The organism is Mesorhizobium sp. M1428, from assembly GCF_040317515.1.
Classification (GTDB): domain Bacteria; phylum Pseudomonadota; class Alphaproteobacteria; order Rhizobiales; family Rhizobiaceae; genus Mesorhizobium.
This window is the reverse complement of record NZ_JAMYKT010000022.1, coordinates 7,501-62,738: the sequence shown is the minus strand read 5'-3', so window position 1 is coordinate 62,738 and position 55,238 is coordinate 7,501. Positions and strand designations below refer to the sequence as shown.

Sequence of the window (55,238 nt, the reverse complement as noted above, 5' to 3'; positions counted from 1 at the left end):
TTCCGCGCCCTCGATATCGATCGCGATCAGATCACCAACGGGTGCGACACCAGTCATGCGCACGCCGTTGCGCACCGGCAGAGCAAGAACCTTGCGGTACCAGACCAGGTAATCCATCCACTGGCCCTTGGGAATTTTGTCCAGCGACTGCCAGGCCTCGGACCCCCACTGTGCCGTGAACCAGGCGCGGAACGTCAGCCGCGGCAGCCCGAGCGACGGACCGTGAAGCGTCTTCGGTGACCGGAGCGTTTGCATGCGGGCAAACGTTACCCATGGTCCCTCGCGCCCGGCCGGAGCCGCGTCGTAGGCGACGACGTTGGTGATCCCGGTCAGCACCAGCTTTGCCATGGCAGCAAGTCCGCACATGCCGGCGCCAATCACCACGACGTCACGGACAGGCGTGCCATTGTGCGGACGCGCGGGAACCCATGGCTTGGCGGGCAGTTCGAGAAAGTCGAGATCCTGCGCAAGCTGCGCTTCCAGCGCGGCAAGACCTGTCGAGATTGGCGCGGTGGGCGTATGCTTCATATTCCCGTTCCGTGATTTGTGCCGGATGCAGGATCGGTCACCAATTGGCCGGCCAAGGCCGGATCGAGTTTCTTGAAGCCGACGATCGACCGTTCAGCCACCGCCTCGACCGCATCCATCAGCGCCTGCGCGACTGGACGAAGGTGACGGTTTGCTGCAGCCACAACACCCCAATAAAAGAGAACGGTTACGTCGATCGGGCGAATGGCGACCCCAGGCAAGGCTACGCCATAGGCGGTGAGGGGGTCGATGACAGCCGCGACACCAGTCCGGCGCACAAGCTGCAACGCGCCATAGGCAGTATTCGTCCGGATTACTGGGCCGGTGTCGATGCCCCTGGCCGCCAATGCCTTGGAGACATGCAACTGAAAACGCAGCGGATTGAGCAACGTGGCGACGCGGCGGCCGGCAAAAGCGGAAAGTGGTATGACATCAAGTTCAGCCAGCGGATCGTCCTCCCGCACGGCTGCAACATCGGGCGCCGAATAGAGCCGCAGGACATCCAGACCGGGCGTATCAAGCGGCAGGCTTGAAAACCCGATCTCGGCACGTCCGCTGCGCACTTCCTGGGCGACGATCGAGGGAAGAAACTGCCCGAGATGCGTCTCGTGCGGAAGCTCGGCACCTTGGAGCTCAGCCAGGGCCGTCGGGATCAAGCCGGTGCCGATCGCAGAGGTTGTGACAATCTGCAGGATCCTTCCCCTGCCGGCGGCGATCATCTTGGCTCGCGCCGCCAGTTCGGTGAAGGACATCAGCAGGCGTCGAGCTTCCTCCTCGAACGCCACTCCTTCCTCGGATAACTGCACCCGTCGACCGATCCGGTGCAACAATTCGAAGCCAAGCTCGGCCTCGAGATCCTGAATGGTGCGTGTCACCGCAGGCTGGGAGCGCCCGAGCATGTCAGCCGCCTTGGTGATGCTGCCGCTGGCAGCAACCGCAAGGAAGGTCTGAAGGTCGCGGGTTTCCATGCTCTCCCTTCATGTGCAATTCGTATGATTGACATCGTCTCATTCGTTTTTGATATATGTCAAGCGGAAACTAATGTTCGTTACGGCTTTGTGCGTTTGGGCGGCTTTAGAGCCGGAGTCCTTGGCGGAGGTGGACAAGGACGGCAGATGCGGCTCCAACTTGCGAAGCCTCTTGATGGAAAACGTTCAGGTGAGGATGGCGAGGATTCTCGGACCAAAAAGCCTGCAACAGGAGGAATATTATGCGCGTGAGTATTCTGGGCGCTGGAGCTATTGCTTATGGTCTTGGCGCGTATTTGGCGGGATCGGGACATTCGCCAATGCTTTGGTCACCGTCGGGACAGCGCACCAAGGCGCTGGCTGCTGGCGAATTGTTGAAAGCGACGGGGGATATCGAGGCAACGGTGCCGGTGCGCATTGCCAAGGATTGCAAAGATGCCATTGTCAACGCGGACGTGGTGGTGATTGCGCTTCCGGCGTACGCCCACAAGATGGTGATGGATGCCGCCGTTCCTCATCTGATTGATGGAATCCCGGTCATCATCAGTTCGCATAGTTCGTTCGGGGCGCTGTATCTCTCAAACCGGTTGGCGGAGCGAAAGGTCAGTTTGCCGATCGTCGTTTGGGGCACAACGCTCTTGACCGGTCGCCAGCTTGGACCAACCGAAGTCCATGTCACCACCATCCGTCAGAAGCTTGATGTCGCGACGCTGCCTTTCAGTTACCAGGATCAAGGACACGAACTTTGCACGATCTTGTTCGGCGATCGTTTCGTCAAGCGCGATGGTCTGCTCGCTATCGCGCTCAGCAACCTCAATCCGCAGAACCATCTGGGAATTGCCCTTCTCAATCTGACGCGCATGGAAAAAGCCGAGCAATGGAGCCAGGGCGGAAACATCACGCCGGCTGTTGGCCGCTTTATCGAAGCTTTGGACGCCGAACGATTGGCGATCGCTGGCCATTTTGGGATAGCAGTGCGTACCGTCCAGGAACATTTTTCATTGTCGTTCCATGTGCCCATGAGCACTGTTTCGGAGATGAACCAAGAGATGGACCGCCGTGGCCGCGGTGGCTTTGGCCCGACAACTATCGAGAGCCGCTATATCCTCGAGGATGTACCGTTCGGACTGCTGCCGACCGCCGTTCTGGGGAAGATCAGCGGAACCCCAGCGGTCCTCCACGAATCCGGAATTTCCATATTATCGGCGGCATATGGCCGCGATCTCAAGCGGGATAACGATATTCTTCCCGCGCTCGTCCTAGAGGGAATAGCGAAAGCGGATCTTGAAACTCTTTGCCGCAAGGGGTTTTGAGTGCACCGCAGTCAATGCGGCCTGATCACATTCGAGAGGGGTTGAGCGGCGCACCTCGCTACATCATCGCGTCGCATTTAACGGTGACTCAGGGCGATGTCCCTGCCTCGAAGCAGTTTCCTGAGTGCCGCGAGATCGACCATCCTGCCTTGACTATCCTCTCCAGGGGGATAGTATCATAGGATGAACGAGCGTCCCCACATACACGAGACCCATCCCGACATCGTTAAACGGCTGAAGCGGGCCGACGGCCATCTGAGGGGCGTCATAGAGATGATCGAAGCAGGCCGGCCTTGCCTTGACATCGCCCAGCAGCTTCATGCGGTCGAGAAGGCCGTTTCCCAAGCCAAGAAGACGCTCATCCAGGATCATCTCAATCATTGCCTGGAAGATGTCGTGGGGCCGCTGCCGCGCGAGCAGCGCCGCTCGATCGACGAGTTCAAGGACATCACCAAGTACCTGTGAGACACCCCCCGTGATGGACGGTATTCGCGACTGGTTTGGCTTCGGCCCGGCAACCCAGGGCTTTGGCGGGCACGGCCATGATCATGGCGAGGGCGGTGGACATGGCCATACGCACGGCGTGGTCGATCCCACCATCGCGACGACGACACGCGGCATCTGGGCGATCAAATGGTCGTTTGTCGTGCTGGCGATCACATCGTTGCTGCAACTGATCATCGTGTTCTTGTCGGGCAGCGTGGCGCTGCTTGCCGACACCATCCACAATGTCGGCGACGCGGTCACCGCCATCCCGCTGTGGATCGCCTTCATGCTGGCGAGGCGCAAACCGTCGAAGACCTTCACCTACGGCCTTGGCCGGGTCGAGGACCTAGCCGGCATCGTTATCGTGCTGATCATCCTGTTCAGCGCCATCGTCGCCGGTTATGAGGCGATCGACAGGCTGATCCATCCCCAGGCCATCAGTTTCCTTGGCTGGGTTGCCGCCGCCGGCCTCGTCGGTTTCCTCGGCAATGAGGCGGTCGCGGTATTCCGCATCCGCGTCGGCCGCGAGATCAATAGCGCGGCGCTGATCGCCGACGGCTATCATGCCCGCACCGATGGCTTCACCAGCCTCGCGGTCGTTCTCGGCGCCATCGGCGTCTGGCTCGGCTTTCCGCTCACCGATCCGATTGTCGGCCTTTTGATCACGGTGGCGATCTTCGCCATTGTCTGGCAGTCGTCAAAGGCGGTGCTGACGCGCATGCTGGATGGCGTCGAGCCAGGCATTGTCGACGAAATCCATCATGCCGCCGAACATGTGCGGGGCATCGAACGGGTCGCCCAGGTGCAGGCGCGCTGGATCGGCCACAGGCTGCATGCCGATATCGCCATCAAGGTGGCCGAAACCGCGAGCGCGAACGATGTGGTCGGCATCACAGAGGCTCTGAGAGGGGAGTTGTTCGACCATCTACCCGCGCTCTCGGAGGCGAACATCCGCCTGGAAGGCGAGCGCGGGCCAGTGGTGGCAGGTTCCGGCCATGCGCACCACGCGCCCGAGCCGTTTAAGGTCGCCTGCGAGCTGGCAACGGGCACGCTCGAAATCGTCGACACGCCGGCCGGCGAACGTATGCACCTCACCATCGACAGCCATGCCGACGATCTCCAGGCAACCGTAATCATCGACCGGTCCGAAGGCTCCGAGACGCTTTCCCTCGCACCAGTCGCGGGCGATCATCATAGCCTTGAGAGCAGCGTCGCCCCGGCCGAGCCGCACGAGTTCAAGGCGAGGCTGATCCTGGCGGCAAAGGGCAGGGAACAGATCCTGCCGTTCAAGATGGCGGAGCCGGAAGGTCACCATCACTGATCCTTACGACTGGTCCAGCACCACCTCGCGCCCCGAAGTCCGGGCGGCGCAGGTTTACGTTTGGACGCATTCGTCCTGGTTGGCTTGAAGACAGAAGGCGAGCTCATGGTAGAGCGCAACGACGAGGTCGTGCTGCTTCCAGATCATCAGCATGCCGCTCACGGCCATCAGCATCACGACCGCTGTCCGGAATTGCCGTCCGCTCATCCGCTCGAGCCAAGGTTTTGCCGCAAGCGTCGCAAGCGCAGCACCAAATCCGGTCGCAAGGCCGAAAGCCAGCGCCTGGCCGCCAAATGCGCCGAGACCGGTAAAGACCGTGACTTTGACAATATCTGTCACGAACGAATTCACCGACTTCGTCGCGACCAGGGTCTCCTTGCGGGACCCATAGTTCAGGTAAAGCGAGTTCAGCACCGGGCCGACTGTGCCCATCAAAGCGGAGAGCAGGGACACGATCAGGCCGGCGGGCAAGAACCACCAAAGGCGGGCCCGATAGCTCCGCTCGCGCGCGCCGCCATGGAATTCCAAAATGGCGCCGATCAGATAGAGGCCGATGAAGATCTGCAGCCATTCGGCGCGTGCGTTGGCGAACAGCCAAGCGCCCGCCGCCTGAGATGGCGCCGGGCAAATACCAGCGCACGATGCTCCAATCGACGTCGCGACGAAATGCAAGGATCCGAACCGGATTGCCGATGAGCTCGGTTAAGGTGATCACTGGAGCGACTGCGGCGCTGCCCGTGAGGAACGTCACTGCTGAGATCAACAGCAAACCGCCACCGCCCGCTGATACCGTATTGAGCGCCCAGGTGAGAAAGCCCGCCACGCTGAGCAGGCACAGTTGAACCCAATCCATGCAACGTCGGCTCCGCGTCGACCCGTTCGTGCGAGTGATCGGTATTATCGCGCGTGCGTCGATCGATGGACAGTAGCACCTGGACGGCGAGTCAGTCCGTCACAATCGAACTAGCCGCGACGATTGGAACGGCACGTATCACGACCAGACAAATTGCTCGCGACTGCCCGCGATTCCGCGGGCTAGCTGTTTGAAAGATTTCATCTTGTCGAGAGCCGCCCTTAGCCCGCGTGCCAGCTTTGCGGCATCGTCATTGGCCCAAAAATGCATGAAGAAGAGCCGTGGCTGTTCGTTGAGCATGTGGCTGTGCAAGGCCGCTACCTCGATGCCGTTGTCGCGCAGGGCACGCAGCACGGGGTTTACCTCCGACGCGATCAACACGAAATCGCCTGTGATCGCAGCCTTGTCGCCTCCGGTTGGCTGAAAGTTAATGCCTATGGCGCTGCCCATGGACGCAGGGATGGCCATGCCGCCGTCGGTGATCGTTTCGGCCCGTGGGATGGTGAATTGATAGATGCCGCCATTGGCCTTGCCCTTGCGACCGATAGCCTTGTCGACAGCGGCGGTGTCGAACGGGATCTGCGGCTGTGCCGCGGCGGGCGTGGCATTCTCCATCGGCGTCTTGCTCAGCGCCAACCCGGCATGAAGTGCTGTGGCGAGCGCGACGGTGTCGCCCTCGCCGAAGACATGCATGTAAAGCGTCATCGGCTGCGAGCGCAGCAGATGGTTGTGCAACGCGGTGATCTCGATGCCACTTTCTTCAAGCTTTTTCATGACCGGGTTCACTTCGTCCTGCGTCAGGACGATGTCACCCATGACCATGGCCTGGTTTCCCATCGGTTCGAACGCGACCCAGCCTCCGAGGGCGAATCCCGGCTTAAGAGCCACCCCGTCGAGCGATACTTTCAAGTCAGTTCGCGGCAGGCCGACCCTGTAGACGCCATCGGGCATTTCGGTTCCGGATTTGCCGAATGTCTTTGCAACCATCTGCCAGTCGGGAGCTGCGGCGGCGGGCTGGAGCAGCGCTGACATTGCCGTGGCCATCGCACCGATCATCAGTTTTGCATGCATGGGATATCTCCTTGAGATCCGCCCCCAGTGCCCAATTGGTCATGCGGCCGCCGGCTTCGAGCCGGGTGGCCAGCTGTGGGTCTCCGCCTTGCGTCGGGAGGCCCAGGCGTAGAGCGCATCATAGATGACGAAACCGTGCTTCAGCACCTCGTGGTCGTCGGGTGTCACATCCCGCAGACCCATGGAGATCGCGAGCAGGCCGGCCGACTGTGGCGTGAGATCGTGCCGGTCGGTGTCGGCGCCGCGCACGATCGCGGCAATGGTCACGATCGCCGGTCGCGCTCGAGGCCATATTTCGAGACGAAAGTGTCGAAGCTGCAGCCGTCGCCGACATGCGTGAACTCGACGCCGGGCACGTCATAAGGCGTCGCGCCAGTCTCCCGGGCAACAGGGATCACCTGATCAGGCGGCACAAAGAGAAACTCCGGTTCCTTGTCGATGAAGCGTGCAATCAACCAGGGGCAGGCGATTCGGTCGATGACCGGACGCTCGCGGGTAACCCATTTCATGACGCAATCCTTTCTTCGCTGATCACCAGGGGGACAGTTGGGGCGCCAATGGCGTGCCAGGCGGCGATGCCGCCTGAGAGCGCTGTTGCATCGACGCCGCGGCGACGCAGTTCGGCGACGGCGTCGCCGCTGACCTGGAAGCCGTAGACGCAATAGACGATGACTGGCCTGTCCTTCGGCAGTTCAGCGGCCCAATCGGCAATGGTCTCGGGAGCGCGGAGCTTGGCTCCGGGCAGCATATCGCTGCGTTTTGCCAGATCCTCGGCGAGGCAGACGTCGAGCACGACGAGATCTTCGCCCTGGTCGAGCCGGATCCGCAGTTCCTCTGGCGCAACAGTTGGAAGCCTTTCGTCCGATGCAGGTCCTGTTGAAGGATCGCTCTGCACGACAGCCCGCCGGTGGCGGGCGGCAACCCGCTCCCAATGGATGTTCTTCATGAAGGCATCGACATAGGCGCCAGCCTTGGCGCCAAAATCGAGGTGGTAGGCATGTTCGTACATGTCGAGCGCGAGGATCGGCATGCCGCCAGCGAGGCAGTTGGTGTGATCCGCCGCCCATTGGATCGTCAGCCGATCGCGGCGCTCCGACCAGGTCAGCAGTGTCCATCCCGAGCCTCCGGCCTGCGCCTTCGCACAAGCCATGAACTTGGCGCGCCATGCGGCCACGCTGCCGAAGTCGCGCTCCAGTGCTGCGGCAAGATCGCCACCGGCATCGCCGGCGCCACCCAGCCCATCAAAATAGATTTCATGCAGGATCGCCGAATTGGCGGCAACCAACTCCTCGCGCTTCAAACCATTGATGTCGAAGACGGGCGCCGTGTTCCAATCGAGACCGTCGAGCCGCCGTTCGATGGCGTTGAGGCGGCGAACGGCACCGCCGTAATTGTTTTCGTAGTGGCTGGCCAACAACCGTTCGGACAATCCGACGAGCCTGGGCGGCTTGAACGGCAGCGGCATGATCTGGTGTGGCATCGGGTTCCCTCGTTCGGCGGCACGGCCCATCCGTGAGGAAGCAAACGCTATGCTCGAATCAAGAATGATACAAGTGTTGCATCTCACTCTGTTCGTGATACGGTTCACTTATGAATGAGGGGGAATCGCAGGATCAGCGCTGGCTGCTCCTGATCCATCAGCTGCCAAGCAAGCCAGCCTATTTCCGGGTGAAGATCTGGCGACGGTTGCAAGGCATCGGCGCGGTCGCAGTCAAAAGCACCGTTTACGCCCTGCCGGCCAATGCCGAGATGCAGGAGGATTTCGAATGGCTTCTGAAGGAGATCGTCGCTGGCGGCGGCGAGGCCATGATGTGCGAGGCACGCCTTGTCGACGGTCTGTCGGACGCGCAGGTGCGGGCGATGTTCGACGCCGCCCGTGACGTCGATTACGGGGAGATCGTCGAGGAAGCCCGCGATCTGGCCGCTGAAATCAAGACGAACGCGACATCGGAAAGACGGGCGGAAGCGCGTTCGCAACTCAGCCGCTTGCGCAAGAGGCTCGCCGAAGTGGCGGCAATCGACTTCTTCGGCGCCAGCGGCCGCCTCGCCGTCGAAGGCCTGATCGCCGAACTCGAGACACAGCTTGTAGAGGACAAGGCTATGACCAAGGAACCGAAGAAGGCCGCCGAGCCGAGCGAGCTCAAGGGCCGGATCTGGGTCACACGCCGGGACGTGCATGTCGACCGTATTGCCTGCAGCTGGCTGATCCATCGCTTCATCGATGCTGACGCGATCATCCGCTTCGTGGCGGGCAAGGGATACGTGCCAAAGGAGGGGGAATTGCGCTTCGACATGTTCGAAGGCGAAATCACCCATGAGGGCGATCGCTGCAGCTTCGAGGTTCTGGTTACCCGCGCCGGCATCAATGACCCAGCGCTTCAGGCCATCGCCGAGATCGTCCATGACATCGACCCCAAGGACAACAAGTTCGGCCGCGAGGAGGCGACAGGAATTGCCAGCCTGATTGCCGGCATAGCCATGGCTAATGAGAGCGACGAGCAGCGGATCGCGCAGGGCGCTCCTGTCTTCGACAACCTCTATCAGTATTTCCGCAAGAAACGTGGATGATCGCAAGGACCCGAACAATGGCCAATCTGGAGCAGTCCATCGCGGCCCACCCGTCTCCGGCCGAGGCTCACGACCATGGCGTTTCGTTTGCTGCCGCTATGCGCGTATGGGCTCGCGTGGCGATGCTCAGCTTTGGCGGCCCGGCCGGCCAGATCGCCATGATGCATCGCATCATCGTCGAGGAAAAGCGCTGGATCGGCGAGACTCGCTTCCTGCATGCGCTCAACTACTGCACGCTGCTGCCCGGTCCTGAGGCACAGCAATTGGCAATCTATATCGGCTGGCTTATGCACAAGACCAAGGGCGGTCTCGTGGCGGGAACCCTGTTTGTGCTGCCCGGGGCGATCGCCATCATGATCCTGAGCTGGATCTACGCGGTCTTCGGCAATGTCGGCGCTGTCCAGGCGCTCTTCTTCGGCCTGAAGGCTGCGGTCCTGGCCATTGTGCTCGAAGCGGTCCTGCGGATCGGCAGGCGAGCGCTCAGGAACAATGTGATGGTCGGCCTCGCTGCGGCTGCCTTCATCGCCTTGTTCTTCTTTCATGCGCCGTTTCCGCTGGTCATTCTGATCGCAGCTGGGATCGGTTACGTGGGGGGCAGGGCAGGCTGGGCTGCTTTCAAGTCGGGCAACGGACATGGCAAGGTTGGCGGAACGCAGGTCGACGATGCCGACTCCGCGCTTGGCGAAGGGGTGCCGGCTCATGCACGGCCCTCCGCCGCGTGGGGGTTCAAGGTGGCAGGTGTGGGACTGCTGCTATGGCTGGTCCCGGTCCTCGCGCTGCTTGCATTCCTCGGGCAAGGCAACGTCTTCACCGATATTGCGATCTTCTTCTCGAAGATGGCGATGGTTACCTTCGGCGGCGCCTATGCGGTCTTGGCCTATGTCGCCCAGCAGGGTGTGGAGCACTATGGCTGGCTCAAGCCAGGAGAGATGCTGGACGGCCTCGGCATGGCCGAGACGACGCCCGGCCCATTGATTATGGTCACCCAGTTTGTCGGCTTCATGGGAGCTTATCGGGCGCCAGGCGTGCTCGGCCCGCTGGTTGCCGGAACGCTCGGCGGCCTTCTCACGACATGGGTAACCTTCGTCCCGTGCTTCCTGTGGATATTCCTCGGCGCGCCGTTCATGGAGACGATGCGCAGCAACAAGGCCTTTTCCGCAGCGCTGTCTGCCATCACCGCCGCGGTGGTTGGTGTGATCCTGAACCTGGCGGTATGGTTCGCGCTTCATGTCCTGTTCCGCGAACTCCATGACGTCAGCTGGCTGGGCATCACGCTGGACGTGCCGGTGTTCAATTCCGTCAATATCCCGTCACTGGTCCTGACGCTCGGCGCACTGGTAGCGGTATTCCGTTTCAAGGTCGGCATGATCCCGGTCCTGGTGGCCTGTTCAATATTGGGTATTCTTTACGGCGTCGCCACGGGTTCGATCTAGGCTCTGGATTCTGCCCGGCGGTATGCAGGAGGTGCGTTGACAATTCGAAGGCCGACGGAAGCGTTGCAATTGCCGAAGCGCAGACTTGTGCTCCTGCCGTCCGGTGCCGGCCCGACGGCTTCCCATTTGCTGGCGTCACGGGGATTGCGGGCGTTTGGCGACGGACTTGTCAGTCTTTTGCTTCCCGCCTATCTGGCGGCGCTCGGCTTCAACGCTTTCGAGATCGGGATCTTCGCCACGGCAACGCTCTCGGGATCGGCGGCGCTCACGCTGGGCGTCGGAGCCATCGCGCACCGTTTCTCGCGCCGCTCGCTGCTCATCGCGGCAGCGGGCCTGATGATTCTGACCGGACTTGCCTTTGCGCTCGTCCATGATTTCTGGCCGCTGCTCTTGGTCGCGTTCGTCGGAACATTGAACCCATCCTCCGGCGACGTGAGCGTGTTTCTGCCACTCGAGCAAGCGGAACTTGCCCACAGCGTCACCGATCGCGATCGAACCGCGCTGTTTGCCCGCTACAGCGTTGTCGGCTCCCTCATTGGGGCTGTCGGCGCTCTGGCGGCCGGCGCTCCCGACCTCCTGCGACACCTGATCGGGATAGAAATCAAACAGGCCCTTCAGCTTGCTTTCCTGCTCTATGCCTTCCTTGGGGTCGGATCGCTGCTCCTGTATCGGCGGCTGCCCGACGCATCGATCGAAGCGGATGCTGCGCCGGCGGAGCCCTTGCGCAAGTCTCGAACCATCGTCCTTGCGCTTGCCGCGCTCTTCAGCCTGGACGCATTTGCGGGCGGCCTTGTGGTTCAGTCCCTGCTGGCACTGTGGCTTTATCAAACCTTTGGCCTGTCCCTCGCTACCACAGGCGCAATTTTCTTCTGCACGGGCGTGCTTTCAGCCGTGTCGTATCTGGTGGCGGTTCAAATCTCCAAACGAATCGGACTGGTGAACACGATGGTATTCACCCACCTGCCGTCGAGCCTTTGCCTGCTGCTCATTCCGTTCATGCACAGCCTCGCTCCGGTGATCGTCCTTCTGCTGATCCGGAGTGCGCTGTCGCAGATGGACGTGCCAACCCGCACCTCTTACGTGATGGCGGTGGTGACGCCGGGCGAGCGTGCCGCAGCAGCGAGCGTCACCGCCGTGCCACGCAGCCTCGCATCGGCGGCGAGTCCGATGCTGGCCGGCTCGCTGCTTGCCGTTTCGGGCTTTGGCTGGCCGCTCCTCATCGCTGGAGCCCTGAAGATCGTCTATGACATTCTTCTGCTCGTGACGTTCCGCAAGATTCGGCCGCCGGAGGAACGATAATAAAGTGCCCAACGACGCCGGGATCGGCGACGCGAATGATTCAACTTAAGCCTGCTTCAATCCGAGCCGCCGATGCCCATGGCGGAGACACCCCGAGCGGCCATCCGCTGGAAGAGGTCGTCGACCTGCGCCGGCAAAAGGCTGGCGCTCTCGGCGATCCACCAGGCAAGCACGGCGAGAAATGCTCCTGATATGAACTGGACGGCGAATTCGGTGGGCATCCCTGTGCCGCCGGTCCGTTTGCCGGCAAGTTCCACCCGCACAGCGCGCCGTATCCGTTCGCGCAACTGGTCGTGGATCGTGTCGCCGCTGCTCGAAAGCAGCGCGTGATGAAGCGACCGGAACGTCCGCGCGTGCTCGAACATCGGCAGGCTGAATTCGAACAGGCGGTAGCCCGTCTTTCCGTCTGCCGACACGCGCTTGCTCAGCGACTGCAGATGCGCCTCCAGGGTCGCGCTGCGCAGTTCGTCCTTGCCGGCGTAGTGGGTATAGAAGGTCGACCTGCCGACATCAGCTTTCTGGCAGATGTCTCCCACGGTGAGAGCCGCATAGCCGCGCTCGGGGATCAGGGCAATCAGCGCGTCCTGCAGCAGAGCGCGCGTGCGCGCGACGCACCGGTCGATCGTACTCCTGTCGTCGGTCCGCTCAATTTTCATGGTCACTGCCCCTTGCCGCGTGCGATTTCGGACATTCGGCGCCCCGGTGTCTGTCAATGGCCGTCGGCGAGCCAGTCCTGGGCAATCGTTCGAGCCTGCTCAACGGTGATTTCGCCAAAGCGCCCGATGGCCGGTTTGCGCCGCTGGCCGTTGGTCGCGACGTAGGCCACCATGAATGCCTTGCGTCCCGTCGGGGTGACCTTCAGCAAAAACCCAGGTATGACTGTGTCGCGAAGTTCGTAGGGTTCCTGATCGGCCCTCGCGGCATCGACGACCGTCTTTGTGAGCTTGATCTTGGGCATGCCTAACCTCCGTTGAGGTCGATTTCAGGTGCAGAGTAGGTGCAGCCAGAAATCAAACCGTGGCGTATGTCCGGTTAGGTATGGATGATTGGACGGGCCGAAAAGGCTAGCCGCTACAATCGGTTACCGTACAATTGGATACTGCCGGATAAGATTAGGATAAGGCATATCCGGCTTCTCAAAATCGAGTTCCGCAAGGAGTGCTGGTTCGATCCCGGCTAGGGGCACCATTTTCCCATCCGTCGAGAGAGCTCGGTTTGGTCGTTATCCCAGGAGCCTCCTGGGATAACTGAGGCCCCGAGCGCTTTCGACAACCCAGACTGTAACGGTGGTCGCTATCACATCGGCCCCGGCACCATCTTGGTCGGCTGCTCCGGCATCGGAAACGCATAATTGTCGCATTTCACGTCCGGGTTCGTCGGGCTGAACATTCCGAGCGGGTTCTCCTTGAACAGCCAAGCGTGAAGGTCGTAGTGGTGGAACTCCTTCGGGATGAGCGGATAATGCCCCTCCATAGGCCCCATGAATGTCTGGCCGAAAAGCTTCGGCGGCTCCTTGGTGTCCGGCGTCAAGGGCACGAGCCATTCCACGCCGACCAGGCGCAATTCGCCGCCGACCGGCTCATAGATCAGCACATTGGGACGCGTCGGATCCGCGGTCGGGCCGACAGTCGTGACGTTGACGAAATGGATGCCCATCGCGCCCTTAGGGTAGTCCATCGCCCCCTCTACCTTTTCTCCGCTGTAGAAGACGCATCCAACCGTCGATAGATAAAGCTCGCGAATGGCAACCTTGTAGTCTTCATACCTGGACAGCGATTTACGCAGGGCATCGATCTCGGCCTTGTCGGGTTCGGCGGCCCGAGGCGCGGCGGCATTCAGACACGCGCCAACGAGACCTGCCAAGGCGACGATACCGAGACGCCTGAGGTGAGTTGTTTTCGTCATGCATTCCTCCCAGATTTTTCTTCTGGCCGTGCAGGACCGAGGCGGCAATGATGCTGGACGCGCGGCCGTAATTGATCGCCTCATCCCGGTTGGGACTGCGTCGATGCTAATCCTTTCCGTTGATCGGGAGAATTAACCCTGACGAGCTAGGCCCGAGCGGGCCGACGGTGTGGAGACGGACGGCCGGGCCGGGTCCCACTTTGGATCCGATGCACTAGCGCCGCCGCAGCAGGCTCCTCATCCGGTTGCGCAGGAGGCGCGCCATGTTGCGGGTTTCGCGGTAGAGGTGAAGCTGCGAGGCCGCCTGACGGGCGGGGCGGTCCGCGTCCGGCGTCAGCCCGATCACCAGCGTGCCCATCGGCTTGCGTTCAGACCACAGCCGGCTCATCACCGGATGGTCGGGCACCGCGCAGGAATCGGTCATCATGATGTTGGGGTCGTCGAGATGCTGCCTGGTCACCTCGATCATCAGCAGCGTGCCCGGCGAATAGGCGGCGAGCGTCTCGTCATAGGCGGTCTTCCAGGTGTAGGCGACGCCGGCCTCGACGAAGACGACCAGGCAGGCGATGGTGCGGCCGTCGAGCGTCAGCGAATGGATGCGGCAGAGGTCCTGCTCGGCCAGCCGGTGCACCGCTTCGCGGGCGAAGGCGGCGCGGTAGCGGTCGATGGCCATGGCGGTGCGCTCGCGGCCTTTCCAGCCGGAAGCCTCCAGCGTCAGGAAATTTTCGATGGCGTGGCGGATCTCGTCCGGCCCGCGCGCCACGACATGCTCCAGCTGGCCGAGATCGGCGAGACGGCGCTTCAGGCGGCGGAACTCGCGATAATGGTGGGCGCGCAGTGAAGTCTTCAGATACTCCTCGCCGTCGAGCCCGCTTTCGAGCACCGGGCGGTCGGCCTTGCCGGTGGTCACCAGCGTCAGGCCGCGCGTTTCGGCGACGCTGGCGAGCAGGCTCGCCACCGGGCCATCCAGCCTTATGTCGGGCAGCACGAAGACCTTCGGCAGCTTCAGATGCGGCCTCGACAGCATCGCGAAGAAATCCTCAATGACGCCGATCGGATCGTCGCGATCGACCAGCGGCGTGCCGATCGGGCCGAACGGGCTCGACCAGGTGCGCATCACGGGAACCCCGAGCGGCACCACCGGTCGCTCGACCGAGAACGGCACCAGCAGGCGCAGCCGGTTGCGGTACTGGTCGCCGTCGCGGATTACGGCCAGCCGCACCTCGCGGTCCTCGAGCCTAGGCATCGCCGGCGCCAGGAAGCGCGGATTGAAGAAGACGTTGGGCTCGATCGTACGCGTGCAGAGATAGTCGAGCTCCTCGACCAGGTCGAAGCCGGCGGAGGCCGGATAGATGGCAAGCTTGCGCTCGGGCCGGTTGTTGGCGAGGATCTCGACATGGGCGGGATCGGCTTCGCGGGCAAGTCCGGCAAGGCCGGACACCATGGCGCCGGCCGGGCCGCCGCTGGTTTCCTCGAGCAAGGGGACGGCAGCCATCAGGCGGCTCCTTTGGCGGGCACGAAAATGGCCATGGCGATGCCGAGCTTGCGCCAGACCGTGAAGGACAGCGCGCCGGCCTCGAAGATCATGGCGAAGACGGTGGCCATCGCCGCGCCCCACAGGCCGAAGAGCGGGATCAGCACGACGCTGAGCGCGATGTTGAAGGCCAGCGTCATGGCATAGACAGCGGCACAGATGTTCTGGTTGCCGCTCATGGTGAGCAGGCTTTCGCAAGGGCCGACGGCGGCCCGCGCGACGACCCCGAACACCAGCAGGAACAGCAGCGGATAGCCGGTGGAAAATTCCGGGCCGAACAGGGTCAGCATCGGCTCGCCCAGCGCCAGCACCAGCAGCGCCATCGCCAGCGACGGCCAGAAGGTCCACGACACGGTTTCGCGGGCGAAGGCGGCGAGCTTTTGCGGCTCGCCATGGGTGAACTGCGCATAGCGCTGGGCAACGCCGGCCTTGACGGCGAAATAGACGAAATGCACGAGCGCCAGCGTCTTGACCGTGGCGAAATAGACGGCGACGTCGTTGGGATCGAGATAGGCGCCGACCATCAGCACGTCGGCATTGGTGAGCAGGAAGAAGAAGCTCTCGACCAGGAAGATCGGCAGCGAGACGATGAACCATTGGCCAAAATGCAGCTTCATCGGCCCGGCCGGGATCCTTTTGTCGATGCGCGAGGTGACGCCGATGAGTTGGCCGAGCGTGGTGGCATAGGTGGCGGCGATGGCGGCGAAGATCGCCGTTTTGGCGTCCGGTGCGTAGCCCGCCAGCAGCATCAGCGCCATGAACGCCAGGATCAGCACCGGCCGCACCAGGAATGTCGGCGACAGCGCAAACAGCGCCCACGAATTGGCCCGCGCCAGCCCTTGCAGAAGGTCGGACATGGCGATCATCGGCAGGCAGATGATGCCGAGGATGAACGGCACGACGTAATAGTTTTCGATGTAGGACGACAGCAGCCAGACGCCGAGCGCGCCGAGGCCGGCGATCACGGTGGAGGCAATCAGCACGAACAGCCGGCTGGCCCGCACGATGCCGCGCAATTCGGCCAACATGCCGCGCTCGCGATATTCGGGGATGAAGCGGATGATCGAGGTGTGGAAACCGAGGCAGGCAAGGTTGCCGACGATGACCATAGTCACCCAGACAAGCACGAAAATGCCGTATTCGAACGAGCCCATCCAGCGCGCCATCAGGACCTGGCTGACGAAGGCGATGACGGCGCTGACGATGCGGACCGAAAAGGCGATCAGCGACATGCGGCCGGCTTCGCCCCGCGCGCCGGCGCTGAACAGCACGGCATCGATCAGGCCAAGCAGCGGCCCGATGCGCAGCGCAAGGCGCTGCGGCAAGAACCGCCCGGCTGTCGTCGCCGCGGAAAAGCGCACCCCGATCACACTCCGTTTTCCGCTTCTTTTCTGGCTACGCGTGTAGCGAAAACACATTAAGAAACGGTTGGGTGAGCGGAGCCCTTCGCCCCGTCTCTATACGGGGAGAAGGTGCCGGCAGGCGGATGAGGGGCGGGTGCGCTGCTTCCTATTCATCATTCGCGCAACCCTTCACCCTGCTCGGTAGTGTCTCAGGTTGAAATACGCGGAAACGCCTATCTCGTTTGCCCCATATGCGAAAACGCCTATATGCTTAGCGGAACGCATGGCAGCAACAATGGTCTACACTGTGATCTGGTATGGAAGGCAAGGCATCGTCGACAAGGTGATCTTCGACGAGGAGAAGACCGCGAAAGATCATGCAACCTCCATGTTCCAAATCCGAAAGGGTGACGATGGAATCGTGTCCGTTGAAGTTCGTAAGGACAACGGCGCTGTCGTCTTTAGCCATGCGGAGAACTAGGAATGCCAACCGGACCTAAAGGCCAGAAGCGCCCCGCCGACATTATCGGCAATGTCGTTCGCGTCATGCGGATTGCCACTGGCGAGGAAGCCGACGACGTGATTGACGACGGCAAAGACCTGCCGCGAAAGCGCTGGGCGCGAAAGGCGGCAAGAAGCGGGCCGAGATTATGAGGCCAGAGCGTCGGGCTGAGATCGCCAAACATAGCCGCCAGTGAAAACCTGATCGCAGCATCTGCCGAAATAGGCTTTTGCAAGAATCTCTATCCCAGAAGAGGGATGCGTGGAATTCAACCAGCTAGGTGACCTCGAACGCCGTGCCCTGCGTCCCGGCAACGTCCGCAGTGCCGACAGCAGGAAAGATGTTCTGGCACCACTTACCAGGTGACAAAGAAGCTCATCAAGATCGGTGCCGAGGTTATCAGCCATGGGCGTTATGTCGCCTTCCAGATGCGGAGGTCGCTATCCCGAGGCAACTCTTCACCGACATCCTGCGGTTGATCGCGGAACTCCGGCCATCGCCCATCCATCACCGGCGTGACCGGCCCGGTTGTCATGCGTTCCAGCAAAACCAGGGGAGAACTATGCCTTGAAGAAAGCGAAATCGATATCCTCGGCCAGCAGCGGGCAGACATCACGGCTTTGGCGGATCACCAACGCCATTTTTGCCGGGGTCTGGTCTTGCAACTGGTGCCAGTTTGCGCAAACCTCAGTCTCAACAGACTGGTAATCCGGTGGATGCCTGATTACCTGAATCTGGGAGGGGCGAAGTGTTAGGCGAGCCCATTACCGTTCTGATGGTCAATGAGTATCCTGACTACATTGATGCACAAGTATGGGCTGCTGAGCTGAAAACCCGTGTGCCGCAGCTGGAGTTCAGGCTTTGGCCAGACGCCGGGAACAAAAGTGACATAGATATTGTGCTGATCGACAAGGGCGCCAGTCCTGGCTTTTTTGATGCCATGACGGGGCTAAGCGCCGTCGTCTATTTGGGAGCCGGTGTCGAGGGTATTGATCTTCAGAGCTTTCCCAAGAGTGTTCCGCTCATCAGGCTCGCAACGCGTGAGCAGGCTTCGGAAGTGGTGCAGTACATCGTCCTTCGCGTTCTCTGCCAGCAACGGCATGTTGCGGATTACATGAGTCTACAAGCCCGCAAGTTGTGGAATCCGATCGCGCCGCGGAAGATCTCCGAGACAAGACTTGTTGTGCTGGGTGCGGGCCGGATCGGTGGCTGGGCCGCAAAGCTGTTTGCAGACTTTGGCTACGACACAGCAGTCTGGTCTCGTCATCAAAAGACGCTTCCTGGTATACACAGTTACTTTGGCCGTGCCCAGCTTGCGGACGCACTCACAAATCGGGACTTCGTTATCTGTTCACTTCCCCTGACTGGTGACACTCGTGGGATACTGAACTCGAGTGCCTTTGGAACAATGAAGCGAGGTGCCTACCTTGTGAACGTCGGCAGGGGCGCGCATGTCAACGAAGCCGACCTGATCCGCGCTCTCGACGAAGGTCAGCTTTCTGGTGCTTGTCTTGACGTGTTTGAGCGTGAACCGCTGGAGGCTTCATCGCCGTTGTGGACTCATCCCAAGGTGACCGTCACACCTCATGTCGCGAGCTTCTGGGTGGATTCTGGAATCGACCAGGCCGCCGATCTCTGCGGTCAAGTCGCAAGAGGAGAGCCTCTGTCCAACAAGATCGACCTCGAACGGGGTTATTGAATCGAAGTAGTGTCTTTACCCACTTTAGCAGGTTCCGATCTTCATGAAGCGCGGACATCAGCGCGTGCGTCAGCCGGCTATTAGATTTCAAACTGAAACACCACCGACGGTCGAGATACAGAAAATTCGAAATGCGTATTTTGGTATCGGCGGGACAGCGCCCCCTGTAGCCTGCCGGCCATCTCCCCCTCAAGTGGGGAGATCGACTAGTCGCCAACGCCTCTGCTGCCCTTCATCGCCCTTTCGGGCACCTTCTCCCCGTGAACGGGGAGAAGGAAAGGTGGTGCTTACGCAAACGCCCCATGACAATGCTTGTATTTCTTGCCCGACCCGCACGGGCAGGCTTCGTTGCGGCCGACCTTGCCCCAGGTCGCCGGGTTCTTCGGGTCGCGGTCTTCGGGGGCGACGATGGCATTGGTCTCCTGGCGGACCAGCACCGCCGTCTCGCCGCCTTCGAAATCGTCCTCGCCGGTGCTGCCGTCGATATGGCTGCCGAACATGTCGGGGGCTTCCGGCGGCGGCGCTTCCGCCGCCTGGCGGACCAGCTCGACGCGCATCAATTGCGCGGTGACGGCCTGGCGCAGGTTGCCCAGCATCGCTTGGAACAGCTCGAACGCTTCGCCCTTGTACTCCTGCAGCGGATCGCGCTGGGCATAGCCGCGGAAGCCGACGACCGAGCGCAGATGGTCGAGATTGACGATGTGCTCGCGCCACAGATGATCGAGCGTCTGCAGCACCACCGACCGCTCGACATAGGCCATCACGTCGGGGCCGAATCGCTCGGCGCGATCCTTGGCGGCGGCTTCGGCGGCCTGGCTGATGCGCTCGCGGATGTCGTCCTCGGCAATGCCTTCTTCCTTGACCCAGTCCTCGACCGGCAGATCGAGATTGAGGAATTCGGCGATCTCGGCCTTGAGGCCGGCGACGTTCCACTGCTCGGCATAGGCGTTTTCGGGAATGTTCTTGGCGACGATCTCCTCGATGACGCCTTCGCGCATCTCTGTGATGGTCTCGGACAGGCCTTCGCCGTCCATCAGCTCGATGCGCTGCTCGAACACCACCTTGCGCTGGTCGTTGGAGACGTCGTCATATTTCAAGAGGTTCTTGCGGATGTCGAAGTTGCGCGCCTCGACCTTCTTCTGCGCCTTTTCCAAGGCCTTGTTGATCCACGGGTGGATGATCGCCTCGTCTTCCTTGAGGCCGAGCTTCTGCAGCATGCCGTCCATGCGCTCGGAGCCGAAGATGCGCATCAGGTCGTCCTGCAGCGACAGGAAGAATTTCGAGCGGCCGGGGTCGCCTTGTCTTCCTGAACGACCTCTAAGCTGGTTGTCGATGCGGCGCGATTCGTGGCGCTCGGTGGCGAGCACGTAGAGGCCGCCGGCGGCGAGCGCCTTTTCCTTCAGCCGGGCGATGTCGTCGCGGATTTCCTTTTCCCTGGTCTCGCGCTCGGGGCCGGCCGGCATGTCGCCAAGCTCCTCGGCGATGCGCATGTCGGCATTGCCGCCGAGCTGGATGTCGGTGCCGCGGCCGGCCATGTTGGTGGCAATGGTGATGGCGCCGGGTTTGCCGGCCTGGGCGACGATCGCCGCCTCGCGCTCGTGATGGCGGGCGTTCAGCACCTCGAAATCCTTGAAACCTTCCTTGCGCAGGCGCTCGGCCAGTTGCTCGGATTTCTCGATGGAAGTCGTGCCGACCAGCGTCGGCTGGCCCTTGGCGCGGGCTTCCTTGATCTCCTTGACGATCGCCCGGTATTTCTCCTCGACCGTCCGGTAGACCTCGTCGTCTTCGTCGATGCGGATGACCGGCAGGTTGGTCGGGATCTCGGTGACGTCGAGATTGTAGATGTTGGCGAATTCCTCGGCCTCGGTCAGCGCCGTGCCGGTCATGCCGGCGAGCTTCTTGTAGAGGCGGAAATAGTTCTGGAAGGTGACCGAGGCGAGTGTCTGGTTCTCCGGCTGGATCGCCACATGCTCCTTGGCTTCGAGCGCCTGGTGCAGGCCTTCCGAATAGCGGCGGCCTGGCATCATGCGGCCGGTGAACTCGTCGATGATGACGATCTCGCCGTTGCGCACGATGTAGTCCTTGTCCCTCTGGAACAGCCGGTGCGCCTTCAGCGCATTGTTGACGTGGTGGACGATGGCGACGTTCTCGACGTCGTAGAGCGACTCGCCCTTGAGCAGGCCGGCATCGCGCAGCATGTTCTCCAGCTTTTCGGTGCCTTCCTCGGTGAAGATCGAGGTCTTCTGCTTCTCGTCGATCTCGTAGTCCTGCGGCTGCAGCTGGATGATGAAGGTGTCGATGGTGTTGTACATTTCCGAACGATCCTCGAGCGGACCGGAAATGATCAGCGGCGTGCGGGCTTCGTCGACCAGGATGGAATCGACCTCGTCGACGATGGCGTAGCTGTGACCGCGCTGCACCATCTGGGCGCGCTCGTATTTCATGTTGTCGCGCAGATAGTCGAAGCCGAGCTCGTTGTTGGTGGCGTAGGTGACGTCGGCGGCGTAGGCGACGCGGCGCTCCTCGTCGGACAGGCCATGGACGATGACGCCGACCTTAAGGCCGAGGAATTTGTAGACGCGGCCCATCCATTCCGAGTCGCGCGTGGCCAGGTAATCGTTGACGGTGACGACATGGACGCCGTTGCCGGCGAGCGCGTTGAGGTAGACCGGCAGCGTCGCCACCAGCGTCTTGCCTTCGCCGGTGCGCATCTCGGCAATGCCGCCATTGTGCAGCACCATGCCGCCGATCAGCTGCACGTCGAACGGCCGCATGCCGAGCACGCGGCGCGCGGCCTCACGCACGGTGGCGAAGGCCGGCACCAAGAGGTCGTCGAGGCTGGCGCCGTTGGCGATATCCTGGCGGAATTTGTCGGTGCGGGCCTGAAGCTCGGCGTCGGAGAGCGCCCGCATCTCGTTTTCCATGGCATTGATCGCCTCGACGCGCGGCCGGGTCGATTTGACCCGACGATCGTTGGAGGAGCCGAAAACCTTACGGGCGAGACCGCCGAGACTGACCATCCAATGGCCCTTTCGATAGCATTCCAAGTCATTGCGACGGGCGCCGGCCGGCCCCATCAAATCCACGTGAACGCGGACAAACGCAAAAAGCGCCCGGAAAACGGTTCTGGACGCAAAGTCGTTGGACAGATAAGAGGGGGCTCATTCGATGTCAACGCCGCGCTCGCCCTGTCGACCGCGCCAAATTCCGCCACAATCCTGCTGGTCTGGAAGCCATTCCGCTCTAGCTACCCCGCTTTGGAGATAATCGTAATGTCTATATTGTTCCGCCGCGCGTCGCTCGCCAGCCTTGGTCTGGCATTCGGGCTGACGGCCCTCTCGCTGTCGCCGCTGATGGCGCAGGAAGCCGCCCCTGCCCAGCCGGCAGCGCCCGCCCCGGCGGCCAAGCCGGTCGATCCGAACGCCGTGGTCGCCACCATCAACGGCCAGACGCTGACCGAGGCAGACCTTGGGCTTGCCGAGGGCGAGCTGTCGCAGCAGTTCGCGCAGCTTCCGCCCGAGCAGCGCCGCGCCGCGGCACTGTCGGCGGCGATCGAAATCCGCGTCATGGCGGCTCAGGCGGTGACCACCGGCCTCGACAAGGATCCCGACTTCCAGCGCCGCATGGCCTTCCTGCAACAGCGCGCGCTGCATGGCGAAATGGTCGAGAAGGGCGTCGTCGACAAGGTTACCGATGCCGAGGTCCGCGCCCGCTACGACCAGGAAATCGCCAACACGCCGCCCAGCAATGAGGTGCACGCCCGTCACATCCTCGTGAAGACGAAGGAAGAGGCAGACGCCATCATCAAGCAGCTCGACGGCGGCGCCGACTTCCAGAAACTCGCCAACGAGCACACCAGCGATCCGAGCGGCAAGACCAGCGGCGGCGATCTCGGCTGGTTTGGGCCTGGCCAGATGGTGCCGGAGTTCGACAAGGCGGTGTTTGCGCTGGCAGTCGGCAAATACACTGAGCAGCCGGTGCAGTCGCAGTTCGGCTGGCACGTCATCAAGGTCGAGGACAAGCGCACCAAGCAGCCGCCGGCCTTCGACCAGGTCAAGGACCAGGCGCGCCAGGCGGTCATCCGCGACAAGTATTTCGCGCTGGTCAAGTCGCTGCGCGCCAACGCCAAGGTCGAAATCCCCGATGCGAACCTGAAGAAGACGGTCGACGCGCTGGAAAGCGCGAAGTAGGCCAGATTGGGCTACGACAGGGCGCGCTGCCGCCCTGTCGCTTCTATTTGCTAGGGCGAGCGATGATGCGTCGACGCCGCCGCCGGACCGCCGTGGCGTCGCCGGCATCGCCAGCGACTATGCCTTTCAAGATATAGCCGACCGCCCTGCGTAAGATCGCTTCGTCCTCGTCCAGGCGGTCTGTCAGAAGGTGCGCCCAGGCAAACGAGGCGATCAGGTCGGCGACGACCGTGGCATCGACATCGGCTGCCACCTCTCCCCTTGCCTTGGCGCGTTCGACCATCTGGCCGGTATGGACGCGACGCCCTCTTGCGTATTCGGCGAGGGCGGCGGCGGCTTTTTCGTCCGACTGCGCCTCGGCAATCAGCGATCTGAACACGCTGCCCGACGATGTGTCGCGCCAGTGCGCGAACAAGCTCTTCAGGAAGCCGACGAGATCCTGCTCCAGGTTCCCGGTATCGGGATTGTCGACGCGCTTTTGCCGCTGGTAAACGTCGAGCAGCAAGGCGGCCTTGCTTGGCCACCAGCGATAGATCGTCGGCTTTCCGGCGCGTGCGCGGCGCGCCACAGCCTCGATCGAGAAGCCGGAATAGCCGGCTTCGACCAGCACCGCCTCGGCGGCATCGAGAATGGCATCGGCGCTTTCGGGGCTGCGCCGTGCGCCGGCTGACTTGCGCCCGGGATCGGTGGCTTCGCCCATTTCTTTGTCCTTACCCGCGATTTCTGCAGCCATCATATACAACTCTTGACGAAACGAAACGATCCGTTTTATATGTAACGGAACGTTCCGTAACGATAAGGAGAGTTTGATGAACTCGACCGCCGTCACCCGCTTTTCGCGCCTGCGCTTCGCCGTGCTGGTGCTGCTCGGCGTCTATCCACTGATCACTGCCATTCTGTACGTGGTTTTTCCGCTGACGCAGGAATGGCAAATCTGGCAGCGTACGCTGGTCATCGCGCCGCTGATGGTCTCGATCATGATCTGGGGACTGATTCCGGGGGTGCAGCGGGCGTTTCGCGGCTTCATCAACCCAGCGGTCCGCTGATGTTCATTCCAGCGCTTGCGACGTTTCCGACGCAACGCGCCAGGCGCCATCGGCCAGCACGAGTTCCAGCGTCACCCGCGCCCTGCCGGTCAGGCGCTGCGCCGATTTGTCCTTCGGCACATAGTCGTAGCGCATGGCGAAAACCACGTCGGCACGATCCTTGCCGTTCGGCGTCACTTCGAGGCTGCCGGGCTCGAGACCGAACGACCACGACGCCCATTGCGCGAACCAGTCGGTCTTGACCTTGACGATGGCCTCGCTGTCGTAACGCGTGCCGTAGATGGTGGCCGACGAACCATAAAGCCGCTTGACGGTTTCGCGCATTCTCCTGGCATCAGGCGCCAGATAGTCGTCGCGCAGGAATTTTTCGATGGCGCCCTTGTCGCCGACGGAGCGTTCGAGCGCGGCCACCTCGGACGCGGGCGCCGGGCTGACGGCCGGTTTCGGTTGCTGGGCAGTGTCGCCGCCCGGAACGAATTCGAAACGCTCGAGCAGCGACCCCTGCTCCCAGGGACGCTGCGCCTCGCGCGTTGCCGAAACGACGTCGCGGCGCACCGCGATCATCATGTCGTTGATGCTTTGTCCGGGCTCGGCCATGTGCCGCAAAAGTGCGGCCGCAAAGGGCGAGTTGCGCCCCGTCCCGTCCATTGCCACGGCGCCGGGCGCCGTCGAGAAGGCGATGAACGAGCCGCGTGTCGACTCGAACTGGGCAAGGCCGACGAGAGCCGTCGCCGAGCGCGTCGTGGCGCTGAGGCTGAGACTTCGGGCAAACGGGTTGTTGCGGCAGGCATCGAGGAAGACCAGGCTGACCTTGGTCTGCTGCTCCATGATGTCGAGAACCTCGTCGATCGGCACCGCCTCGAGCTGCAGCTTGACCGGCATGTCCAGCCTGGCATCGACCGGCACGATGAAGTTGCGCCCGTCGACCTGCAGGCCATGGCCGGCATAGTAGAACAGCCCGGCACCGGCGCCTTGCAGCGCATCTGAGAATTCGCCGATCTTGCGTTCGAGCTCGCGCTTGCCGAGATCGTTGCCTTCGATCACCTCGAAACCGATGGCGCGCAGCTTGTCGGCGATGTCGAGCGCATCGTTGACGGGATTGGCCAGCGTACCGGCTTCGGCGTAGCTGCCGTTGCCGACCACAAGCGCCACGCGCCGCGCCGTCTGCGCATCGGCGCGCAGCAGCAGAAAACCCAGAAACGCCAGTGCCAAGACCACAAGCCTGCCCATGGGGCAGGATCATAGCGCTATCGGTCGCAGCGACGTCAACAAATTTGCAACAGCCGGCTTGCTGCATGAGGCGGTGTCAGGCTTCCGGCACCCGTAACAGCTGTGAAAACGCCTTGCGCCAGCGCGTGCTATCGGGCAAACCGGCGTTCCTTTCGCGATTTTTCCCGCCCGGGGTCTTCCATGTCCACACAGGTTTCGCCGCTCGCGCCGAAGAAATATCCCAAGATGCCGGTGATCGAGGGCGTGCGCATCGCCACCGCCGAGGCCGGCATAAAATACAAGAACCGCACCGACTTGCTGGCCATGGTGTTCGACGCCGGCACCACCGTCGCCGGCGTGTTCACCAGGTCGAAATGCCCGTCGGCGCCGGTCGATTTCTGCCGGCAGAACCTCGTGGCTGGCAAGGCACGGGTGCTGGTGGTCAATTCCGGCAATGCCAATGCCTTTACCGGCCAGAAGGGCCGCGCCTCGACGGCACTCACGGGCGAGGTGGCGGCGAAGGCGGCCGGCTGCACAGCAGGCGAGGTGTTCCTGGCCTCGACCGGCGTCATCGGCGAACCGCTCGACGCCGGCAAGTTCAGCCATCTGCTGGCCGGGCTGGTCAAGGACGGCAAGCCGGAATTGTGGACCGAAGCCGCCAAGGCGATCATGACCACCGACACCTATCCCAAACTGGCGACCGCGACGGTCAAGCTCGGCGATGCCGACGTCATCATCAACGGTATCGCCAAGGGCGCCGGCATGATCGCGCCCGACATGGCGACGATGCTTTCCTTCATCGCCACCGATGCGCCGATTGCAGCACCCGTGCTGCAGGATCTCTTGTCGCGCGGCACGGCCAAGACCTTCAACGCGGTTACCGTCGACAGTGACACCTCGACCAGCGACACGCTGCTGATGTTCGCCACGGGTGCTGCCGCCAGGCGGGGCGCGCCGGCAATTTCCGATCCCAAGGATGCGCGTCTCGGCGCCTTCCGCCGTGCCCTCGGCAAGGTGCTGAAATCGCTTGCACTGCAGGTGGTGCGCGACGGCGAGGGCGCCCGCAAGCAGGTCGAGGTCACCGTCACCGGGGCCAAATCGGCCCGCTCGGCCAAGCGCATCGCGCTGTCGATCGCCAATTCGCCGCTGGTCAAGACGGCAGTCGCCGGCGAGGACGCCAATTGGGGCCGCGTCGTCATGGCCGTCGGCAAGGCCGGCGAACCGGCCGACCGCGACCTTCTGTCGATCTGGTTCGGCGACAACCGCCTGGCCTATCAGGGCGAGCGCGACGCCGCCTATTCCGAGGAGGCGACTTCGGCGTATATGAAGCGCGACGAGATCCGCATCCGCGCCGATATGGGCATCGGCCGCGGCAAGGCGACGGTGTGGACCTGCGACCTCACCAAGGAATATGTCGCCATCAACGGCGATTATCGGAGCTGATGACGTTGGCTTCCAGACATCCGGCAAGCGTGCTGGCGATCGTGCGCCGCTATGAGGCGGCCGGCTTTCGCGCCTGGCCGGCGGCCGCCGTCCATTATGACGGTACCTGGGTGGTGCGGCTGACGGCCGGCCACCCGGCCAAGCGGCTGAATTCGGTCAATCCGCTCGATCCAGGCGACATCCAGCACATTGCCGAGCGCATCGGCCGCGCCAGCCGCCGCTTCGACGCCTATGGCAGGCCGCTGACCTTTCGCATCTCGCCGCTGTCGGGGCCTGATCTTTCAAAGTACCTCGACAGCGAGGGCTGGAGCACATTCGCCGAATCGCTGGTCATGCGGCTGCCGCTGGCGGACGCCACGCTCGACGACGCCATGGATCAGATTCCGTTGAAGGACATCAGCCGTTTCATCGGCGTCGCGCTCAAGGTGAGCGGTTCGGATGTGTCGCTGCGGCCGGGCCTGTCGGAGATCATCGGCGCCATCCAGCCGGAGGCCGGGCTGTTTGCGCTGGAGGCCGGGAGCGAGCCGCTGGCAACGTTGATCTGCGTGCACGACGGCGACCTTGCCGGCCTGTTCGAGATCGCCACCGACAGATCGGTGCGCAACCAGGGCTATGGCCGCCATCTCATCCGGTCGGCGTTGAAATGGGCGCGGCTGCGCGGGGCGCGGGAAGCCTGGCTGCAGGTCGAGGCGGACAACGCGCCGGCGCTGGCGCTTTACCGTTCGCTCGGATTCGACGAAGTCTATCGCTATCACTATCGCCGGCCATCCGGCGCATGAGCGGCTTGGATACGGTCGGCAAGCGCCTGCTCCTGGTCGCCGCCTGCGCTCTGGTCGATGCCGACGGGCGCGTGCTGTTGGCGCAGCGGCCCGAAGGCAAGCAACTCGCCGGCCTGTGGGAGTTTCCGGGCGGCAAGGTCGAGCCCGGTGAGACGCCGGAACAATGCCTGATCCGCGAATTGTACGAGGAGATCGGCATCGAGACCGACATCCCTTGCCTGGCCCCACTCACCTTCGCCAGCCATTCCTACGATGATTTTCACCTGCTGATGCCGCTGTTCGTCTGCCGTCGCTTCCGCGGCATTGCCCAGCCGAAGGAAGGCCAGGTGCTGAAATGGGTGCGGCCGCGCCAGATGCGCGATTTTCCGATGCCGCCGGCCGACGCCCCGCTGATCCAGTTCCTCATCGATCTGCTGTAACGGCCGACCTCCCGCAAACCAGGAAGCTCCACAACGCGCTGCCAGCAGCGTTAATGAAAGATTTATCTGGCCGTGAAAAATTGACGCAAGGCGGTTACGCCGATTCCACCGCTGGGGAGCGATTTGCATGAGCTTCGACAAGGACTGGGACTCGCCTTGGTCCGACCGCCTTCCTGGCGCCGCCAATGCCGACATGGGAATATTGCGCATCGCCCTCCTGTTCGGCTCGGCCGCAGTGGCTCTGGCCTTGATCGCGACGCCCTACCTCGACAGCCGGACCCGCTCGCAGTTTGCCCGCGACGGCCTTGATACGATGAGCACCGGCTCGATCGGCCAGCGCGATAGCTATACGCTGCGCAAGAGCGTGCTGCAGCCGCTGCCCAGTTCGGTTTGCGTTATACGGGCCGATGGCAGAAGCAGCGGCGACTGCTGACTCCTCAACAGATCTCTAGAATGCAGCTGGTTCACCGCCCATTAAGCCTGTCGCGTTAACCTTTCTTAACGGGTCGGCGCTAGGTTAGGGCAAGAGGGATGGGCGCCCATGAAAATCTTGCTGCAACGATTTTTAGAAGACGAGAGGGGTGCGACGGCTATCGAATATGGTTTGATCGTTGCCGTGCTGTCGCTTGCCATTGTCGCTGGCATTGGCCAGGCTGCCGGCGCCATCCAGTGGTTGTTCAGCGACAACAGCAGCAAGCTTGCCAACGCTTTTGGACAGTGACCCGCTTAGTTTTTGCGTGGGATAGCTTAGCTTTTGCGCAGGGATTCCGCTCAGGGGCCACCGGGGTTTTCCAGGATTGTCTTCAGCGATATTTTTGCGGAGCCCGGCTTCAGCGGCTTTTGCTGAGAGGCATCGGGGGCCCAGCCTGACATCCAGACCACCGAGAAACTCGCCCTGACGCGGCCATCGGCATCCGAAAACCGCTCCGTATAGATTTCGGCGGCGCGCGCGAACAACGCTCGCGTGCCCGGCCGCCTGCTGCGGTCGACAAGCGCGCTGGTCTCGCCCATGGCGCGCAGGTCGGCGATCAGGCCAAATAGCGAATCGTAGCGCACCGTGATCGTCTCGACGTCGGCAACCGGCAGTGCCAGGCCGGCGCGCTGCAGCAGCGCGCCGGCGTCGCGGACGTCGGTGAACGGGATCACACGCGGGCTGGCGCCGCCATAGAGCTCGGTCTCGGCGGCAAGCAGGCTTTCGCGCAGCTCGGAGAGCGTGCCTGTGCCGGCGAAGGCGCCGAGGAAAAGCCCGTCCGGCTTCAACGCTCGGCGGATCTGCACCAGCATGCCTGGAATATCATTCATCGCTTGCAGCGACAGCAGCGAGACTGCTAGGTCGAGGCTTTCCGGCTCGAATGGCACGGTTTCCAACGGCGCCAACAGTCCTGGCTGGCCGCCCAGGAAAGCGGCGTCGGCCTCGACGCGCATGTTTTCCGTCACCTTGCCGCTTTCGGCGAGCACCTCTGCTGCTGCCGGCGTCTGGCAAAACAACGAAGCCGCCTTGCCGAAGCTGCGTTCGACGGCGCCGAGCCGGTCGGCAAGATCCTCGGCCGCCCGCCGCATGAGGAAATCCACGCCGGCGATGGGACGGGCCAGTGCCCGGCGCTTGCGCGCCAGCCAGAGCGAGGTGTCGATTACAGGCTGCAATGGACAGGTCCTTGTGCTTCGCTCTCTGATATAGTGATGCGGAGGACCAACCACGTGGCCGATCCCATGCCAGAGATCAAGCGTATTGCGACCAAGCGCATTGCCAGCAAGGCATTGGGCTGGCCAGCGCGCCTCTTGTTCCCGCCGGTCTGTGCCGGCTGCCGCCGCCATGTCTCGCAGCCCGGCGTGTTGTGCGGCGCCTGCTGGCCGAAACTCAGGTTGCTGGAACGGCCATGGTGCCCGGTGATGGGCACGCCGTTCACCCACAGTATGGGTGAGGGTTTCCTGTCGGCGGAGGCGATAGCCGACCCGCCGCCGTTCGAGCGCGCGCGGGCGGCGGTTGCCTATTCCGGCGTTGCCCGCCAGATGGTGCAAGGGCTGAAGTACCAGGACCGCACCGATCTGGCGCCGTGGATGGCGCGCTGGATGCTTCGCGCCGGTGCCGAGCTCATCGCCGAGGCCGATGTGGTCGTGCCGGTGCCGCTGCACTGGCGGCGTTTCTTCCGGCGGCAGTTCAACCAGTCGGCGGAACTGGCGCGGGCGGTGGCGCAGCTCGGGGAGCGGCCTTTCGCGCCATCAGCTATCAAGCGCGTCAAACTCACGCGCCAGCAAGTCGGGCTTGAGCGGCGGGAACGCGAGGAAAATGTTCGCGCCGCATTTAAAGTGCCTGATGAGGCGGAGATCGAAATCGCCGGCCGCCGGGTGCTGTTGATCGACGATGTCTACACCACCGGCGCCACCGTCCGCGCGGTCGCCAGGGCATTGAAGAAGGGCGGTGCCGGCGCGGTCGACGTACTGACCTTCGCGCGCGTGCTGCCGGGGGACTTTCGGGCCGACGAATCGGCGCCTATATAGCCTATAGGACAGCGGAACGAGGCAGGGTTGCTGACCGATGGTCGATGTGACGATCTACACGCGGATGATGTGCGGCTATTGCACCGCGGCCAAACGGCTGCTCGACAGGAAGGGTGTCGCCTATACCGAGCACGACGCCTCCTTCTCGCCGGAACTGCGCCGGGAAATGATTTCCCGGGCCCACGGCCGCTCCACCTTTCCGCAGATATTTATCGGCGACACGCATGTCGGCGGCTCCGACGATCTCCACGAATTGGAGGCGGAAGGACGGCTGGACGGATTGCTCGCCAACGGCTCGACCAGATAAGGACATGACCATGGGTGCCATCAAGTCGGGGGGTGCTTTCAAGGCGGCGGCGATCCAGATGCGTTCGGGAACCAGCCCGGAGCGCAATGCGGTCGATCTGGAACGGCTGGTGCGCGAGGCGGCAGGTCTTGGCGCGACCTATGTCCAGACCCCGGAAATGACCGGCGCGCTGATCCGCGACAGCCAAGCGCGGGCCGCTTCCTTTACCTCCGAAGACAAGGACATCGTCGTCTCGACGTCGCGGATGCTGGCCAGCGAGCTCGGCATCTTCCTGCATATCGGCTCGACCGCTATTCTGCGCGCCGACGGCAAGCTTGCCAACCGTGCCCTTCTGTTCGGGCCGGACGGCGCCACGATTGCCACCTACGACAAAATTCACATGTTCGACGTCGATCTCGACAATGGCGAGAGCTGGCGCGAATCCGCCGCCTATGAGCCAGGCACCGAGGCCGTCGTCGCCGAAATCGATGGCGCGAAGCTCGGCTTTGCCGTCTGCTACGATCTGCGCTTTCCGCAGCTGTTCCGTGCCGAGGCGCTGGCCGGCGCCGATCTGCTTTCGGTGCCCGCCGCCTTCACCCGCCAGACCGGCGAAGCGCATTGGCATGTGCTGCTCAGGGCGCGCGCCATCGAGAACGGCGCCTACGTGGTTGCCGCCGCGCAAGGCGGAGTGCACGAGGACGGCCGCGAAACCTATGGCCATTCGCTGATCGTCGATCCCTGGGGCCGCATCATCGCCGAGGCTGCCCATGACGAGCCGGCGGTGATCGTCGCCGAGATCGACGCGGCGCAGTCAGTCGCCGCGCGCAAGAAGATACCGAATCTCAAAAACGCACGCGATTTTGCCGTAAACGCCGGTTCGGCGCAGGCAATGCCGCTCAGGGGTGCCGCCTCTTGATCCGCTTTTCCCTGATCTGCGAGCACGAGCACGAATTCGAAGGCTGGTTTCGCAGCAACGACGATTTCGACACGCAGAAGAAGCGTGGCTTCGTCGATTGCCCGACCTGCGGCTCGCACAAGATCGAGAAGGCGCTGATGGCGCCGGCCGTCTCGACCGGGCGCAGCCGAGAAAAGATTGCGCTCGCCATGGGCGAGGCCCAGAAGCAGGCGCTGGCGCAGCTCAAGGCGCTGGCCGAAAAGGTGCGCGAGAACGCCGATTATGTCGGCGACAAATTTGCCGAGGAAGCGCGCAAGATCCATTTTGGCGAGAGCGATCCGCGCGGCATTTATGGCGAGGCGACGCTGGAGGAAGCCAAGAGCCTGGCCGACGACGGCGTCGAGTTCATGCCTATTCCAAGTTTCCCCGACGATCGCAACTGATCCGTCAACCTGCTCCGGACATAGCGAGGCATCTCTTTGCCAGGCAGCGCCGTGAAGGTCGGGCGGCGCCGAGGGGCGGCGATGCTGCCGCCCCTGCAGAGGCGTCTGCAGTTTCAGGCCGAGCAGCAAGGATGGGCCTCGCGGGCAATCGTTTCGCTGCTTCTTTCATACCCACTGTCTGACGGGCTTGCTTCACTGGACGGACTTGCTTCCGCATAGGCTGCAAACTGGCGTTCAAGCGCCTTGACCGCACTGCTGCGCCAGCCCTCCGCCAGGGATTCCGACATGGGATCGGGGAAGATTTCCTCTTCGCCGTTCTCCACTCCGTCCAGGATCGCCCGCGCAACAGACTCCGGAGAGGCCTTCGCGATGTCCAGGCCCCGTGTCATGTCCGTGTCCACCGGGCCGGGAAGGACCCTGTGGACGCTGACACCCCGTCCGGCCAGGAGCGTGCGCAACGACTGCGACAGCGAGAACGAGGCCGCCTTCGAGACTGAGTAGGCCGGACTGAACGGCACTGCGGCAATCGAGGCCAGCGACAGAATGTTGACGATGGCTCCTCGCGACCGGGCCAGCAACGGCAGCAGTGCCTGGGTAACGTCGTACGAGCCGAAGAGGTTGACGGCGAGCTGTTGTTCGAGCACACGACGGTCGCTGAGGTCGTCGAAGGGCGATACGCCGGCGTTGTTGATGAGGATGTCGAGAGCATCGATCTTCTCGACCGCCTCCCGGATCTGCGCAGCGTTGGTCACATCCATGGTCAGGGACGTCACACGCCGGTCCGGGTGGGCCATGGCTTGGCGGGTTGCTGCATAGACGCGCTTTACGCCTCTGCTCAGGGCTTCCTCGACCAGTGCCCGACCGATGCCCCGATTGGCTCCAGTCACCAGGATGGTTGAACCTTCGATCTTCATTGCGTCTCTCCTAGTGCTTATCGTTGCGTTCGAGCTAGTGCACAATCGCGCCGCAACTCAGGTTGGCTACAGTCGCCGTTGTCGATACGACTGGTTGGTGAGATGGACTTAGCGCCGGACGTCGAAGCCATGGGAGTGACAAGTGTGACGGGATTCCGATGGACTCGCTAATCACGGCCGCGGCGCATGCGCTTGCGGCGGGCGATCCGCTCGGCGCCTTGAAGCGGGTTGCGCTGCGCGACGATGCGCCGGCACTGGCGCTGCGCGGCATCGCGATGGCGCAGCTTGGCGACCTGGTTCGGGCGAAGGTTCTCCTCAAGAGGGCGGCGCACGCATTCAGCCCGAGGGAGGCCGTGGCCCGCGCGAGGTGTGTCGTCGCCGAGGCCGAGATCGCGCTCGTCTCGCGCGACCTTACCTGGCCGGCCAAGGCACTCGACGCCGCGCGGGCGACGCTTGAAAAGCATGGCGACCGCGTCAACGCCGCGCATGCGCGCAACCTCGACGTCCGGCGCTTGCTGCTGATTGGCCATCTCGACGAAGCCGAGCGCAGGCTGGACGGCTTCGATCCCTCGCCGCTGCCGCCGGCATCGCGGGCTGCTCACGAGCTGGCTGTCGCCGGCATCGCCATCCGTCGCTTGCGGACCGGCCCTGCGCGCGCCGCCCTTGGCCTGGCGGCGCGGGCGGCGCGCGCGTCCGGCATCGCCGCGCTGATGGCGGAGGTGGAGAGCGCATCGCTGGTGCTGGACACGCCGGCCGCACGCCTTGTTGTGCGTGGCGAGGAACGGCCGATCCTGCTCGACGAAGTCGAAGCCCTCCTGGCGTCGGGGGCGCTCGTGGTGGATGCATGCCGCAATGTCGTGCGGGTCGCAGATACCGTCGTCTCGCTGGCGACCCGCCCGGTGCTGTTCGCGCTGGCCCGTGCGCTGGCCGAAGCCTGGCCGGGGGACGTGGCAAGATCGACGCTTATTGCGCGCGCTTTTCGCGGAAAGGACGCGGACGAATCACATCGCGCACGGTTACGGGTCGAAGCCGGGCGGCTTCGCGCGGAGCTTCGGAGCTTGGCCGATGTGAGCGCGACGAAGCGGGGCTTTGCGCTGGCGCCACGCCGCGCAGGTGAGGTCGTCGTGCTGGCGCCGCCCGTCGAAGAAGAGCATGCCGCAGTGCTCGCCTTCCTCGCCGACGGCGAGTCGTGGTCGAGTTCGGCCCTGGCGATTGCGCTTGGAGCCAGTTCGCGTACCGTGCAGCGGGCGCTCGAGCAGCTTGCCCAGGCCGGCAAGGTGCAGTCGTTCGGCCGCGGCCGGGCGCGTCGCTGGATGACCCCGCCGCTGACGGGTTTCCCGACAATCTTGTTACTCCCCGGCCCACTGCCGGGCTACTAGGATAGAATCATGGAACGATCCGCAGCCGAAATCCTTCGAGAATATGGGCCCTTTCCGGGTGTCGACCACGTGGACGGCGTTACCTTCGACGGTGAGCATGTCTGGTTTGCCTCAGGCGACAGATTGAACGCCTTCGATCCGGCGAGCGGCAAAGTGGTGCGCTCGATCGATGTCGCGGCACACGCCGGAACGGCTTTCGACGGCCAGTACCTCTATCAGATCGCGGAGGATCGCATCCAGAAGATCGATCCGAAGAATGGCCAGGTGCTGGCGTCGATCCCGGCTCCTGGCAACGGCGGTGATTCCGGGCTCGCCTGGGCCGAAGGAACGCTCTGGGTCGGGCAGCACCGGGGCCGAAAGATTCATCAGGTCGATCCCGAGACAGGAGCAATCCTTCGCACCATCGTTTCCAACCGCGTCGTTACCGGGGTCAGCTGGGTCGACGGCGAGCTTTGGCATGGCACCTGGGAGGGTGAGGAGAGCGATGTCCGGCGGATCGATCCTGAAACGGGTAAGGTCCTGGAGAAGCTCGATATGCCGCCGGGAACAGGCGTGTCGGGGCTCGAATCCGATGGCGGCGACCAGTTTTTCTGTGGCGGCGGAAACAGCGGCAAGATCAGAGCTGTTCGTCGGCCCAAACGAGGCTCGGCGGCCAGGATCTGAGTTTTTTGCCGTCGGTACCCGTTTGATTTCGGGACCATTCAACCAGGTCAAGAGCTAACTGGTTTTCGCGGCTTTTAGCCCGGTGGCCCGAACCAGGTGTTCATCGCGTCTTGAAGACCATCCTGCGTCCTGTCGCCTACCCAAGCAACATATCCATCGGGTCGGATTAAAACTGCGGTTGGAGCGGAGACCAAGCCTAGCCCAGGCAACTCCCATGGATCGTCACATTTGGCGTAAACCACCTTAATGCGGTCTGACCACGGCTTGACGTCGAAGCTGCCCGGCGCACCGAGATTCAAGAGCACTGGCCGCGCATTTTGGTGGAGCGCAAATACGCGCATAGGACCATCAGGCGTGGCCAGGTCGAGGTCAGGCATGCGGCGGCCGACCAGCGGATGCCCCTGGCCGAAGTCGTAATGGATACCAAGTCCGGACATCTCGGCAGCGATCCGTTTGCGAGTCTCCTCCATCCCAAGGAGCTCTGATACGATTTCACGCAAGGCTTCAGTGCGATCATCAGTATGTTGCAATGCGACCTGTGCCATTGTCGTTCGCAACACGCGGGCCGCAATCGGATGCCGCTCGATGTGATAAGTGTCGAGCAAGCCTTCAGGCGATGTTCCTTTCACCACTTGGGCCAACTTCCAACCGAGGTTCACCGCATCCTGCACACCGGTATTGAGGCCTTGTCCGCCCACCGGGGAATGCACATGGGCGGCATCGCCCGCTAAGAGAACCCGGCCCTTGCGGTAAGCCGCCGCTTGCCGCGACATGTCGGTGAACCTGGAAATCCAGGTTGGGCTATGGATTCCGTAATCTGTTCCGCATGCGGCGACGAGTGCTTCGCGGAGATCGCGCAGCGTGGGCTCGGTCGTGGCGCCGACACTCTTTTCAGTGACCATGACGCCTATGGGACCTTTATCGGCAAAGACGACCTTGCCGTCACGAATTTCGTACTCTTCCCTGCCAAAGGCGTGGATGCCAAGTGCCGTGCGATGAATACCCAGTGGCGGCTCCTCCGCCATCTCGGCCTCGGCGAGGATGCTGCTGGTCGTCGCATCCCATCCTCGAAACTCAATGCCAGCAGCTTTGCGGACCAGACTGCGGCCTCCATCACACCCGACGAGATAGCTTGCCCGCAGCGACCCACCATCGGACAGTTCGATGGTGACGCCGGCGTCGTCCTGCACGAAACACGTCAATTCACGGCCGCGATAGATCGGCACTGCCAACTCGCTGACCCATCCAGCTAGAATGCGCTCAATGTGTTTCTGCCTCAGCGCCAGCCCGTAGTTGTGGCGGGTCGGAAAATCGCTGATGTCTAAACGCATCGCCGCGAATCCCGTGACTTGGGCTATTTGCCCTTCCGCGAGGAACCGGTCCGCGATGCCGCGCTGATCGAAAACTTCGAGAGTACGTGAGCTCAGACCGCCAGCACGCGAACCGGCAAGCTCTTGGTTCGGGCGGCGTTCGACAATGGCTACGTCGATGCCTGCCAACGCCAACTCGCCTGCCAGGGTTAGGCCCGTCGGACCTCCTCCGGCAATCACGACTGCATGTTCTGTCATCCGCAAACTCCCCCGGCAGTTACGACTCCCAATGCAATGATCGCAGAGTCCTAGTGGTTGCCGTTTGGGCTAGCTCAGGCTCGCTATCAGTTTTTCGAGCAGGCGTGCGAGCATGATCTGCTCCGGGCGCGCTAACCCAGAAAGTATCTGGTGCTCGTTGGCGACGTGAGCGGTAACCGCCTCGTCGATCAGAGCGACGCCCTTCCCGGTCAGTTGCACGACAATGCCACGGCGATCATCGGGATGCGGCCCGCGCTTGATCAGGCCGGATTTCTCGAGCCGATCGAGGCGATTGGTCATCGCGCCCGACGTCACCATTGTCGCCTCGTAGAGAGCCGTCGGTGTCAGCGCGTATGGCGGCCCGGAACGACGCAGCGTCGCCAGCACATCGAATTCTCCGGATTGCAGCCCGTAACTTGCAAACAGCGGCGCCAGCCGCTCTCGCGCGATCAGCGAGGCGGCCTCGTTCAGCCGTCCGAGCACGGCCATCGGCGAGACATCGAGATCCGGCCGCTCCTTTTTCCATTGCTCGATCGCTTTTGCCGCGCGATCCATGTCTCTCACCGTTATGTATCTTGACGTAAAGAATCTTTATATTATCTTACCTCAGCTTGTGGTGTAGGCCAAGGGCCGCGGACGGGCGACGGGACGGTGCGATGAAATTTCTCTGGGACTCGGCGCTTGGCCTTCTGGTCGTCACCGGCGGACTGCTCGGCCTGACGCTGCCGTTCGGCAAGATCGCGACGGCGGCCGCCGTGCCCGCCATGGTCTGGGCCTTCGTCATCTCGCTTGGTGCCGGCGGCGTGCTTTTGTGCGCATTGCTGCTCAACGGCAAGCGCATGCGGCTTACGCCGCACAGACTGCGCTATTTCTTCGTCACCGCGGCCGTCTCCTATGCAATCCCCAATCTGCTGATGTTTTCAGCCATTCCGCATCTGGGTGCCGGCTACAGCGGCATCATGTTCACGCTGTCGCCGGTTGTCACGCTGGTGTTCTCGATGCTGCTCGGCGTCAGGCGCCCGACCATGCTGGGCGTTGTCGGCATTGCCGTCGGTTTCGTCGGCGCAGTCATGGTGGCGGTGACGCGCGGCGAAGCGGGCCAGCCGGCCGAATTTTTCTGGGTGGCGATGGGCCTGCTCATCCCGGTCAGCCTCGCCGCCGGCAATATTTACCGCACCGTCGACTGGCCCGAAGGCACCGGCCCGATCGAGCTTGCCGTCGGCAGTCATCTGGCAGCAGCCTTGATGCTGTTTTCCGGCATTCTGGTCCTGCTGGGCGGCAATGCATTCGGCTCGCTCGGCGGCGTGCCGCTGGTCGCTGCGGCACAGGTGGCATCAGCCTCGGCGATGTTCGCATTCTTCTTCCGGCTGCAAGCGGTCGGCGGCCCGGTCTATCTCAGCCAGATCGGCTATGTCGCGGCGGCGGTCGGGCTGTTTGCCGGGACCCTCTTCCTCGACGAGCGCTATCAATTGCTGACCTGGGCCGGTGCCGTCATCATCACCGCCGGCGTGTTCATCACCACCAAAGCGCAAAGCCAGAAGACATAGGGGCCAGAAGGCGTAAGGTTCAGACGGATGCCTTCTCCGCCAGCACCATGTAGTTGACGTCCATGTCCTTCGAGCGCTGCCAGCGGTCGGCGAGCGGGCTGTAGGTGACCCCGGTGCGGTCGATGACGGTCAGGCCGGCGCCGGCAAGCGCTTTTTCGAGTTCCTCGGGACGCACCAGCTTGCCGAACTGGTGGGTGCCGCGGGGCAGCCAGCGCAGCACATATTCGGCGCCGATGATGGCCAGGCCCAGGGCCTTCAGGGTGCGGTTGATAGTGGCGACGAACATGATGCCGCCAGGCTTGACCATCTCGCCGCATTTGGCCAGGAACAGATCGACATCGGCGACATGCTCGACCACTTCCATGTTGAGGATGACGTCGAATTTTTCGCCGGCGTCGGCCAGATCTTCCGCGGTCGTGGCGCGGTAATCAACGCTCACGCCGACTTCCGCCGCATGCATCTTGGCCACTTCGATGTTGGTGACTGAGGCATCGGCACCGACCACTTCGGCGCCAAGCCGCGCCATCGGCTCGCACAACAGCCCGCCGCCGCAGCCTATGTCGAGGAAGCGCAGGCCTTCGAACGGCCGTGCCGCACGCGGATCGCGGCCGAAGCGGGTCGCCACCTGGTCGCGGATATAGGCAAGCCGGATCGGGTTGAACTTATGCAGCGGGCGGAACTTGCCGTTCGGGTTCCACCATTCGGCGGCAAGGGCGGAAAAGCGTTCCACCTCTCCGGCATCGATCGTCGATCGTCGGGGCTCTGGCATGGTTTGGTCTCCTCGGACGCTAGGAAGTCGGGCGCGAGGCTGCGAATGTCAAGGCGCGAAATTCACCGCCGGCGGCGCGATGCGCGCGATGCCTGCCGGCGCCGTCTTTTGCCGGCTGCATTTGTGTCAGCACGTGTCAGTTGATGGTGTGCCGGAAGGAAACACCTAGGCTTTGGCGAACGAAGCAGAGACATCGGGTTCGGAGGAGTGCGCATGATGCGAGCGGTTGCTTCCATTCTTTGGCGCCGGCTTGACCAGGAAGGCCACGACGCTTGCCTGCTGTCAGAAGCGAGTTCCGGGTGGAACCTGAGGGGACACGCGCTTTTCGTCCAGGACGGCAAGCCGTGCAGCATCGCCTACGAGGTGGACTGCGACGCCGATTGGCATACACGATCGGCGCGCGCCGACGGCTTTTTCGGCACGCAAGAGCTGCATTACAGGATCGATCGGCTGACCGAGCGCCAATGGGCGCTGAACGGCGAGCATCAAGCGGAAGTCGACGGTCTCATCGATGTCGATCTCGGCTTCACGCCCGCCACAAACCTTGTGGCGCTTCGCCGTTTTGCCCTCGATATCGGCATGGCGACGCCCGCCCCGGCAGCCTATCTGACATTTCCCGAACTCAGGCTCGTGCGCCTGGAACAGAGCTATCAGCGCGTCGATGCGGCACATTACGCCTATGCCGCCCCGATGTTCGGCTACAATGAGATGCTGGAGATCTCGCCGCTCGGTTTCGTCCTCGACTATCCGCGCCTGTGGAGAGCCACGGCACAGCTGGGCTGAGGCGCGCGTCATTTTGGCAAGAAGTATGCAAGCCCGATGCTGCGCTGGTGTGTCGCCCGGCCGGCAGCGGCGGCACGCCTTGCGAAACGACTGTCATTTGGCTAAGGAGGCCGCGCATTGAGCGCCCAGCCACAGCTTGGCGCATTTTTCGCTCTTCGGCCTTCGGTCCGGCATCCAGTCAAAGGCATTTCGCTTCCATGGCGCGCATCGTGATGAAATTCGGCGGAACGTCCGTCGCCGACATCGCCCGCATCCGCAATGTGGCGCGTCATGTCAAACGCGAGGTCGATGCCGGCCATGAGGTCGCCGTTGTGGTCTCGGCGATGGCCGGCAAGACCAACGAACTCGTGCAGTGGACGCGCGAAGCCTCGCCGATGCACGATGCGCGCGAATATGACGCCGTCGTCGCGTCCGGCGAGCAGGTCACCGCCGGCTTGCTGGCGATCGCGCTGCAGAATATCGGCGTGCATGCCCGCTCCTGGCAAGGTTGGCAGATCCCGATCAAGACCGACAACGCGCATGGTGCGGCGCGCATTCTCGATATCGACGGCGCGTTCCTGATCAAGCGCTTCGGCGAAGGCCAGGTGGCGGTGGTCGCCGGTTTCCAGGGCATCGGGCCGGACAACCGGATCGCAACGCTCGGCCGCGGCGGTTCTGATACCAGCGCTGTCGCCATCGCGGCGGCGGTCAAGGCCGACCGGTGCGATATCTACACCGACGTCGACGGGGTCTACACGACCGATCCGCGCATCGAGCCCAAGGCGCGGCGGCTGGCCAAGATTTCCTTCGAGGAAATGCTCGAAATGGCCTCGCTCGGGGCCAAGGTCCTGCAGGTGCGCTCGGTCGAGCTTGCCATGGTGCACAGGGTGCGTACCTTTGTGCGGTCGTCCTTCGACGATCCCGATGCACCCGGAATGGGGGATTTGCTCAATCCGCCGGGAACGCTTATTTGCGACGAGGAAGAGATCGTGGAACAGCAGGTCGTCACCGGAATTGCCTATGCCAAGGACGAAGCGCAGATTTCGCTGCGCCGCGTCGGCGACCGTCCGGGCGTCGCCGCCGGCATTTTCGGGCCGCTGGCCGAGGCCAACATCAATGTCGACATGATCGTCCAGAACATTTCCGAGGACGGCAAGTTCACCGACATGACCTTCACCGTGCCGTCCGGCGATGTCGACAAGGCGCTTGCGGTGCTCGAGCGGCTGAAGGCGACGATCGGCTACGATGTGGTGCAATCGGAAGCCGGCATGTCGAAGGTCTCGGTCATCGGCATCGGCATGCGCAGCCATGCTGGCGTCGCCGCCACCGCCTTCAAGGCGCTGGCCGACCGCGCGATCAACATCCGCGCCATCACAACGTCCGAAATCAAGATTTCGATCCTGATCGACGGTCCCTATACGGAACTAGCAGTTCGCACTTTGCATTCCGTGTACGGTCTGGATAAGCAGTAGCAGACTGCATCGGCCCGAAAATCGGAATCGATTTTCGGAAGGCAGGATGCAGCGGATCGAAAGTCTTGGAGCGGCCTTTATGCGTCCAATTGGACGATGGCGCTCTAATTGAGTTGTTGCGTTTGTGCCGCTGTGCAGGGCAACCTGCACCGGTTGAAACGCTATTGGAGAAGAAGCCGCGATGCGTGATTCGGCCAGCGGCCCGCGCGTTTTGCTGAAACGGCTCCGCGAGCTCATGCAAGAGCCGCTGGAGCCGCAGGAGCGGCTTGACCGAATCGTGCGCGACATCGCCTCCAACATGGTTGCCGAGGTCTGCTCGCTCTATGTGCTGCGCGCCGATTCGGTGCTCGAACTCTACGCGACCGAAGGCCTGAACCCGAACGCCGTCCACCTGGCGCAGCTCAGGCTGGGCCAAGGCCTGGTCGGCACGATCGCGGCCTCGGCGCGGCCGCTCAACCTCTCCAACGCGCAGGAGCATCCGGCCTTCGCCTACCTGCCGGAGACAGGGGAAGAGATATACAATTCTTTCCTCGGTGTGCCGGTGCTGCGGGCAGGGCGGACACTGGGCGTCCTGGTCGTGCAGAACAAGACCATGCGCCATTATCGCGACGACGAGGTCGAGGCGCTGGAAACGACGGCGATGGTGATCGCCGAGATGATCGCCACCGGCGATCTGGAGCGGCTGACAAGGCCCGGCCTCGAGCTCGATCTGCGCCGCCCGGTAAGCTTTACCGGCCTGTCCTTCAACGAAGGCGTCGGGCTCGGCCATGTGGTGCTGCACGAGCCGCGCATCGTCGTCACCAATCTGTTCAACGAGGACAGCGAGGAAGAGGTCAGGCGGCTCGACGCGTCCCTCGGCTCGCTCAGGCTCTCTATCGACGACATGCTGGAGCGCCGCGACGTCGCCTTCGAGGGCGAGCATCGCCAGGTGCTCGAAGCCTATCGCATGTTCGCCAACGACCGCGGCTGGGTGCGCCGGCTCGAGGAGGCGATCCGCAACGGCCTGACGGCCGAAGCGGCGGTCGAAAAGGTGCAGAGCGACATGCGTGCCCGCATGCTGCACATGACCGATCCGTACCTGCGCGAACGGATGAGCGATTTCGACGATCTCGCCAATCGGCTGCTGCGGCAGCTTATGGGGCGCGGTCCGGAGGACGTCGCGGCCTCGCTGCCCAAGGACGCCATCATCGTCGCTCGCTCGATGGGGGCTGCCGAGCTGCTCGACTATCCCAGGGACAAGCTGCGCGGGCTGGTGCTGGAGGACGGCGCCGCGACCAGCCATGTCGTCATCGTGGCGCGGGCCATGGGCATACCGGTCGCCGGCCAGATGAAGGGCGCCGTTTCCATGGCGGAAAACGGCGATGCCATCATCGTCGACGGCGAGGAAGGCGCGATCCATCTGCGGCCGCAGCCCGACCTCGAGGCGGCCTATGCCGAGAAAGTGCGCTTCAGGGCGCGGCGGCAGGAGGTCTACCGCGAACTGCGCAAGAAGCCGTCGGTGACCAAGGACGGTGTCCAGGTCGATCTTCTGATGAATGCCGGGCTGGCGGTCGATCTGCCGCAACTGGCCGAAGCGGGCGCGGCCGGCATCGGCCTGTTCCGCACCGAGCTGCAATTCATGGTCGCTTCGACCTTTCCGCGCGCCGAAGCCCAGGAGCGGCTCTATCGTGACGTGCTCGAGGCGGCGCGTGGCAAGCCGGTGACGTTCCGCACCATCGATATCGGCGGCGACAAGGTGCTGCCCTATTTCAAGGGCTCGATCCAGGAAGAGAATCCGGCGCTCGGCTGGCGCGCCATCCGTCTGACGCTCGACCGGCCCGGATTGCTGCGCACCCAGATCCGCGCGCTGCTCAAGGCGTGCGGTGGACGCGAACTGAAGCTGATGCTGCCAATGGTGACCGAACTCGGCGAGATCGCGCAGGCGCGCGAGATCATCGATCGCGAGGTGCGGCATCTGTCGCGTTTTGCCCATCATTTGCCGACCAGCCTCAAGCTCGGGGCGATGCTGGAGGTGCCGTCGCTGCTGTTCCAGCTCGATGAACTGATGAAGGCGGTCGATTTCGTCTCGGTCGGCTCGAACGACCTGTTCCAGTTCGTCATGGCGGTGGATCGCGGCAACACCCAATTGTCCGACCGCTTCGACCCGCTCTCGACGCCGTTCCTGCGCGTCCTGAAGCAGATTGCCGACGCCGGGGCGCGCAACCATACGCCGGTGACCCTGTGCGGCGAACTTGCCGGCAAGCCGATTTCGGCGATGGCGCTGATCGGCCTTGGCTACCGCTCGATCTCGATGTCGCCGGCATCGATCGGCCCGGTCAAGGCGATGCTGACGGAACTGCCGCTCAGCGAGTTGGAAGCGTTCTTCGACGACAATCTGATGGCGCCGGCGCATGGCCTGCCGATGCGGGCGCTGCTGCAAGCCTTTGCCGACGACCGCTCTATACCGCTATAGACTTCGCCATGATCAACCTGCCCCGCGACCGTATGGATCAAGTCGTCAAGCGTTTCGACATGCTCGAAGCGCAGATGTCGGCCGGGCCGGCGCCGGACGCCTATGTCAGAATGGCCTCCGAATATGCCGACATCCAGGACATGGCGGCAAAGATCAGGGCACTGCGCGCCGCGGAGCGCGAACAGGCCGATCTGGAGGCGATGCTCGCCGACAAGGGCACCGACGCCGAGATGCGCGCCTTGGCCGAGGCCGACCTGCCGGAGGTCAAGCATCGAATCGAGGCGCTGCAGAAGGACATCCAGATCCTGCTGTTGCCAAGGGATGCCGCCGACGACAAGAACGCCATCCTCGAAATCCGCGCCGGCACCGGCGGTGACGAGGCGGCGCTTTTCGCCGGCGACCTGTTTCGCATGTACGAGCGCTATGCCGCGGCGCATGGCTGGCGTTTCGAGACGGTGTCGGCCAGCGAGGGTGAGGTCGGCGGCTACAAGGAAATCATCGCCACCGTTTCGGGTAAGGGCGTCTTTGCCCATCTGAAGTTTGAATCCGGCGTGCACCGGGTGCAGCGCGTGCCGACGACCGAGGCGGGCGGACGCATTCATACCTCGGCGGCGACGGTCGCTGTGCTGCCGGAAGCCGAAGAGGTCGACATCGACATCAGGGCCGAAGACATCCGCATCGACACGATGCGCGCCTCGGGTTCAGGCGGCCAGCACGTCAACACCACCGATTCGGCCGTGCGCATCACCCATCTGCCGACCGGCATCATGGTGGTGCAGGCGGAAAAGTCGCAGCACCAGAACCGGGCGAAGGCCATGCAGATCCTGCGCGCCAGGCTCTACGATCTTGAGCGCAGCAAGGCGGACGAGGAACGTTCCGAATCGCGCAAGTCGCAGGTCGGCTCGGGCGACCGCTCGGAACGCATCCGCACCTATAATTTTCCGCAGGGTCGCGTCACCGATCATCGCATCAACCTGACGCTCTACAAGCTTGACCGGGTGATGATGGGCGAGCTCGACGAGATCATCGACGCGCTGATCGCCGATCACCAGTCGAAGCTGCTCGCCGACATCGGCATTGATGGCTGACAGCCTGCCCGCCACGCTGGCGCCGCTGCTGCGGGAGGCGCGAAACCGGCTCACCGCAGCCGGAGTTGCGGATCCGGCGCTCGATGCCAGGCTGATCGTCGAGCATTTTTCCGGCACCAGTCGCACGCAGGCCATCGCCGAGCCCGGGCACGCGGTCGATGCGGACGTGACGGCGGCAATCGAAGCCGCCTTGCGACGGCGCATCGCCGGCGAGCCGGTACACCGAATCCTTGGCTACCGCGAATTCTACGGCTTGCGCCTTTCGCTTTCGCCGCAAACGCTGGAGCCGCGGCCGGATACCGAAACGCTGGTCGAGGCTATACTGCCCTTCGTCAAGGCGATAGCGGCACGCGAAGGCGGTTGCCGCATCCTCGATCTCGGGACCGGCACCGGTGCCATTGCGCTGGCGCTGCTCAGCGCCGTTCCGGCCGCGACCGCCACCGGCGTCGACATTTCGCAGGAGGCGCTGGCCACAGCCATGCGTAATGCCGGGGAATTGGGGCTCGCCGGCCGGTTCACGGCGCTCGAATCCGACTGGTTTGAAAAAGTTTCTGGCCGGTACCATGTAATTGTCGCAAACCCTCCCTATATACCCTCAGACGACATTGGAAATCTGCAGGACGAGGTCCGCGGTTTCGATCCACGCCAGGCCCTCGATGGCGGCGTGGACGGTCTGAGCCCCTACAGGAAGATCGCCGCAGGAGCGGCAGCGTATTTGGAACTCCAAGGCAGGATTGCGGTCGAGATCGGCCATACGCAGCACCAACAGGTTACGGAGATATTCTCCGCGGCCGGGTACCGTTCGGTCGGGGCGTTTCGTGATCTCGGCGGAATCGACAGAGTTCTTGTGTTCGAACGGTGGAAGCCGTGATGCAGTGCGAAAAAAGCGCTTGGCAATACCGGGGAATGCGGCTAGGGTCGCCATAACCGGATGAGACGAAGCAGGCAGTGCTCTTAGCGATTCGGTTTTCCTTGGAAATAGCTGCCTTCTTGCGCAAACGACGCCCAAGCTTCGTGCGGGAATCGTCCGGCAAGTGAAGTAACCGGAACAGGATGGCACGTGGCGCCAACGCAATTGATGCGGGCGAACGCCGGTGAAGGAACGAAACGGCTGGCCGCATGAGCGCCTCCGTTCGTGAAGAGTTTTTCGAAAATTTCAAAGTGAAGAGAGTCTAATGAGGCCACAACAGCAAAACAGGCGCATGCGCGGTCGCAACAACAATGGCGGCGGCGGCAACAACAATAACAACAACAATCGTAAGGGGCCGAATCCCCTGACGCGCAACTACGAGAGCAACGGCCCGGACGTGAAGATCCGCGGATCGGCTCAGCAGATTGCCGAGAAGTACGCAACCCTTGCCCGTGACGCGCAAAGCTCCGGCGACCGGGTGATGGCGGAAAACTATCTCCAGCATGCAGAACACTATAACCGCATCATCGCAGCCGCTCAGGCGCAGATGCCGATCCAGAACGCCCAGCAGAATCGCGACGATTTCGACGATGATGGCGACGAGGATCGCGACGAGTTCGACAATGCCGGCAACAACAATGCCAACGAGACGTCGGGTTCGACCGTCAATCACGGGGCCGGCCCGCAGCCGGTCATCGATGGCACGCCGGCCGAACTGGCGCTGAACCAGGAAAACAGCCGCGACAATCGGGGCGGTCGCGACAACCGTGACGGCCGCGACAACAATGGCGGACGCCACCGCGACCGTCGTCCCAACGGCGGTTACGGCCAGAACGGCCAGCGCGGCGAGTATGGCGCGCGCGGCGAGCAGGGTGGCCAGCGCATCGAACAGCCACGGCGCGACGAGACGCCGGCGCAGGCGGAGCCCGTACCGGCCGCTGAACCGGACTTTGTGGGTGAGCCCGCACCGCAATTCGACAATTTTTCGCCGGCGGGTCTCGCCGCCCAGGCCGAGCTCAACGAAGCCGCTGCCGAAAACAGCCCGGCCCGCCGCCCCAGGCGTCCGCGTCGCCCGCGCCTCGATGTCGAACAGGCAAATGGCGGCAACGACAACGCCGGCCCTGAGAGTGCCGAGACAAGCAATGCCAAGACGGGCAATGCCGAGACTGGCAATACCGAGACTGGCAATACCGACGCTGGGAATGTCGATGCAGCGCCGGCTGAAGGCCCCGGCGGTCAAGCTGTGATCGCAGACGTCGAGAATTGATCGAAAAAACGTTCAGCCGACCTTAGCGCATCCTTTACCCTGGACGGCGGAGAGAAATCTCCGCCGTTTTGTTTTGTGCGCTCGCGATATTATGCGTCCGCCAGTGTCGAGGCGTCTTGAGGGTCCGTGGTTTGCGTCCCATATCTTGCGTGAACAGGATCCGGCTCGAACGGGCGGGTCCGTCACCGCAATCTGATCCGGTGCCGCGAAGCGGGCCGGTGACGGAAGGAGACAGGCATGAATCTTGAAAAATATTCCGAGCGTGTGCGCGGCTTTATCCAGTCCGCGCAAACCATGGCGCTTTCCCGCAATCACCAGCAATTCACCCCCGAACATATCCTTAAGGTCCTTGTCGATGACGACGAAGGGCTCGCTGCGTCGCTGATCGAGCGCGCCGGCGGCAATGTCCGTGACGTCAAGCTCGGCGTTGAGACGGCACTGGAGGCAATGCCCAAGGTCGAGGGCGGCAATGGCCAGCTCTATCTGGCGCAGCCGCTGGCAAAGGTGTTTTCGACCGCCGAGGAACTGGCCAAGAAGGCCGGTGACAGCTTCGTCACCGTCGAACGGCTATTGCAGGCGCTGGCCATGGAAAAATCGGCCAAGACCGCCGACATCCTGTCAAAGGCGGGTGTCACGCCGCAGGCGCTGAACCAGGTCATCAACGACGTACGCAAAGGTCGCACCGCCGATTCGGCGAGCGCCGAGCAGGGCTACGACGCGCTGAAGAAATATGCGCGCGACCTGACGGCCGACGCTCGCGCGGGCAAGCTCGATCCGGTCATCGGCCGTGATGACGAAATCCGCCGCACCATCCAGGTGCTGTCGCGTCGCACCAAAAACAACCCGGTGCTGATCGGCGAACCCGGCGTCGGCAAGACGGCGATCGCCGAAGGGCTGGCGCTGCGCATCGTCAATGGCGACGTGCCGGAATCACTCAAGGACAAGCAACTGATGGCGCTCGACATGGGCTCGCTGATCGCCGGCGCCAAATACCGCGGCGAGTTCGAGGAGCGGCTGAAGGCGGTGCTTTCCGAAGTCACGTCTGCGGCCGGCGGCATCATCCTGTTCATCGACGAGATGCACACGCTCGTCGGCGCCGGCAAGGCGGATGGCGCCATGGATGCGTCGAACTTGCTGAAGCCGGCGCTGGCCCGCGGTGAACTGCACTGCGTCGGCGCCACCACGCTCGACGAATACCGCAAGCATGTCGAGAAGGATGCGGCCCTTGCCCGCCGCTTCCAGCCGGTCTTCGTCAATGAGCCGACGGTCGAAGACACCGTCTCGATCCTGCGCGGCCTGAAAGAGAAATACGAGCAGCACCACAAGGTGCGCATCTCGGATTCGGCACTGGTCGCGGCCGCAACCCTGTCCAACCGCTACATCGCTGACCGCTTCCTGCCGGACAAGGCGATCGACCTCGTCGACGAGGCCGCGTCGCGGCTCCGCATGCAAGTCGATTCGAAGCCCGAGGCGCTGGACGAGATCGACCGCCGCATCATGCAGCTCAAGATCGAGCGCGAGGCGCTCAAGGTCGAGAAGGACGATGCCTCGAAGGACCGGCTCGCCCGGCTCGAGAAGGAACTCTCGAACCTCGAGGAGGAATCGACCGAGCTGACCTCGAAATGGCAGGCCGAGAAGCAGAAGCTCGGGCTTGCCGCCGACCTCAAGAAGCAGCTCGACGAGACGCGCAACGAACTTGCCATTGCCCAGCGCAAGGGCGAATTCCAGCGCGCCGGCGAACTTGCCTATGGCAAGATCCCGGAACTCGAAAAGCAGCTGCAGCAGGCCGAAGCCAGGGATGGCAAGGCCGGCATGGTCGAGGAAGTGGTCGGCCCCGACCACGTCGCCCATATCGTCTCGCGCTGGACGGGGATCCCGGTCGACAAGATGCTGGAAGGCGAGCGCGACAAGCTGTTGCGCATGGAAGACGAGATCGGCAAGCGAGTCGTCGGCCAGGGCGAGGCGGTGCAGGCAGTGTCGAAAGCCGTACGCCGTGCGCGCGCCGGCCTGCAGGATCCGAACCGGCCGCTCGGCTCGTTCATGTTCCTCGGGCCGACGGGCGTCGGCAAGACCGAATTGACCAAGGCGCTGGCCAGCTTCCTGTTCGACGACGAGAGCGCCATGGTGCGTATCGACATGTCGGAGTTCATGGAGAAGCACTCGGTCGCCCGGCTGATCGGCGCGCCTCCCGGCTATGTCGGCTATGAGGAAGGCGGCGCGCTGACCGAAGCGGTACGGCGCCGGCCCTATCAGGTCGTGCTGTTCGACGAGATCGAAAAGGCGCATCCGGACGTCTTCAACGTGCTGCTGCAGGTGCTCGACGACGGCCGGCTGACCGACGGGCAGGGCCGCACTGTCGACTTCCGCAATACGCTGATCATCATGACGTCCAATCTCGGCGCCGAATATCTGGTCAATCTTAGCGAGGACCAGGATGTCGACGTCGTGCGCGACGAGGTGATGAATGTCGTCAGGGCTTCGTTCCGGCCGGAATTCCTCAACCGCATCGACGAGGTGATCCTGTTCCACCGGCTGCGCCGCCAGGATATGGGCCAGATCGTCCAAATCCAGCTCAAGCGGCTGGAAAACCTGCTTGTCGACCGCAAGATATCGCTTTCGCTCGATCAGGAGGCGATCGACTGGCTGGCGGCCAAGGGTTACGACCCGGCCTATGGCGCGCGGCCGCTGAAGCGGGTGATGCAGAAGGAATTGCAGGACCCGCTGGCGGAAAAGATCCTGCTCGGCGAGATCCTCGATGGCTCGACCGTCAAGGTCACCGCTGGATCCGACCGCTTGAACTTCCGCTCGAAGCCCGCAGTCGTGGCAACCGAGGCGGCCGCCTGAGTTCAAGCTAAGACCTGTTCCATCCCGATGGAATCGGGATGGAATTCCTATCTTCAATCTTGACCATGATCTTTTCCGAAAAATCGGCATCCGCTTTTTGCTAAGCCGACCTTTGGTTCATGGTCCTACACCACTGGCGGGGCGCAGATGACGTTGGACGACTACAACAGTTTCTGCGCCTCGCTGCCTTCGACGACCCATGTCGTGCAGTGGGGCGGCGCCCATGTCTGGAAAGTCGGCGGCAAAGTCTTCGCAATCGGCGGCTGGAGTGAAGGCAAGGAGCCGTTCGTCACCTTCAAATGCTCCGATATCGCCTATGATGTGCTGAGGGAACAGCCGGGCCTTCGGCCGGCGCCGTATCTCGCCTCGCGCGGCATGAAATGGATCCAGCGCCGGACAAGCGAAAGCATGGATGATGAGGCGCTGAAGGATTATCTGCGCGAAAGCCACCGTCTTGTGGCGCTGAAGCTGACGAAGCAGGCGCGCAAGGAGTTGGGGCTCACTGTCGTCTGATCGGTCAGAAATCCGCCATCTTCATGCCCGGTTCATATTGGAACCTTATGGTTGACAACTGATTTGCCGTCGAAGGGGTTCGCCTGCCGCATCGGCCCGAAGATCGAATTCGATGTTCGGAAAGCACGTGCGGAGATTCAGGTGTTGGAGCGACCTTGCGCGTCCGAAAGGACGCGCGGCGCTCTGAGGGGACAACGCCGACGGCGGCATTTACGGACCGGAGAATCTTGGCCACCATGTTGCGCACCATCTTCACCCTTTCAGCGCTTGCTGCCGGGCTGCTGGCGTCTAATGCGATGGCCTCACCGCTGGCGGACACCGTACCGGGGGTTGTTCGCGCTGCCGATACGGGCGGCGTTCTGATCGCCCAGAACGGCAATCTCGATATCTACTACGACGCCAGGGGAAACCGCGTCATCGTCGATGCGGAGACCGGCAAGGTTGTCGCCATCCAGCCGCCGCAGACCAGGCTCGACCGCCGTGCCTTGCGCCGTGAGCGCTTGCGCAATCTCGGACCGGTCGAGGACGACCGCTATTATCTCTACGACCCGCAGGACATGGCGCGCTACCGCCGCAGGCAGTTGGAAGACGAGGGCAGGATCATCGTGCCGCCGGCCGACGACTACGATCTTAATGGCGACAATTCGGTGGAAGCGTTCCCCGAAGCGCCACCGGATGACGGCTACGGCAACGATTATCCGGAGGCAGCGCAGCCGGTGAAGCCGCGCACCATCGAGCGCCAGCCGCTCAACGAGGCCTCGATCGAGCCGGTCGAGCCGACAGTGCCGAACGAGCAGGCGGCCTTGCCGCCAGACACAGCCTCGCCGCCAAACACTGGCGGCAAGACGGCGGTCGACCCGTCGCTTGCGCTCGGCGCCCGCGAGGACGTGGCGGCGCTGCAGGTGCTGCTCGACCGTGCCGGTGCGTCGCCCGGCGTCATCGACGGACGGTTCGGCTCGAATGTCGACAAGGCGCTCGCCGCCTATAATGAGATCACCGGCAGCAATCTGAAGTCGACCGACGCGATCGGCATCCAGGCCGCCCTGGCGCAATCCGGCGGCGATGCCTTCGCCTCCTATACGATCACGCCCGAGGATGCGGCCGGTCCCTATGTCGCATCGATACCGGAGGACTACAGCCAAAAGGCCCAGCTCGATCGCATGGGCTACACGTCGGTGCCCGAAGCGCTGGCCGAGCGCTTCCACATGGACGAGGCCTATCTGAAATCGCTCAATCCGGAGGCCAATTTCAATCGTCCAGGCACCATCATCAAGGTCGCCAATTTCGGGAGGCTGGTGGCGACGCCGGTGGCGCGCATCATCGCCGACAAGGCCAACAAGCAGGTCCGCGCCTATGATGCGGCGGGCAAGCTGGTCGCAGCCTATCCGGCGACTATCGGCTCGTCGGACACGCCGTCGCCGTCCGGCACGCATACGGTGTCGCGTGTCGCGCTGGACCCGAACTACACTTACAACCCGAACATCAATTTCAAGCAGGGCGAAAACGACAGGATCCTGACCATCCCGCCGGGGCCGAACGGCCCGGTCGGCTCGGTCTGGATTGCGCTGGACAAGCCGACCTACGGCATTCACGGCACGCCGGATCCGTCAAAGATCGGCAAGACTGAGAGCCATGGCTGCGTGCGGCTGACCAATTGGGATGCGCGCGAGCTGGCCAAGATCGTGACGCCCGGCGTTATCGTGGAGTTCGTCGAGTAAAGCGCAACGCCTTCGCTCGAATCACCCGATGACCTTGCGCAGCAGTGGCGCGTGCAGCGCTGCGGCATAGATCAACTGCATCACCAGGATAAAGCCGACGCTGAGCAACGGGCTGATCAGGCACAGTGTCGCGCCGACGGCCCACAGGATCTGTGCCTTGACGATGCGCAGATAGACCGTTCGGGTGGTCTCCGCGTCGACACCTTCGGCCAGAAATCCGTTCTTGTCCGCATAGCGCCAACTGGCGAGCAGCGTCAGGCCGAGCATCAAAAGATTGAGCCAGTAGACGATCACCGCAGTCCTGAATTCGAGGAAGTCGGCGAGAAGGTCGGTCGAGAACGGCAGCAAGGCGATGAAGCCGAGGAAGCAGAGGTTCAGCGTGGCAAGCCGCCGGTCGGATTTTGCGATCAGCCCGTGTTGCGCCTGCTGGCCGAACCAGAAGATGGTCAGCGTCAGGAAGCTGAGCGCATAGGTCAGGAAGCGCGGTGCCAGTGCTGTGATCGCGGTGATCAACTCGCGTTCGGAATGCACCGTTTCATGCGCCGGCACCCTGATCTCGAGAACGATCAGGGTGAGCGCGATGGCGAACACGCCGTCGGTGATGCCGACGACGCGCCCGCGCCCTTCCGCCGAGGGTTCGAGCGGTCGTTTCATGCGGTATTTCCCCCCTTGTCCGTGGCGCTGCGAGAAGCTTAGCACGGCATCTGTCGTTTGCACCCGGAGCGCCGTGATCCTGCCTGTATGGCCAGGTTGGCCTGGTTTCAACGAGAACACCGTGCTGGCCGGTTGTCGCCGGCGCGCCGGCGATCTAGGTAAGGCGGCATGCACACGCCAACCAAAGTCGGTACCGGCGCCGTTCCCCTGACCGGCTCGCTTCCCGCCGATACGTTCTGTCCGCAGGCACAGCGGCGGTTCGTGCTGATCGCCGCGATCCTGGCTTCCGCGCTCGGCTTCATCGACGGGTCGGTCCTGGCCATTGCGACGCCGGCGATCCGCGTCGACCTCGGCGCCAGCCTCGCCGAGGCACAATGGATTTCCAATGCCTATGCATTGACGCTTTCAGCCCTCATTCTCGTCGGCGGCGCCGCCGGCGATCGCTTCGGCCTGCGCCACTCTTTCGTCGCCGGCATCGTCCTGTTCATTGCCGCCTCGCTTGCCTGTGCGCTGGCGCCTAACCCGGCAGTGCTGATTGCATTTCGGGCTATCCAGGGTGTCGGAGCGGCCATCATGGTGCCGGGCAGCCTGGCCATTATCGCCAAAGCGTATCCGAAAAAGGAACGCGGCCGGGCGATCGGCATCTGGGCCGCGGCATCGGCACTGACGACGGCGCTCGGCCCGGTGCTGGGCGGCTTCGTGCTGTCAGCGTTCGGCGACGGCATCTGGCGGGCGATCTTCGCCATCAATCTGCCGCTCGGTCTTATCTCGATCTATCTTCTGCTGGCCAAGGTCCCTGCCGACGCGCCGGCGGAAAAGCGCAGCCTCGATCTCGGCGGGGCTGCACTCGCCATATTGGCGTTCGGAGCTCTCGCTTACGGCCTGACCTCGATGAGCGGCGACGGGGAGGGGCTGATGTCCGGCCCGAGTATTGTCGCCGGTGCAGTTTTGCTCGTCATGTTCATCGTCTTCGAGCGCCGGCGGCGCGAGCCGATGATCGATCTGTCGCTGTTTCGGATCGGCGCGTTCGCGGGCGCCAATGTGGCGACCTTCTTCCTTTATTTCGCGCTGTCGGCCAATCTGTTCTATCTGCCGATGCTCATGATCGCCGGATGGGGGCTGAGCGCGGCCGAGGTCGGCTTCATATTCCTGCCGTTGTCGGCACTGATCGCACTGTTGTCCGGACCGGTCGGCCAGTGGTCCGACCGCATCGGGCCTCGCTTTCCGATCGCCAGCGGCAGTCTGGTTGTGGCTCTTGCCTTTGCCGGACTTGCCTTGCTGGCCTATTGGGGCATCCACAATTTCTGGCTGGGGGTATTCCCGCTGATGGCGTTGATGGGGTTCGGCATGGCGCTGGTGGTATCGCCGCTGTCGACCGCCATCATGACGGCGGTCGAGGACAAGGATACGGGTGCGGCCTCGGGCATCAACAACGCCGTTTCGCGCATCGGCGGCCTGATCGCCGTGGCGGCGATGGGATCGCTGGCGGCCTGGGTTTACGCTGGCGTGCTCGGCACCGGTGCCGGCTCCGGCATTCCGGGTTTCGGCGAACCGCCGCCAGCCGGCCTGGCGCCCGGCCTCGATGCGGCGCGACTTGCCGCCAGCGACGCGGCATTCGCCGCCGTTGCCGCAGTGACCGCGCTGCTTTGCCTGCTTTCGGCAATCACTGCGTGGACGACGGTTTCGGGCGAGCGGCTGCCATGGGCGCGCGACACGGCGAATCAGCAGGGCTGACGACGAAAAACGTCGGCTCAGCCTTCGATCTTGGCGCTCGCGACCTTCAACTGATTGCTGTCTTCCTGCTTGAGCAGGTCGTCGATGCGTTCCCGCTCGCGCTTGAAGGCGACGAGGTCGTCGCCCTTCAGCGTCTTGCCGACCGGCAGGCGGACGCGCATCGAATCGACCTTGGTGCCGTTGACGATCAGTTCGTAATGAAGATGCGGACCGGTGGAGAGGCCGGTTGAGCCGAGATAGCCGATAACCTGACCCTGGCGAACGCGAACACCCGGCTCGATGCCTTTGGCAAAGGCGCTCTGGTGATTGTAGGACGTCTCGTAGCCATTGGCGTGACGCAAGATGATCTGCTTGCCATAGCCGCCGGCCCAGCCGGCCTTTTCGACGACGCCGTTGCCCGCGGCAATGATCGGCGATCCCACGGGAGCTGCCCAGTCGGTGCCGGTGTGCATTTTCACATACCCCAAAATGGGGTGACGCCTGGCACCGAACCCGGACGTAAACCGGCCATTGGGCAAGGGATTGCGCAGCAGAAACTGCTCGGCGCTGCTGCCGTTTTCGTCGAAGTAGTCGGTGCTGCCGTCCTGCATCTGGAAACGGTAGAAATTTCGCGTCGTGCCGCCGAAAGTCGCGGAGACGTAAAGCAGCTCGGATTCGTCGGACGCCTGGTCGTCGCCATCGGGCTGCGAGAACAGCACCTCGATGCGGTCCGTAGGATTGAGGCGCGACTGAAAGTCGACACTGGATGCCAGCAACTTGATCAGCCGTTGCGTCATCGCCTTGGACATGCCGTAGGAATAGGCGGTGCGGTAGATGCCGTCATAGACATTCGGCAGATTGCCGCGCACTACGGGCGCAGGCGAATCGTCGAACGCCGTCAGCAATTCGGGATTCGGCTCCGGCTCCTGCGCCGGCACGTACTGGTCATGGTCGTCGAGCGCGATGGTGACGA

General features: G+C 63.1%; 55 protein-coding genes and 1 pseudogene (2 of these 56 only partly in view). 34 read left to right on the top strand and 22 right to left on the bottom strand.

From position 1 onward, the window contains the following. Positions 1-528, bottom strand: the beginning of a protein-coding gene (locus tag NKG60_RS24935) for an NAD(P)-binding domain-containing protein (RefSeq protein WP_352670089.1). It extends 942 nt beyond the left edge of the window; only the first 528 of its 1,470 coding nucleotides appear in the window; it begins with the start codon at positions 526-528; its stop codon lies beyond the left edge, outside the window. Continuing rightward, complete coding sequence (locus NKG60_RS24930) at positions 525-1,496, bottom strand: LysR family transcriptional regulator (RefSeq protein WP_352670086.1); 972 nt, start codon at positions 1,494-1,496, stop codon at positions 525-527. The genes NKG60_RS24935 and NKG60_RS24930 overlap by 4 nt, the downstream gene beginning before the upstream one ends. A gap of 242 nt (positions 1,497-1,738) precedes the next feature. On the opposite strand from NKG60_RS24930, the gene NKG60_RS24925 reads away from it, so the two are divergent. The 3 genes from NKG60_RS24925 (at position 1,739) to NKG60_RS24915 (ending at position 4,616) form a co-directional block, all read left to right on the top strand. Further along, positions 1,739-2,809 (top strand): NAD/NADP octopine/nopaline dehydrogenase family protein, encoded by a 1,071-nt coding sequence (locus NKG60_RS24925; RefSeq protein WP_352670084.1) that lies wholly within the window; start codon positions 1,739-1,741, stop codon positions 2,807-2,809. A gap of 183 nt (positions 2,810-2,992) precedes the next feature. Further along, positions 2,993-3,274, top strand: coding sequence for a metal-sensing transcriptional repressor (locus tag NKG60_RS24920; protein WP_352670082.1), 282 nt, complete (start codon positions 2,993-2,995; stop codon positions 3,272-3,274). A gap of 10 nt (positions 3,275-3,284) precedes the next feature. Continuing rightward, positions 3,285-4,616: a cation diffusion facilitator family transporter gene (locus NKG60_RS24915; protein WP_352975841.1), complete on the top strand. Its 1,332-nt coding sequence runs from the start codon at positions 3,285-3,287 to the stop codon at positions 4,614-4,616. Between the two features lie 54 nt (positions 4,617-4,670). Here NKG60_RS24915 and NKG60_RS24910 read toward each other — a convergent pair whose 3' ends face one another. From NKG60_RS24910 to NKG60_RS24890, 5 genes are all read right to left on the bottom strand, one after another. After that, a complete protein-coding gene (locus NKG60_RS24910; protein ID WP_352864512.1) occupies positions 4,671-5,288 on the bottom strand; it encodes a sulfite exporter TauE/SafE family protein in 618 nt (205 codons plus the stop codon). A 319-nt stretch (positions 5,289-5,607) separates the two neighbouring features. Then, entirely contained in the window at positions 5,608-6,525 is a 918-nt protein-coding gene (locus tag NKG60_RS24905; RefSeq protein WP_352975856.1) for a DUF1259 domain-containing protein, read from the bottom strand. A gap of 54 nt (positions 6,526-6,579) precedes the next feature. Then, positions 6,580-6,807, bottom strand: a complete 228-nt coding sequence (locus tag NKG60_RS24900) for a chromate resistance protein ChrB domain-containing protein (RefSeq protein ID WP_352975839.1) — start codon at positions 6,805-6,807, stop codon at positions 6,580-6,582. Continuing rightward, positions 6,804-7,049 carry a chromate resistance protein ChrB domain-containing protein gene (locus NKG60_RS24895; protein ID WP_352975837.1) on the bottom strand — a complete coding sequence of 82 codons (246 nt, stop codon included), beginning with the start codon at positions 7,047-7,049 and terminating at the stop codon, positions 6,804-6,806. Before NKG60_RS24895 ends, NKG60_RS24900 begins: the two co-directional genes overlap by 4 nt. After that, complete coding sequence (locus NKG60_RS24890) at positions 7,046-8,020, bottom strand: Fe-Mn family superoxide dismutase (RefSeq protein ID WP_352864507.1); 975 nt, start codon at positions 8,018-8,020, stop codon at positions 7,046-7,048. The genes NKG60_RS24895 and NKG60_RS24890 overlap by 4 nt, the downstream gene beginning before the upstream one ends. A gap of 110 nt (positions 8,021-8,130) precedes the next feature. On the opposite strand from NKG60_RS24890, the gene NKG60_RS24885 reads away from it, so the two are divergent. The 3 genes from NKG60_RS24885 (at position 8,131) to NKG60_RS24875 (ending at position 11,840) form a co-directional block, all read left to right on the top strand. Beyond that, positions 8,131-9,108, top strand: coding sequence for a chromate resistance protein ChrB domain-containing protein (locus tag NKG60_RS24885; RefSeq protein ID WP_352975835.1), 978 nt, complete (start codon positions 8,131-8,133; stop codon positions 9,106-9,108). Positions 9,109-9,125: 17 nt separating this feature from the next. Next, positions 9,126-10,541 (top strand): chromate efflux transporter, encoded by a 1,416-nt coding sequence (chrA, locus tag NKG60_RS24880; protein ID WP_352975854.1) that lies wholly within the window; start codon positions 9,126-9,128, stop codon positions 10,539-10,541. Between the two features lie 93 nt (positions 10,542-10,634). Then, positions 10,635-11,840, top strand: coding sequence for an MFS transporter (locus NKG60_RS24875; protein WP_502911885.1), 1,206 nt, complete (start codon positions 10,635-10,637; stop codon positions 11,838-11,840). Between the two features lie 56 nt (positions 11,841-11,896). Here the strand turns inward: NKG60_RS24875 and NKG60_RS24870 are convergent, their stop codons facing one another. The 5 genes from NKG60_RS24870 to NKG60_RS24850 all read right to left on the bottom strand — a co-directional run bounded on the left by NKG60_RS24870 (position 11,897) and on the right by NKG60_RS24850 (position 16,640). Next, positions 11,897-12,496 (bottom strand): TetR/AcrR family transcriptional regulator, encoded by a 600-nt coding sequence (locus NKG60_RS24870; protein WP_352670057.1) that lies wholly within the window; start codon positions 12,494-12,496, stop codon positions 11,897-11,899. Positions 12,497-12,549: 53 nt separating this feature from the next. Beyond that, positions 12,550-12,798, bottom strand: coding sequence for an Arm DNA-binding domain-containing protein (locus tag NKG60_RS24865; RefSeq protein WP_502903478.1), 249 nt, complete (start codon positions 12,796-12,798; stop codon positions 12,550-12,552). Between the two features lie 338 nt (positions 12,799-13,136). Then, the gene (locus NKG60_RS24860; protein WP_352670054.1) at positions 13,137-13,745 is read right to left on the bottom strand and encodes a hypothetical protein; all 609 of its coding nucleotides are present in this window, start codon (positions 13,743-13,745) and stop codon (positions 13,137-13,139) included. A gap of 214 nt (positions 13,746-13,959) precedes the next feature. Further along, entirely contained in the window at positions 13,960-15,240 is a 1,281-nt protein-coding gene (locus NKG60_RS24855; RefSeq protein ID WP_352670052.1) for a GNAT family N-acetyltransferase, read from the bottom strand. Further along, entirely contained in the window at positions 15,240-16,640 is a 1,401-nt protein-coding gene (locus tag NKG60_RS24850; RefSeq protein ID WP_352670141.1) for a lipopolysaccharide biosynthesis protein, read from the bottom strand. The genes NKG60_RS24855 and NKG60_RS24850 overlap by 1 nt, the downstream gene beginning before the upstream one ends. 265 nt (positions 16,641-16,905) lie before the next feature. On the opposite strand from NKG60_RS24850, the gene NKG60_RS24845 reads away from it, so the two are divergent. The 4 genes and pseudogenes from NKG60_RS24845 to NKG60_RS24830 all read left to right on the top strand — a co-directional run bounded on the left by NKG60_RS24845 (position 16,906) and on the right by NKG60_RS24830 (position 18,823). Beyond that, positions 16,906-17,103 (top strand): hypothetical protein, encoded by a 198-nt coding sequence (locus NKG60_RS24845; RefSeq protein ID WP_352670050.1) that lies wholly within the window; start codon positions 16,906-16,908, stop codon positions 17,101-17,103. Between the two features lie 2 nt (positions 17,104-17,105). Next, complete coding sequence (locus NKG60_RS24840) at positions 17,106-17,276, top strand: hypothetical protein (RefSeq protein ID WP_352670047.1); 171 nt, start codon at positions 17,106-17,108, stop codon at positions 17,274-17,276. A 216-nt stretch (positions 17,277-17,492) separates the two neighbouring features. Then, positions 17,493-17,695 (top strand): annotated as a pseudogene (locus tag NKG60_RS24835) (hypothetical protein); the annotation flags it as partial. A gap of 177 nt (positions 17,696-17,872) precedes the next feature. Beyond that, positions 17,873-18,823 carry an NAD(P)-dependent oxidoreductase gene (locus NKG60_RS24830; RefSeq protein WP_352864494.1) on the top strand — a complete coding sequence of 317 codons (951 nt, stop codon included), beginning with the start codon at positions 17,873-17,875 and terminating at the stop codon, positions 18,821-18,823. Between the two features lie 287 nt (positions 18,824-19,110). Here NKG60_RS24830 and secA read toward each other — a convergent pair whose 3' ends face one another. Further along, positions 19,111-21,843, bottom strand: coding sequence for a preprotein translocase subunit SecA (gene secA / locus NKG60_RS24825; protein ID WP_352670357.1), 2,733 nt, complete (start codon positions 21,841-21,843; stop codon positions 19,111-19,113). A gap of 252 nt (positions 21,844-22,095) precedes the next feature. Between secA and NKG60_RS24820 the strand changes: the two genes are divergently transcribed. Beyond that, a complete protein-coding gene (locus NKG60_RS24820) occupies positions 22,096-23,013 on the top strand; it encodes a peptidylprolyl isomerase (RefSeq protein ID WP_352670354.1) in 918 nt (305 codons plus the stop codon). A gap of 43 nt (positions 23,014-23,056) precedes the next feature. On the opposite strand, the gene NKG60_RS24815 is transcribed toward NKG60_RS24820, so the two are convergent. Next, positions 23,057-23,713 carry a TetR/AcrR family transcriptional regulator gene (locus NKG60_RS24815; RefSeq protein WP_352670351.1) on the bottom strand — a complete coding sequence of 219 codons (657 nt, stop codon included), beginning with the start codon at positions 23,711-23,713 and terminating at the stop codon, positions 23,057-23,059. Between the two features lie 109 nt (positions 23,714-23,822). On the opposite strand from NKG60_RS24815, the gene NKG60_RS24810 reads away from it, so the two are divergent. After that, on the top strand, positions 23,823-24,059 hold the full coding sequence (locus NKG60_RS24810; RefSeq protein WP_352670349.1) for a putative antibiotic biosynthesis monooxygenase: 237 nt from the start codon (positions 23,823-23,825) through the stop codon (positions 24,057-24,059). 3 nt (positions 24,060-24,062) lie between these two features. Here NKG60_RS24810 and NKG60_RS24805 read toward each other — a convergent pair whose 3' ends face one another. Continuing rightward, a complete protein-coding gene (locus NKG60_RS24805) occupies positions 24,063-25,289 on the bottom strand; it encodes a caspase family protein (protein WP_352670346.1) in 1,227 nt (408 codons plus the stop codon). Positions 25,290-25,469: 180 nt separating this feature from the next. Here NKG60_RS24805 and argJ point away from each other — a divergent pair, with 180 nt between their 5' ends. The 5 genes from argJ (at position 25,470) to NKG60_RS24780 (ending at position 28,630) form a co-directional block, all read left to right on the top strand. After that, positions 25,470-26,711, top strand: coding sequence for a bifunctional glutamate N-acetyltransferase/amino-acid acetyltransferase ArgJ (gene argJ / locus NKG60_RS24800; protein WP_352670343.1), 1,242 nt, complete (start codon positions 25,470-25,472; stop codon positions 26,709-26,711). After that, entirely contained in the window at positions 26,711-27,490 is a 780-nt protein-coding gene (locus tag NKG60_RS24795; RefSeq protein WP_352670340.1) for a GNAT family N-acetyltransferase, read from the top strand. The genes argJ and NKG60_RS24795 overlap by 1 nt, the downstream gene beginning before the upstream one ends. Then, entirely contained in the window at positions 27,487-27,909 is a 423-nt protein-coding gene (locus tag NKG60_RS24790; protein WP_352491816.1) for a (deoxy)nucleoside triphosphate pyrophosphohydrolase, read from the top strand. The genes NKG60_RS24795 and NKG60_RS24790 overlap by 4 nt, the downstream gene beginning before the upstream one ends. 127 nt (positions 27,910-28,036) lie before the next feature. After that, complete coding sequence (locus tag NKG60_RS24785) at positions 28,037-28,342, top strand: hypothetical protein (RefSeq protein WP_352864490.1); 306 nt, start codon at positions 28,037-28,039, stop codon at positions 28,340-28,342. Positions 28,343-28,450: 108 nt separating this feature from the next. Beyond that, entirely contained in the window at positions 28,451-28,630 is a 180-nt protein-coding gene (locus NKG60_RS24780) for a Flp family type IVb pilin (RefSeq protein ID WP_352566909.1), read from the top strand. Positions 28,631-28,680: 50 nt separating this feature from the next. Here NKG60_RS24780 and NKG60_RS24775 read toward each other — a convergent pair whose 3' ends face one another. Next, positions 28,681-29,553 (bottom strand): methyltransferase domain-containing protein, encoded by an 873-nt coding sequence (locus NKG60_RS24775; RefSeq protein WP_352864488.1) that lies wholly within the window; start codon positions 29,551-29,553, stop codon positions 28,681-28,683. A 54-nt stretch (positions 29,554-29,607) separates the two neighbouring features. On the opposite strand from NKG60_RS24775, the gene NKG60_RS24770 reads away from it, so the two are divergent. Genes NKG60_RS24770 through NKG60_RS24755 form a run of 4 tightly spaced genes read left to right on the top strand, consistent with a single transcriptional unit; the run spans position 29,608 to position 32,032 of the window. Then, on the top strand, positions 29,608-30,408 hold the full coding sequence (locus tag NKG60_RS24770) for a ComF family protein (RefSeq protein ID WP_352864485.1): 801 nt from the start codon (positions 29,608-29,610) through the stop codon (positions 30,406-30,408). Between the two features lie 37 nt (positions 30,409-30,445). Next, entirely contained in the window at positions 30,446-30,715 is a 270-nt protein-coding gene (gene grxC, locus NKG60_RS24765) for a glutaredoxin 3 (RefSeq protein WP_352670329.1), read from the top strand. A gap of 10 nt (positions 30,716-30,725) precedes the next feature. Then, the gene (locus tag NKG60_RS24760; RefSeq protein ID WP_352670326.1) at positions 30,726-31,610 is read left to right on the top strand and encodes a carbon-nitrogen hydrolase family protein; all 885 of its coding nucleotides are present in this window, start codon (positions 30,726-30,728) and stop codon (positions 31,608-31,610) included. Then, positions 31,607-32,032, top strand: coding sequence for a DUF1178 family protein (locus NKG60_RS24755; protein WP_352670323.1), 426 nt, complete (start codon positions 31,607-31,609; stop codon positions 32,030-32,032). The genes NKG60_RS24760 and NKG60_RS24755 overlap by 4 nt, the downstream gene beginning before the upstream one ends. A 113-nt stretch (positions 32,033-32,145) precedes the next feature. Here the strand turns inward: NKG60_RS24755 and NKG60_RS24750 are convergent, their stop codons facing one another. Beyond that, positions 32,146-32,946 carry an SDR family NAD(P)-dependent oxidoreductase gene (locus tag NKG60_RS24750; protein ID WP_352670320.1) on the bottom strand — a complete coding sequence of 267 codons (801 nt, stop codon included), beginning with the start codon at positions 32,944-32,946 and terminating at the stop codon, positions 32,146-32,148. Positions 32,947-33,104: 158 nt separating this feature from the next. Here NKG60_RS24750 and NKG60_RS24745 point away from each other — a divergent pair, with 158 nt between their 5' ends. After that, positions 33,105-34,325 (top strand): helix-turn-helix domain-containing protein, encoded by a 1,221-nt coding sequence (locus tag NKG60_RS24745; RefSeq protein ID WP_352670317.1) that lies wholly within the window; start codon positions 33,105-33,107, stop codon positions 34,323-34,325. 9 nt (positions 34,326-34,334) lie between these two features. Next, complete coding sequence (locus NKG60_RS24740) at positions 34,335-34,988, top strand: Vgb family protein (protein WP_352491808.1); 654 nt, start codon at positions 34,335-34,337, stop codon at positions 34,986-34,988. Positions 34,989-35,062: 74 nt separating this feature from the next. Here the strand turns inward: NKG60_RS24740 and NKG60_RS24735 are convergent, their stop codons facing one another. Both NKG60_RS24735 and NKG60_RS24730 read right to left on the bottom strand, forming a co-directional pair. Further along, entirely contained in the window at positions 35,063-36,556 is a 1,494-nt protein-coding gene (locus tag NKG60_RS24735; RefSeq protein ID WP_352975826.1) for an FAD-dependent monooxygenase, read from the bottom strand. A gap of 69 nt (positions 36,557-36,625) precedes the next feature. Then, complete coding sequence (locus tag NKG60_RS24730; protein WP_352864478.1) at positions 36,626-37,111, bottom strand: MarR family winged helix-turn-helix transcriptional regulator; 486 nt, start codon at positions 37,109-37,111, stop codon at positions 36,626-36,628. A gap of 101 nt (positions 37,112-37,212) precedes the next feature. Here NKG60_RS24730 and NKG60_RS24725 point away from each other — a divergent pair, with 101 nt between their 5' ends. Next, positions 37,213-38,103 (top strand): DMT family transporter, encoded by an 891-nt coding sequence (locus tag NKG60_RS24725; RefSeq protein ID WP_352864476.1) that lies wholly within the window; start codon positions 37,213-37,215, stop codon positions 38,101-38,103. Between the two features lie 19 nt (positions 38,104-38,122). Here NKG60_RS24725 and ubiG read toward each other — a convergent pair whose 3' ends face one another. After that, the gene (ubiG, locus tag NKG60_RS24720; protein WP_352864474.1) at positions 38,123-38,872 is read right to left on the bottom strand and encodes a bifunctional 2-polyprenyl-6-hydroxyphenol methylase/3-demethylubiquinol 3-O-methyltransferase UbiG; all 750 of its coding nucleotides are present in this window, start codon (positions 38,870-38,872) and stop codon (positions 38,123-38,125) included. Between the two features lie 213 nt (positions 38,873-39,085). On the opposite strand from ubiG, the gene NKG60_RS24715 reads away from it, so the two are divergent. From NKG60_RS24715 to NKG60_RS24675, 9 genes are all read left to right on the top strand, one after another. After that, entirely contained in the window at positions 39,086-39,655 is a 570-nt protein-coding gene (locus NKG60_RS24715; protein ID WP_352864472.1) for a putative glycolipid-binding domain-containing protein, read from the top strand. A gap of 197 nt (positions 39,656-39,852) precedes the next feature. Beyond that, complete coding sequence (locus NKG60_RS24710; RefSeq protein WP_254816709.1) at positions 39,853-41,106, top strand: aspartate kinase; 1,254 nt, start codon at positions 39,853-39,855, stop codon at positions 41,104-41,106. Positions 41,107-41,287: 181 nt separating this feature from the next. Further along, positions 41,288-43,558: a phosphoenolpyruvate--protein phosphotransferase gene (ptsP, locus tag NKG60_RS24705; protein WP_292661374.1), complete on the top strand. Its 2,271-nt coding sequence runs from the start codon at positions 41,288-41,290 to the stop codon at positions 43,556-43,558. An 8-nt stretch (positions 43,559-43,566) separates the two neighbouring features. Next, a complete protein-coding gene (prfA, locus tag NKG60_RS24700) occupies positions 43,567-44,646 on the top strand; it encodes a peptide chain release factor 1 (protein WP_352975823.1) in 1,080 nt (359 codons plus the stop codon). Further along, positions 44,639-45,517 carry a peptide chain release factor N(5)-glutamine methyltransferase gene (gene prmC / locus NKG60_RS24695; protein ID WP_352864467.1) on the top strand — a complete coding sequence of 293 codons (879 nt, stop codon included), beginning with the start codon at positions 44,639-44,641 and terminating at the stop codon, positions 45,515-45,517. Before prfA ends, prmC begins: the two co-directional genes overlap by 8 nt. A 331-nt stretch (positions 45,518-45,848) precedes the next feature. Beyond that, positions 45,849-46,823 carry a DUF4167 domain-containing protein gene (locus NKG60_RS24690; RefSeq protein ID WP_352670289.1) on the top strand — a complete coding sequence of 325 codons (975 nt, stop codon included), beginning with the start codon at positions 45,849-45,851 and terminating at the stop codon, positions 46,821-46,823. A 237-nt stretch (positions 46,824-47,060) separates the two neighbouring features. Further along, entirely contained in the window at positions 47,061-49,667 is a 2,607-nt protein-coding gene (clpB, locus tag NKG60_RS24685; protein ID WP_352670287.1) for an ATP-dependent chaperone ClpB, read from the top strand. 147 nt (positions 49,668-49,814) lie between these two features. Further along, positions 49,815-50,180 (top strand): MmcQ/YjbR family DNA-binding protein, encoded by a 366-nt coding sequence (locus NKG60_RS24680; protein WP_352670285.1) that lies wholly within the window; start codon positions 49,815-49,817, stop codon positions 50,178-50,180. Positions 50,181-50,416: 236 nt separating this feature from the next. After that, a complete protein-coding gene (locus NKG60_RS24675) occupies positions 50,417-51,898 on the top strand; it encodes a L,D-transpeptidase family protein (protein WP_352864463.1) in 1,482 nt (493 codons plus the stop codon). A 21-nt stretch (positions 51,899-51,919) separates the two neighbouring features. Here the strand turns inward: NKG60_RS24675 and NKG60_RS24670 are convergent, their stop codons facing one another. Next, the gene (locus tag NKG60_RS24670; RefSeq protein WP_352670282.1) at positions 51,920-52,552 is read right to left on the bottom strand and encodes a TMEM175 family protein; all 633 of its coding nucleotides are present in this window, start codon (positions 52,550-52,552) and stop codon (positions 51,920-51,922) included. A gap of 168 nt (positions 52,553-52,720) precedes the next feature. Between NKG60_RS24670 and NKG60_RS24665 the strand changes: the two genes are divergently transcribed. Beyond that, entirely contained in the window at positions 52,721-54,286 is a 1,566-nt protein-coding gene (locus NKG60_RS24665) for an MFS transporter (protein ID WP_352670279.1), read from the top strand. Between the two features lie 17 nt (positions 54,287-54,303). Here NKG60_RS24665 and NKG60_RS24660 read toward each other — a convergent pair whose 3' ends face one another. Next, positions 54,304-55,238 carry the final stretch of a M23 family metallopeptidase gene (locus NKG60_RS24660; RefSeq protein WP_352670276.1) on the bottom strand. 1,024 nt of this gene lie beyond the right edge of the window, so only the last 935 of its 1,959 coding nucleotides appear in the window; the start codon falls outside the window, past its right edge; it ends in the stop codon at positions 54,304-54,306.

Coding starts and splice junctions, on each gene's coding strand:
- NKG60_RS24930 (WP_352670086.1), bottom strand. CDS start 1,496: ATGGAAACCCGCGACCTTCAGACCTTCCTTGCGGTTGCTGCCAGCGGC.
- NKG60_RS24925 (WP_352670084.1), top strand. CDS start 1,739: ATGCGCGTGAGTATTCTGGGCGCTGGAGCTATTGCTTATGGTCTTGGC.
- NKG60_RS24920 (WP_352670082.1), top strand. CDS start 2,993: ATGAACGAGCGTCCCCACATACACGAGACCCATCCCGACATCGTTAAA.
- NKG60_RS24905 (WP_352975856.1), bottom strand. CDS start 6,525: ATGATCGGTGCGATGGCCACGGCAATGTCAGCGCTGCTCCAGCCCGCC.
- NKG60_RS24895 (WP_352975837.1), bottom strand. CDS start 7,049: ATGAAATGGGTTACCCGCGAGCGTCCGGTCATCGACCGAATCGCCTGC.
- NKG60_RS24890 (WP_352864507.1), bottom strand. CDS start 8,020: ATGCCACACCAGATCATGCCGCTGCCGTTCAAGCCGCCCAGGCTCGTC.
- NKG60_RS24885 (WP_352975835.1), top strand. CDS start 8,131: ATGAATGAGGGGGAATCGCAGGATCAGCGCTGGCTGCTCCTGATCCAT.
- chrA (WP_352975854.1), top strand. CDS start 9,126: ATGGCCAATCTGGAGCAGTCCATCGCGGCCCACCCGTCTCCGGCCGAG.
- NKG60_RS24870 (WP_352670057.1), bottom strand. CDS start 12,496: ATGAAAATTGAGCGGACCGACGACAGGAGTACGATCGACCGGTGCGTC.
- NKG60_RS24865 (WP_502903478.1), bottom strand. CDS start 12,798: ATGCCCAAGATCAAGCTCACAAAGACGGTCGTCGATGCCGCGAGGGCC.
- NKG60_RS24860 (WP_352670054.1), bottom strand. CDS start 13,745: ATGACGAAAACAACTCACCTCAGGCGTCTCGGTATCGTCGCCTTGGCA.
- NKG60_RS24855 (WP_352670052.1), bottom strand. CDS start 15,240: ATGGCTGCCGTCCCCTTGCTCGAGGAAACCAGCGGCGGCCCGGCCGGC.
- NKG60_RS24845 (WP_352670050.1), top strand. CDS start 16,906: ATGGCAGCAACAATGGTCTACACTGTGATCTGGTATGGAAGGCAAGGC.
- NKG60_RS24840 (WP_352670047.1), top strand. CDS start 17,106: ATGCCAACCGGACCTAAAGGCCAGAAGCGCCCCGCCGACATTATCGGC.
- secA (WP_352670357.1), bottom strand. CDS start 21,843: ATGGTCAGTCTCGGCGGTCTCGCCCGTAAGGTTTTCGGCTCCTCCAAC.
- NKG60_RS24820 (WP_352670354.1), top strand. CDS start 22,096: ATGTCTATATTGTTCCGCCGCGCGTCGCTCGCCAGCCTTGGTCTGGCA.
- NKG60_RS24815 (WP_352670351.1), bottom strand. CDS start 23,713: ATGGGCGAAGCCACCGATCCCGGGCGCAAGTCAGCCGGCGCACGGCGC.
- NKG60_RS24810 (WP_352670349.1), top strand. CDS start 23,823: ATGAACTCGACCGCCGTCACCCGCTTTTCGCGCCTGCGCTTCGCCGTG.
- NKG60_RS24805 (WP_352670346.1), bottom strand. CDS start 25,289: ATGGGCAGGCTTGTGGTCTTGGCACTGGCGTTTCTGGGTTTTCTGCTG.
- argJ (WP_352670343.1), top strand. CDS start 25,470: ATGTCCACACAGGTTTCGCCGCTCGCGCCGAAGAAATATCCCAAGATG.
- NKG60_RS24795 (WP_352670340.1), top strand. CDS start 26,711: ATGACGTTGGCTTCCAGACATCCGGCAAGCGTGCTGGCGATCGTGCGC.
- NKG60_RS24790 (WP_352491816.1), top strand. CDS start 27,487: ATGAGCGGCTTGGATACGGTCGGCAAGCGCCTGCTCCTGGTCGCCGCC.
- NKG60_RS24785 (WP_352864490.1), top strand. CDS start 28,037: ATGAGCTTCGACAAGGACTGGGACTCGCCTTGGTCCGACCGCCTTCCT.
- NKG60_RS24780 (WP_352566909.1), top strand. CDS start 28,451: ATGAAAATCTTGCTGCAACGATTTTTAGAAGACGAGAGGGGTGCGACG.
- grxC (WP_352670329.1), top strand. CDS start 30,446: ATGGTCGATGTGACGATCTACACGCGGATGATGTGCGGCTATTGCACC.
- NKG60_RS24760 (WP_352670326.1), top strand. CDS start 30,726: ATGGGTGCCATCAAGTCGGGGGGTGCTTTCAAGGCGGCGGCGATCCAG.
- NKG60_RS24750 (WP_352670320.1), bottom strand. CDS start 32,946: ATGAAGATCGAAGGTTCAACCATCCTGGTGACTGGAGCCAATCGGGGC.
- NKG60_RS24745 (WP_352670317.1), top strand. CDS start 33,105: ATGGACTCGCTAATCACGGCCGCGGCGCATGCGCTTGCGGCGGGCGAT.
- NKG60_RS24740 (WP_352491808.1), top strand. CDS start 34,335: ATGGAACGATCCGCAGCCGAAATCCTTCGAGAATATGGGCCCTTTCCG.
- NKG60_RS24735 (WP_352975826.1), bottom strand. CDS start 36,556: ATGACAGAACATGCAGTCGTGATTGCCGGAGGAGGTCCGACGGGCCTA.
- NKG60_RS24730 (WP_352864478.1), bottom strand. CDS start 37,111: ATGGATCGCGCGGCAAAAGCGATCGAGCAATGGAAAAAGGAGCGGCCG.
- NKG60_RS24725 (WP_352864476.1), top strand. CDS start 37,213: ATGAAATTTCTCTGGGACTCGGCGCTTGGCCTTCTGGTCGTCACCGGC.
- ubiG (WP_352864474.1), bottom strand. CDS start 38,872: ATGCCAGAGCCCCGACGATCGACGATCGATGCCGGAGAGGTGGAACGC.
- NKG60_RS24715 (WP_352864472.1), top strand. CDS start 39,086: ATGATGCGAGCGGTTGCTTCCATTCTTTGGCGCCGGCTTGACCAGGAA.
- NKG60_RS24710 (WP_254816709.1), top strand. CDS start 39,853: ATGGCGCGCATCGTGATGAAATTCGGCGGAACGTCCGTCGCCGACATC.
- ptsP (WP_292661374.1), top strand. CDS start 41,288: ATGCGTGATTCGGCCAGCGGCCCGCGCGTTTTGCTGAAACGGCTCCGC.
- prfA (WP_352975823.1), top strand. CDS start 43,567: ATGATCAACCTGCCCCGCGACCGTATGGATCAAGTCGTCAAGCGTTTC.
- prmC (WP_352864467.1), top strand. CDS start 44,639: ATGGCTGACAGCCTGCCCGCCACGCTGGCGCCGCTGCTGCGGGAGGCG.
- NKG60_RS24690 (WP_352670289.1), top strand. CDS start 45,849: ATGCGCGGTCGCAACAACAATGGCGGCGGCGGCAACAACAATAACAAC.
- clpB (WP_352670287.1), top strand. CDS start 47,061: ATGAATCTTGAAAAATATTCCGAGCGTGTGCGCGGCTTTATCCAGTCC.
- NKG60_RS24680 (WP_352670285.1), top strand. CDS start 49,815: ATGACGTTGGACGACTACAACAGTTTCTGCGCCTCGCTGCCTTCGACG.
- NKG60_RS24675 (WP_352864463.1), top strand. CDS start 50,417: ATGTTGCGCACCATCTTCACCCTTTCAGCGCTTGCTGCCGGGCTGCTG.
- NKG60_RS24670 (WP_352670282.1), bottom strand. CDS start 52,552: ATGAAACGACCGCTCGAACCCTCGGCGGAAGGGCGCGGGCGCGTCGTC.
- NKG60_RS24665 (WP_352670279.1), top strand. CDS start 52,721: ATGCACACGCCAACCAAAGTCGGTACCGGCGCCGTTCCCCTGACCGGC.